General features: G+C 45.0%; 50 protein-coding genes and 1 tRNA gene (2 of these 51 only partly in view). 25 read left to right on the top strand and 26 right to left on the bottom strand.

The window, feature by feature from the left end; all coding sequences use genetic code 11:
• Positions 1-1,622: the 5' portion of an outer membrane beta-barrel protein gene (locus LX99_RS19775; protein WP_109609404.1), read on the bottom strand. It extends 955 nt beyond the left edge of the window; only the first 1,622 of its 2,577 coding nucleotides appear in the window; its start codon is at positions 1,620-1,622; its stop codon lies beyond the left edge, outside the window.
• A 145-nt stretch (positions 1,623-1,767) separates the two neighbouring features.
• Positions 1,768-2,346, bottom strand: a complete 579-nt coding sequence (locus tag LX99_RS19780; protein WP_109609405.1) for a phosphonate degradation HD-domain oxygenase — start codon at positions 2,344-2,346, stop codon at positions 1,768-1,770.
• Positions 2,347-2,629: 283 nt separating this feature from the next.
• On the opposite strand from LX99_RS19780, the gene LX99_RS19785 reads away from it, so the two are divergent.
• The 5 genes from LX99_RS19785 (at position 2,630) to LX99_RS19805 (ending at position 9,332) form a co-directional block, all read left to right on the top strand.
• Positions 2,630-3,208, top strand: a complete 579-nt coding sequence (locus LX99_RS19785) for a helix-turn-helix domain-containing protein (RefSeq protein ID WP_109609406.1) — start codon at positions 2,630-2,632, stop codon at positions 3,206-3,208.
• 153 nt (positions 3,209-3,361) lie between these two features.
• Positions 3,362-4,048, top strand: a complete 687-nt coding sequence (locus tag LX99_RS19790; protein ID WP_022830032.1) for an HAD-IA family hydrolase — start codon at positions 3,362-3,364, stop codon at positions 4,046-4,048.
• Positions 4,049-4,053: 5 nt separating this feature from the next.
• Positions 4,054-5,400, top strand: coding sequence for a DUF5690 family protein (locus tag LX99_RS19795; protein ID WP_211319060.1), 1,347 nt, complete (start codon positions 4,054-4,056; stop codon positions 5,398-5,400).
• A gap of 60 nt (positions 5,401-5,460) precedes the next feature.
• Positions 5,461-6,630: a TIGR03364 family FAD-dependent oxidoreductase gene (locus LX99_RS19800; RefSeq protein ID WP_109609407.1), complete on the top strand. Its 1,170-nt coding sequence runs from the start codon at positions 5,461-5,463 to the stop codon at positions 6,628-6,630.
• A gap of 149 nt (positions 6,631-6,779) precedes the next feature.
• On the top strand, positions 6,780-9,332 hold the full coding sequence (locus LX99_RS19805) for a phosphocholine-specific phospholipase C (protein WP_109609408.1): 2,553 nt from the start codon (positions 6,780-6,782) through the stop codon (positions 9,330-9,332).
• 222 nt (positions 9,333-9,554) lie between these two features.
• On the opposite strand, the gene LX99_RS19810 is transcribed toward LX99_RS19805, so the two are convergent.
• The gene (locus LX99_RS19810; protein WP_109609409.1) at positions 9,555-10,793 is read right to left on the bottom strand and encodes an alkaline phosphatase family protein; all 1,239 of its coding nucleotides are present in this window, start codon (positions 10,791-10,793) and stop codon (positions 9,555-9,557) included.
• 151 nt (positions 10,794-10,944) lie between these two features.
• Here LX99_RS19810 and LX99_RS19815 point away from each other — a divergent pair, with 151 nt between their 5' ends.
• A complete protein-coding gene (locus LX99_RS19815; RefSeq protein WP_109609473.1) occupies positions 10,945-12,177 on the top strand; it encodes a serpin family protein in 1,233 nt (410 codons plus the stop codon).
• A 170-nt stretch (positions 12,178-12,347) separates the two neighbouring features.
• Here LX99_RS19815 and trxA read toward each other — a convergent pair whose 3' ends face one another.
• Positions 12,348-12,644: a thioredoxin gene (gene trxA / locus LX99_RS19820; RefSeq protein ID WP_022832633.1), complete on the bottom strand. Its 297-nt coding sequence runs from the start codon at positions 12,642-12,644 to the stop codon at positions 12,348-12,350.
• 179 nt (positions 12,645-12,823) lie between these two features.
• Between trxA and LX99_RS19825 the strand changes: the two genes are divergently transcribed.
• Both LX99_RS19825 and LX99_RS19830 read left to right on the top strand, forming a co-directional pair.
• A complete protein-coding gene (locus tag LX99_RS19825; RefSeq protein ID WP_109609410.1) occupies positions 12,824-13,708 on the top strand; it encodes an alpha/beta hydrolase in 885 nt (294 codons plus the stop codon).
• Between the two features lie 282 nt (positions 13,709-13,990).
• Positions 13,991-14,815 carry a hypothetical protein gene (locus LX99_RS19830; protein ID WP_109609411.1) on the top strand — a complete coding sequence of 275 codons (825 nt, stop codon included), beginning with the start codon at positions 13,991-13,993 and terminating at the stop codon, positions 14,813-14,815.
• Between the two features lie 119 nt (positions 14,816-14,934).
• Here LX99_RS19830 and LX99_RS19835 read toward each other — a convergent pair whose 3' ends face one another.
• The gene (locus LX99_RS19835) at positions 14,935-15,714 is read right to left on the bottom strand and encodes a cytidylyltransferase domain-containing protein (protein WP_109609412.1); all 780 of its coding nucleotides are present in this window, start codon (positions 15,712-15,714) and stop codon (positions 14,935-14,937) included.
• A gap of 170 nt (positions 15,715-15,884) precedes the next feature.
• Positions 15,885-16,613 carry a DUF4397 domain-containing protein gene (locus LX99_RS19840; protein WP_170122749.1) on the bottom strand — a complete coding sequence of 243 codons (729 nt, stop codon included), beginning with the start codon at positions 16,611-16,613 and terminating at the stop codon, positions 15,885-15,887.
• A 388-nt stretch (positions 16,614-17,001) separates the two neighbouring features.
• On the opposite strand from LX99_RS19840, the gene msrB reads away from it, so the two are divergent.
• The 9 genes from msrB (at position 17,002) to LX99_RS19885 (ending at position 25,800) form a co-directional block, all read left to right on the top strand.
• Complete coding sequence (gene msrB, locus LX99_RS19845; protein WP_109609414.1) at positions 17,002-17,505, top strand: peptide-methionine (R)-S-oxide reductase MsrB; 504 nt, start codon at positions 17,002-17,004, stop codon at positions 17,503-17,505.
• Positions 17,506-17,519: 14 nt separating this feature from the next.
• Entirely contained in the window at positions 17,520-18,188 is a 669-nt protein-coding gene (gene msrA / locus LX99_RS19850; RefSeq protein WP_245927968.1) for a peptide-methionine (S)-S-oxide reductase MsrA, read from the top strand.
• Between the two features lie 186 nt (positions 18,189-18,374).
• Positions 18,375-19,028 carry a TetR family transcriptional regulator C-terminal domain-containing protein gene (locus LX99_RS19855; protein ID WP_109609416.1) on the top strand — a complete coding sequence of 218 codons (654 nt, stop codon included), beginning with the start codon at positions 18,375-18,377 and terminating at the stop codon, positions 19,026-19,028.
• Positions 19,029-19,034: 6 nt separating this feature from the next.
• The gene (locus LX99_RS19860; protein WP_109609417.1) at positions 19,035-20,399 is read left to right on the top strand and encodes an ABC1 kinase family protein; all 1,365 of its coding nucleotides are present in this window, start codon (positions 19,035-19,037) and stop codon (positions 20,397-20,399) included.
• A gap of 283 nt (positions 20,400-20,682) precedes the next feature.
• Complete coding sequence (locus LX99_RS19865) at positions 20,683-21,258, top strand: hypothetical protein (RefSeq protein ID WP_109609418.1); 576 nt, start codon at positions 20,683-20,685, stop codon at positions 21,256-21,258.
• A gap of 9 nt (positions 21,259-21,267) precedes the next feature.
• Positions 21,268-21,699, top strand: a complete 432-nt coding sequence (locus LX99_RS19870; RefSeq protein ID WP_109609419.1) for a hypothetical protein — start codon at positions 21,268-21,270, stop codon at positions 21,697-21,699.
• A gap of 14 nt (positions 21,700-21,713) precedes the next feature.
• Entirely contained in the window at positions 21,714-22,028 is a 315-nt protein-coding gene (locus tag LX99_RS19875; RefSeq protein ID WP_022834281.1) for a Dabb family protein, read from the top strand.
• A gap of 179 nt (positions 22,029-22,207) precedes the next feature.
• Positions 22,208-24,331 (top strand): hypothetical protein, encoded by a 2,124-nt coding sequence (locus LX99_RS19880; protein WP_109609420.1) that lies wholly within the window; start codon positions 22,208-22,210, stop codon positions 24,329-24,331.
• A gap of 32 nt (positions 24,332-24,363) precedes the next feature.
• Positions 24,364-25,800, top strand: a complete 1,437-nt coding sequence (locus LX99_RS19885; protein ID WP_109609421.1) for an SDR family oxidoreductase — start codon at positions 24,364-24,366, stop codon at positions 25,798-25,800.
• Positions 25,801-25,819: 19 nt separating this feature from the next.
• Here the strand turns inward: LX99_RS19885 and LX99_RS25395 are convergent, their stop codons facing one another.
• The gene (locus LX99_RS25395; protein ID WP_146203172.1) at positions 25,820-26,086 is read right to left on the bottom strand and encodes a hypothetical protein; all 267 of its coding nucleotides are present in this window, start codon (positions 26,084-26,086) and stop codon (positions 25,820-25,822) included.
• Between the two features lie 41 nt (positions 26,087-26,127).
• Here LX99_RS25395 and LX99_RS19890 point away from each other — a divergent pair, with 41 nt between their 5' ends.
• On the top strand, positions 26,128-27,033 hold the full coding sequence (locus LX99_RS19890) for a TIGR01777 family oxidoreductase (protein WP_109609422.1): 906 nt from the start codon (positions 26,128-26,130) through the stop codon (positions 27,031-27,033).
• Entirely contained in the window at positions 27,023-28,333 is a 1,311-nt protein-coding gene (locus tag LX99_RS19895) for a cryptochrome/photolyase family protein (protein WP_109609423.1), read from the top strand. Before LX99_RS19890 ends, LX99_RS19895 begins: the two co-directional genes overlap by 11 nt.
• An 8-nt stretch (positions 28,334-28,341) precedes the next feature.
• Here the strand turns inward: LX99_RS19895 and LX99_RS19900 are convergent, their stop codons facing one another.
• The 4 genes from LX99_RS19900 to ggt form a co-directional block, all read right to left on the bottom strand.
• On the bottom strand, positions 28,342-29,292 hold the full coding sequence (locus LX99_RS19900; protein ID WP_109609424.1) for an FKBP-type peptidyl-prolyl cis-trans isomerase: 951 nt from the start codon (positions 29,290-29,292) through the stop codon (positions 28,342-28,344).
• A gap of 76 nt (positions 29,293-29,368) precedes the next feature.
• Positions 29,369-29,869 carry an FKBP-type peptidyl-prolyl cis-trans isomerase gene (locus LX99_RS19905; protein WP_146203173.1) on the bottom strand — a complete coding sequence of 167 codons (501 nt, stop codon included), beginning with the start codon at positions 29,867-29,869 and terminating at the stop codon, positions 29,369-29,371.
• A 221-nt stretch (positions 29,870-30,090) separates the two neighbouring features.
• Positions 30,091-30,534, bottom strand: a complete 444-nt coding sequence (locus LX99_RS19910; protein WP_109609426.1) for a MarR family winged helix-turn-helix transcriptional regulator — start codon at positions 30,532-30,534, stop codon at positions 30,091-30,093.
• Between the two features lie 121 nt (positions 30,535-30,655).
• Positions 30,656-32,377: a gamma-glutamyltransferase gene (gene ggt / locus LX99_RS19915; RefSeq protein ID WP_109609427.1), complete on the bottom strand. Its 1,722-nt coding sequence runs from the start codon at positions 32,375-32,377 to the stop codon at positions 30,656-30,658.
• Between the two features lie 240 nt (positions 32,378-32,617).
• On the opposite strand from ggt, the gene LX99_RS19920 reads away from it, so the two are divergent.
• On the top strand, positions 32,618-33,112 hold the full coding sequence (locus tag LX99_RS19920; protein ID WP_022833576.1) for a hypothetical protein: 495 nt from the start codon (positions 32,618-32,620) through the stop codon (positions 33,110-33,112).
• A gap of 224 nt (positions 33,113-33,336) precedes the next feature.
• Here LX99_RS19920 and LX99_RS19925 read toward each other — a convergent pair whose 3' ends face one another.
• Together LX99_RS19925 and LX99_RS19930 are read right to left on the bottom strand one after the other, a co-directional pair.
• On the bottom strand, positions 33,337-37,074 hold the full coding sequence (locus LX99_RS19925) for a S8 family serine peptidase (RefSeq protein ID WP_109609428.1): 3,738 nt from the start codon (positions 37,072-37,074) through the stop codon (positions 33,337-33,339).
• 205 nt (positions 37,075-37,279) lie between these two features.
• Positions 37,280-38,929 (bottom strand): NAD+ synthase, encoded by a 1,650-nt coding sequence (locus LX99_RS19930; protein ID WP_109609429.1) that lies wholly within the window; start codon positions 38,927-38,929, stop codon positions 37,280-37,282.
• 143 nt (positions 38,930-39,072) lie between these two features.
• Here LX99_RS19930 and gldB point away from each other — a divergent pair, with 143 nt between their 5' ends.
• Entirely contained in the window at positions 39,073-40,110 is a 1,038-nt protein-coding gene (gldB, locus tag LX99_RS19935) for a gliding motility lipoprotein GldB (RefSeq protein ID WP_109609430.1), read from the top strand.
• A gap of 67 nt (positions 40,111-40,177) precedes the next feature.
• Here the strand turns inward: gldB and LX99_RS19940 are convergent, their stop codons facing one another.
• The 9 genes from LX99_RS19940 to LX99_RS19980 form a co-directional block, all read right to left on the bottom strand.
• Positions 40,178-40,375, bottom strand: coding sequence for a hypothetical protein (locus LX99_RS19940; protein WP_109609431.1), 198 nt, complete (start codon positions 40,373-40,375; stop codon positions 40,178-40,180).
• A gap of 61 nt (positions 40,376-40,436) precedes the next feature.
• Positions 40,437-41,330 (bottom strand): DUF4349 domain-containing protein, encoded by an 894-nt coding sequence (locus tag LX99_RS19945; RefSeq protein WP_109609432.1) that lies wholly within the window; start codon positions 41,328-41,330, stop codon positions 40,437-40,439.
• Positions 41,331-41,506: 176 nt separating this feature from the next.
• The gene (locus LX99_RS19950; RefSeq protein ID WP_109609433.1) at positions 41,507-42,058 is read right to left on the bottom strand and encodes an REP-associated tyrosine transposase; all 552 of its coding nucleotides are present in this window, start codon (positions 42,056-42,058) and stop codon (positions 41,507-41,509) included.
• Positions 42,059-42,402: 344 nt separating this feature from the next.
• On the bottom strand, positions 42,403-43,149 hold the full coding sequence (locus tag LX99_RS19955; protein ID WP_109609434.1) for a hypothetical protein: 747 nt from the start codon (positions 43,147-43,149) through the stop codon (positions 42,403-42,405).
• Between the two features lie 140 nt (positions 43,150-43,289).
• Entirely contained in the window at positions 43,290-45,749 is a 2,460-nt protein-coding gene (locus LX99_RS19960) for a TonB-dependent receptor domain-containing protein (RefSeq protein ID WP_109609435.1), read from the bottom strand.
• Between the two features lie 104 nt (positions 45,750-45,853).
• Positions 45,854-46,414, bottom strand: coding sequence for an aminoacyl-tRNA hydrolase (gene pth, locus LX99_RS19965; protein ID WP_022833783.1), 561 nt, complete (start codon positions 46,412-46,414; stop codon positions 45,854-45,856).
• A 285-nt stretch (positions 46,415-46,699) separates the two neighbouring features.
• The gene (locus tag LX99_RS19970) at positions 46,700-47,284 is read right to left on the bottom strand and encodes a 50S ribosomal protein L25/general stress protein Ctc (protein ID WP_022833785.1); all 585 of its coding nucleotides are present in this window, start codon (positions 47,282-47,284) and stop codon (positions 46,700-46,702) included.
• A gap of 197 nt (positions 47,285-47,481) precedes the next feature.
• Complete coding sequence (locus LX99_RS19975) at positions 47,482-48,426, bottom strand: ribose-phosphate pyrophosphokinase (RefSeq protein ID WP_109609474.1); 945 nt, start codon at positions 48,424-48,426, stop codon at positions 47,482-47,484.
• Positions 48,427-48,593: 167 nt separating this feature from the next.
• Positions 48,594-48,664: transfer RNA gene (locus tag LX99_RS19980), tRNA-Gln, on the bottom strand.
• A gap of 215 nt (positions 48,665-48,879) precedes the next feature.
• Between LX99_RS19980 and LX99_RS26125 the strand changes: the two genes are divergently transcribed.
• Positions 48,880-52,014 carry a glycosyltransferase family 117 protein gene (locus LX99_RS26125; protein WP_245927969.1) on the top strand — a complete coding sequence of 1,045 codons (3,135 nt, stop codon included), beginning with the start codon at positions 48,880-48,882 and terminating at the stop codon, positions 52,012-52,014.
• A 107-nt stretch (positions 52,015-52,121) separates the two neighbouring features.
• On the opposite strand, the gene LX99_RS19990 is transcribed toward LX99_RS26125, so the two are convergent.
• Both LX99_RS19990 and LX99_RS19995 read right to left on the bottom strand, forming a co-directional pair.
• Positions 52,122-53,732, bottom strand: a complete 1,611-nt coding sequence (locus tag LX99_RS19990; protein ID WP_109609436.1) for a mechanosensitive ion channel family protein — start codon at positions 53,730-53,732, stop codon at positions 52,122-52,124.
• A 173-nt stretch (positions 53,733-53,905) separates the two neighbouring features.
• Positions 53,906-54,232: a hypothetical protein gene (locus LX99_RS19995; RefSeq protein WP_109609437.1), complete on the bottom strand. Its 327-nt coding sequence runs from the start codon at positions 54,230-54,232 to the stop codon at positions 53,906-53,908.
• 77 nt (positions 54,233-54,309) lie between these two features.
• Between LX99_RS19995 and LX99_RS20000 the strand changes: the two genes are divergently transcribed.
• From LX99_RS20000 to LX99_RS20010, 3 genes are all read left to right on the top strand, one after another.
• A complete protein-coding gene (locus LX99_RS20000; protein WP_109609438.1) occupies positions 54,310-54,708 on the top strand; it encodes a hypothetical protein in 399 nt (132 codons plus the stop codon).
• Positions 54,709-54,856: 148 nt separating this feature from the next.
• Positions 54,857-55,876, top strand: coding sequence for an aldo/keto reductase (locus LX99_RS20005; RefSeq protein WP_109609475.1), 1,020 nt, complete (start codon positions 54,857-54,859; stop codon positions 55,874-55,876).
• Between the two features lie 71 nt (positions 55,877-55,947).
• Positions 55,948-56,547, top strand: coding sequence for a hypothetical protein (locus tag LX99_RS20010; protein ID WP_109609439.1), 600 nt, complete (start codon positions 55,948-55,950; stop codon positions 56,545-56,547).
• 43 nt (positions 56,548-56,590) lie between these two features.
• On the opposite strand, the gene LX99_RS20015 is transcribed toward LX99_RS20010, so the two are convergent.
• Positions 56,591-57,349 (bottom strand): DUF4846 domain-containing protein, encoded by a 759-nt coding sequence (locus LX99_RS20015; RefSeq protein ID WP_109609440.1) that lies wholly within the window; start codon positions 57,347-57,349, stop codon positions 56,591-56,593.
• Positions 57,346-57,671, bottom strand: the 3' portion of a protein-coding gene (locus tag LX99_RS20020) for a M23 family metallopeptidase (protein ID WP_170122750.1). 400 nt of this gene lie beyond the right edge of the window; 326 of the gene's 726 nt are visible here — the last part of the coding sequence; its start codon lies off the right edge, out of view; it ends in the stop codon at positions 57,346-57,348. The genes LX99_RS20015 and LX99_RS20020 overlap by 4 nt, the downstream gene beginning before the upstream one ends.

The raw sequence follows: 57,671 nt of genomic DNA on the forward strand, positions 1-57,671 counted from the left end.
TCGAAGGCGAATCTCTTTAGCATTTTCTGAAGCTTTATGCCGGTTTGTATGTATTGGTTAGTTATAGCAACAGGAGGAGTATTCTGTATATTTTTCAGACTATCGCTAATAATGTTGGGATGGTAATCAATTTCATCATTTCTATACTTAGCAAACATGTTGATATATGCCTCGGTACCTAACGGCTCGGTAAAGGCGGTGCTGATGTTAAATGTATTTTGACCCGAATTTCTGTCGCCCTTAACAAAATAAGCTTTCGTGAGCTGCCCGGTTAAATTATAAACACTGTCTGATTCGTTATTTTCAATACTTATATGTTGCCTGCTTATTGCAATGTTCCATGAACGACCCGCTTTAGCAAATTTGTGCGTGTATGACAGTTCTGACAGTGATGTATTATTAACGATATTTTGCGATCTGTTTAAGTTCGAAACTGTATTTATCTCGCCAACATTGATTTGATAATTTGAAAGATCGGTTTGGGTGGTTTTAATGTGATTATTGGTTTGGATAAATGTTAGAGTGTTTAATGAATCTATCTTGTAATTCAAAATCAGCCTGGCTTCTGGCATTCCGATCTGCCTGGTCTTTGATTGATTGATTATTTTTGAAAACTGGTTTGTGTTTTCCTCCTGCCGTTCAACATCCGAAAGGTAATCTCTGTGATCAATTTTCCCCCTTGCCGAAAAGCTGATCTCCAATTTTTTCGAAAGTATATTCCTGTATGAAAATTTTGCGTTATGGGTGATGGAATTATTACCGTTAGCCGAAAAACTGATCAACGGTTCAACGGCAGGTAGTTCGGATATATTAATATTGTTAGTATTAAAGCCAAAAGAGATCTGCTCTTTATTTTTATAAGTATACATATCAGAGCCAATAAGATACCGCTTTGCCGTGCCCATACCGGTACTGGCATTACCAAAAGCCCCTTTGTTATATTTTTCTTTCAGTTTAAGATTAATCCTGATAGTGGGATCCTGAGTGGTGGTATTGGTTTGGTCATCTATATTGGTTTCAACAACTTCTATCTTATCCAATACAAGAGCAGGCAGCAACTGGTAAATGTCCATGTTTTTTTTACCAAAAAAATCACCGCCGTTAACCATGATATCAGATACATGCCTGCCATTAAAATAAAGTTCTCCTTTGCTATCTTTATAAAATCCCCTTGTTGAAAACAGATCGTCGATCATTACTGATCGTTCAAACTTCTCATTCGAAAGATCAATCTTTGTGGTATCGCGATAACGCCTTTTGGCATTAATCTTAATGTCCTGCAGCTGGATATTATGCCTTATTAAATCAAAAACCCCTAACAAATGATTTGCCGCATTTATAGGAGGCAGTGTTTTTACCCACAGGTCATCAAAATTTAAACTGTGAATTACAATGTGATCTCCCTGTTTATAATAGTCCGGAGGGATGCCAAAATATCCTAAGCTATCACTAGCGGTGCTATACACAATGGCATCACGGTTATAAAGCTTGATAATTACGTTACATAAACCTATACTGGTTTCTTTATCTCTTACACGCCCTCTAACATTTATATTTTGGGCAAATGCGTTGTTGCAAAATATCGATATAGAAATTAATATGACACCGTAGATTTTAGCCATATTAAAATAAGAGCACTTGTAATTTTAAGGCTAAGAGAAAATATCTTCTCATAAAAATCTTAGCTTAAGATAAAATTCATCCTTTATAGTGAGTGTTTTGTAACAAAGCAATTATAGTTTAATTACAAAAACTTAACAGAATATGTCAGGCGTTTACCGTTTGGAGATGGGTAAGCGCCATTTGTTTTAAATGATCGATGTTATTTACCGGCACGTTCATTTCTTTGGCCATATCATCCCAGTAGCGTAGCCTTACAATCAGTTCAGCATCGGGGTTAAGCTCAAAATCAGCTGCTTCATCTGCACTCATTACGCCCCCCTGAAATTCAAGCGTGGCTTTGCTGGCTTCCGAAAGGCGGTTATAATATTCAGGATATTTATAGGTAAGGTACCTTTTGGCAATAACATGTCCCTGCACCAGGTTGGCAACCCTTTCTGAAAACCCGCGTTCAAGCAAATAATCGGCGCCCAGGCGCTCATGATCAACGTTGCCCATGCCGTCCATGCTCCCGGCTTCCTCGGCATCAGCACACAGGTGGCCGATATCATGAAAAAAAGCCGCCAGTATAACCTCTTCATCATAGCCTTCGGCTTCGGCCAATGCCGCGGCCTGCGACATGTGCTCCAACTGCGAAACCGGTTCGCCTATATAGTCGGCATCACCAAATCGCTCATATAATGAAAAAACTTCCTCTACTACTGCTTTCGGGTTATACTGTGCCATGATTGTAAAAATTTAGATGCAAATAAAAAGGATACCTGTTATGAAAATATTAAATGTTTATGAAATATACCTGCTGTTCTTAGTTTCGGCTGTTTTAAAAACCTGGCTTTACCGTACAATAAATAATTAAGCCTTACGTCATTATGTTAAAAAAAATGTTAAAAGAAACAGCCGGGCTATGCTCAACGTGAACCCGGGATAATCCGGCCCGCAAAAAATCATTTTGGATAAATACCCTTATTAATTACTTTGCGCATCAATAACCTGCTATACACTATATATAATGGAAGAAGATATACTGATACAGATCAGTAACCGGATTAAAGAACGCCGCCGCGAAAAAAACATCACCGTACAGGAACTTGCCGTAAGAGCCAACGTAAGTAAAGGCCTGATCTCGCAAATTGAAAACAGCCGCACTATTCCTTCGCTTATCGTTCTGATCGATATTATCAAAGCGCTTGAGATAGATCTGAACGAATTTTTTAAAGATATCCGCTCAAAAACCGATGAACCACCAATCCTGATCAAGCGCAAGCATGAGTACGAGCATTTTGAAAAAGAACACGCTACCGGTTTTCACTATCAGCGCATTTTCACGCAATCAATAACTCAAAGTACGGTTGATATAGTTATTCTCGAACTGGAGCCCGATGCCACCCGCCCGATGGTAGAAACAGAGGCTTTCGAATATAAATACATCCTCAGCGGCCAGATCGCCTATCATTTTAACGATGATATCATCATCCTGAACCAGGGCGACAGCATGCTGTTTGACGGCCGTATCTCCCACACCCCAAAAAACACCGGCGATACCAAGGCCAGCATGCTGGTGATCTATTTTTTTGAGGAGAAGAAATAGGTAAGTCAAAAGTTGTAAGTCTTTTGAAATTGGACTTAAAACTTTTGACTTGCTATTTTGAACTTAAAACTTCTTCTTCACACAACCTTAACACTAATTTAGTTCAATTTTAATAAAAAAAGTTTAGTATTGCTAAACAATTACATTCTTTTTATGAGCATTAAATTAGTGGTATTTGATATAGCCGGCACTACGGTAAAAGACGATCATGAGGTAAGCAAAGCCTTCCGGGCAGCTATGCAATTATCTGGTTACGACGTTGAATTAGCTAAAATAGACCCTTTAATGGGTTACGAAAAAACATTAGCCATCCGCAAGATGCTGGCCGAGCATGAGCCGGACACGGCTAAAATTACCGACGAACTGGTAAACACCATCCATAAAGAATTTGTACAGCAAATGATAAAATTTTACCGGTTTGAGCCGGGCATTGAAGCCCTACCCAATGTGGAGGAAACATTTGCTAAACTACACGGGCAAGGTGTAAAAGTAGGTATCAATACCGGCTTTTCGCGCGATATTGCCGATACTATTGTTACCCGCCTGCAATGGCGCGAAAAAGGGCTGATTGATTATGTAGTTGGTTCGGACGAGGTTGAATTGGGTCGTCCACATCCGTTCATGATCCGTAAAATGATGCAGGAGGCAGGCATTACCGATGCCCTTGAGGTTGCCAAAATTGGCGACACCGAGGTTGACGTGCGCGAAGGCCAGAACGCGGGCTGCAAATACTCGATAGGTATCACCACCGGAATTTTTACACGCGATGAACTGGCCGGCTATGATCCAACCCATATTATTGACGATATTGCACAGGTAATTGACATTATAAATCAATAAGCAACATGAGGCTGATTGACGGTTTGCGTGCTAAAGTTGCCACATGGCCTTACGCGCTGGTTTCAGTTTTAGCGGCCGTTTCGGCATTTGGCACCTACACCTGCATGTATGCCTTCAGAAAGGCTTTCGCGGCGGGTACGTATACCGGTCACCAGTTTTTTCATATAGATTATAAGGTTTGGCTGGTGATAGCCCAGGTAATAGGTTATATGGCCAGCAAGTTTTACGGCATTAAATTTATTGCCGAAGTAAACAGCAAAACCAGGGCTCGTTACATTTTAACACTAATAGGCATTGCGTGGCTGGCGCTGCTTGCCTTTGCCTTTGTACCTGCCCCGTGGGGCGTTATATGCCTGTTTATTAACGGCTTTCCGTTAGGGCTGATCTGGGGCCTGGTTTTCGGGTACCTGGAAGGCCGCCGCTCAACCGAGTTTATGGCATCGGTACTTTCCATCAGTTTAATCTTCGCATCGGGCTTTGTAAAAACCAAGGGCAAAAACCTGATAGATGTATTTCATGTAAATGAGTACTTTATGCCTTTTTTAACAGGGGCGTTGTTTGCGTTGCCACTGATATTTTTTGTGGGATGCATGGAACTAATCCCCCCTCCCACCCCCGAAGATATCAGTTTACGCGCCGAACGCACCCCCATGAACGCTGCCGAGCGCAGGCAGTTTGTGGTACGCTTTTTACCGGGCATCATACTTACACTCATTGTTTATGTGCTGCTAACCATCATGCGCGATGTACGTGATAACTTTGAAGTAGAGATCTGGGCCAGCCTGGGGGTTAAAGACAACAGCGTTTTCACTACTACCGATATTAAAATTTCGCTGGTAGTATTGGTGGCGATGAGTTTACTGATCCTGGTACGCAAAAACCTGCGGGCCTTCAGCATTATCCATTTAATGATCATCGGCGGTTGCGTGCTGGTGGGTGTATCAACCACCATGTTCGGGATGAAAATGATGGATCCCACCTCCTGGATGACCTGCGTTGGCCTTGGCCTGTACATGGGTTATGTGCCTTACAACGCTATATTTTTTGAGCGCATGATCGCCTCGTTTCACTATAAAAGCAACGTTGGTTTCATTATGTACATAGCCGATTCGATGGGGTACCTGGGCAGTGTAAGTGTGCTCCTGGTAAAAGAACTTGGCCGGCCATCAATTAGCTGGGGCGCCTTTTTCCAGGAGGGCGTAATGGTTGTGGCCCTGGTAGGCAGTATCGGCGGTGTGCTGTCGCTGATCTATTTTTTACAAAGCGCGGCCCGTGATAAAAAAAAGTTAATTGAACAGAATGACGGCGGCAGCGATGGGATAAGCTTCGGGGTAATAAGTCCGCAGTCATAAGTTGCAAATAATAAGTCTGTAGTTCTGAGTCAAAAACATCATTATATAAAAACGATATTAATGAGCGATAATACTAATAAAAGCGCCCCCTCCGGGAGGCAGGGGGGCCATGCCATCATTATAGGCGCTGGTATAGTAGGTTTAGCTACTGCCCGCGCTTTGGCCGTTCGTGGCTACAAGGTAACCGTGTTTGAGCGTAACGAGCGCGCGGTGGGGGCCTCTATCCGCAACTTCGGGATGGTTTGGCCTATAGGCCAGGCTACAGGGCCCATGTTTGAACGTGCCATGCTTTCAAAAAGCATCTGGAAAACCATATGTACCGAGGCAAATATCTGGCATAATGAAGTAGGCTCGCTGCACCTTGCTTACCATGATGATGAGTTGCAGGCGATACAGGAATATGTTGATGTAAACCACATGCACCGCGATTGCGCGGTACTTGATCCGGCGGCGGCGCTAAGCAAATCACCGGCTATTAATACAAATGGTTTAAAAGGCGCTTTATGGAGCGGCGAGGAAATGATTGTTGAATCGCGTGTGGCCATCGGGCAGGTGGCTGCTTATCTTGCCGAAAAATTCGGCGTTGAATTTCATTGGAACACGGCCATCAGCCGCATCGAACACCCCAAAGTAAGTTCAGGCGCCAAAAGCTGGGAGGCCGATGAAATTTACGTTTGCAGCGGCGCCGATTTTGAAACCCTTTATCCAGAATTATTTGCCCAAACGCAGATTACTAAATGTAAATTGCAGATGATGCGTTTGGTTAGCCAGCCTGACGGATGGCGTATAGGACCGTCATTATGCGGCGGCTTATCCATGATCCATTATCCGGGCTTTCAGGCGGCGGCCTCGTTACCCGCGCTGCGCAAACGGTATGAAGAGCAGTATGCCACGCACCTTAAATGGGGCATTCACGTCATGGTTTCGCAAAACGGCAGCGGCGAACTAACCATCGGCGATTCGCACGAGTACGGGTTGGTTCATGATCCTTTCGATAAAGAATTTATTAATAATTTGATAATTGAATACTTACATACCTTCGCCAATTTTAAAGACTGGAAAATGCTGCAATCATGGCACGGCATCTACCCTAAAATGACCAACGGCGCTTACGAACTGGTTACAGATGTTGAACCCGGCGTAACGCTGATTAACGGCATGGGCGGCAACGGCATGACATTGTCGTTTGGTTTGTGCGAACAGGTGATTGCAGCGAGGAAGGATAATTAAATTCGGGATCATAGTTCATGGATCATGGTTCATCGCAGATAATTGTAATTTATCATTAACCATAATCTATGAACTATCAACCATGATCTACGATCCATCAGCTATGATCCATGAACTATGAACCATGAACAAAATACACCTCAAATAATATGTCTGATTCAAGGAGAGACTTTTTAAAAAAAGCGGCATTATTAACCGGCGCGGCCGGCCTTGCCAGTATTTTACCCGAATCAATTCAAAAGGCGATGGCCATTAACCCGGCGCCGGGCAGCACTTACCTGGATGCCGAGCACATCGTGATCCTGATGCAGGAAAACCGCTCGTTTGATCATACCTACGGCATGCTGAAAGGTGTACGCGGTTATAACGACCCCCGCGTTATCGATCTGCCAAACAAAAACAAGGTATGGCTGCAATCAAACAAAAAAGGGGAAACCTACGCGCCTTTCCATCTGGATATAAAAAATACCAAAGCCACCTGGATGAGTTCGTTGCCGCACTCATGGAGCAACCAGGTTAATGCCCGTAACGACGGTAAGTTTGACCAGTGGCTTAATGTAAAAAAGAACAGTATTAAAGAATACTCGAACATGCCCCTTACCCTGGGCTTCCATAACCGCGAGGATATTCCGTTTTACTATGCTTTAGCTGATGCCTTTACCGTTTGCGATCAAAACTTTTGCTCATCGTTAACAGGCACCAACCCCAACAGGCTCTATTTCTGGAGCGGCACCATCCGTGCCGAGCAGCACGAAAACTCCTTAGCCCACGTTTGGAATGACGACATGGATTATGGCACCCTGAACTGGGCCACCTTCCCCGAGCGCCTGGAAGACCATAACATTTCGTGGAAGCACTACCAGAACGAAGTTGCCATAGATACCGGGCTGGAGGGCGAAGAAGACCCCTGGCTATCAAACTTCCAGGATAACCCGCTGGAGTTTTTCGGGCAGTATAATATTAAGCTGTATGATAAGTACATCGCTAACCTGCAAAAAAAATCGGCTAAACTGCCTGAAGAAATAGCAGCGCTCGAAAAACAGATAGCGGCCCTGCCCGCAGGCGACGCCCATATCGATCACCTGCAAAAACAACTGAAACAAAAGCAGCGCGACCTGGAACAAATCAAAAAAGATTTGGGTGCTGTTGACGTTAACAAATTTGCCAGCCTGTCGCAGCGCGAAAAAAACCTGCACCAAAAAGGCTTTGTAACCAACACCAACGATCCGCATTACCGCGCATTAACACCGTTGAAATATAACGACGATGGTACCGAGCGCGAGGTACTTGTACCCAAAGGCGATGTATTGCACCAGTTCCGTGCCGACGTAAAAAACGGCGAACTGCCAACCGTAAGCTGGATTTCTGCTCCTGAGCATTTTTCAGACCACCCGAGTTCGGCCTGGTATGGCGCCTGGTATGTATCCGAAGTAATGGATATCCTTACCCAGAACCCGGAGGTATGGAAAAAAACAATATTTATTTTAGCTTATGACGAAAACGACGGCTATTTTGACCATGTGCCGCCGTTTTCGGCCCCTAATCCGCATAAACCAGGTACCGGCAAGGTTTCTGAAGGTATTGATGCCAGCGTGGAATTTGTGACCTCAGAGCAGGCAAAAGCACGCAACAACTTCCCCGAGGTATTTGATCGTGAAAGCCCTATCGGTTTAGGGTTCCGCGTACCGTTGGTGATCGCCTCGCCATGGAGCCGCGGCGGCTGGGTAAACTCAGAAGTGTTTGATCATACCTCAACACTTCAATTTCTGGAGAAATTTTTGAGCCATAAAACAGGCAAAAAAGTAACTGAGCCTAACATCAGCGAATGGCGCCGTACCGTTTGCGGCGATCTATCAAGCGTTTTCCGCCCATATAACGGCGAAAAGATAGAAAACCCTGAATTTGTACCCCGCGAAGCATTTTTAGAGAGCATCCATAAAGCCCAGTTTAAAAAACTGCCTTCAGATTATAAGCTGCTTACCGCAGACGAGATCGCGCAGATCAACCTGGATCCGCATTCATCCCCATACATGCCTCAACAGGAAAAAGGCATCAAGCAGTCATCAGCTTTGGCTTACGAGCTTTACGCGGATGGTAAACTGAGCGCCGATAAAAAATCGTTCGAGGTTAAGTTTACTGCCGGCAATAAGGCATTTGGAGCAAAAGCATTAGGTTCGCCATTCAACGTATATGCACCCGGTAAATACGCCACCCTGGCCGATGCGCAAAAAATGGAACCGCTGCGCACCTGGGCTTACACCGCCAAAGCCGGTGATACATTAGCCGATGTTTGGCCGCTGCATGAGTTTGAAAACAGCGAATACCACCTGCGCACCTACGGCCCTAACGGCTTTTACCGCGAATACCGGGGTAACGCTGCCGACCCAATGCTTGACATCAACTGCGAATACGAACAGGTTGCGGGCAAGCTTACAGGTAACGCGTTGTTGAAGATCACAAACAACAGCGCCAAAGCTTATAACGTAGTTTTGAAAGATCATGGATACAAAGCTGCCGATCGCAAATTAACGGTAGATGCTAAAAATAGTGCCGTACATCTTGTAGATTTAAGTAAAAACCATAACTGGTATGATTTCGGTATTCAGGTTGAAGGAGCCGATAGGTTTGAAAGGCGCTTTGCAGGCCGGGTTGAAACCGGCAAACATGGCTATACCGATCCGTTAATGGGTAAAGCTGTCTGAAGGCAGATTGTCTGAATCAGAATTTACAGAATTTTAGAATTTGCAGAATAAGAGAAAGCCGGGCTTTGAGTCCGGCTTTTTTATTTTGGAGGAAAGAGGATATACAGTTTGAGTTATCTGAACTCGAATTTTAAGGAATTTTGAAAATTTATAGAATTGGATTTCCCTGTCCTTCTGCTCGTTTTTAAATTCTAAAAATTCGGGTTTAGGCAATTTTTCAAACTATTTATCCAACACTACCCACCTGTTCACCGTATTATTGGCACCTTCAATAGCTACTTTATAAAATTTTGATGGCATGTTTTTAACGTCAACCAATACATGCTCATTAGTTACCGGTACGGTAGCCAGTAATTTATATTCATCGGCCTTGCCTTCTTTATAAGCATTATCGGCAGCAACCCAGATCTTCACCTCACCTTTGGCATCCAAGGCTTTCCAGCTGATATCCAGCGAACCCTGAACATAGTTGGCCATAGGTTCGGCAACTGATACCGCACCAATCAGTGAGATCCCATCCATTTCCCGTTGTTGCGCCACGGGCACTTTTACATTCAGAAAAGTGTTGATTGATGGCGTGATATCCACAATACCCGGCGTGTAGTATTTAGCATAATTGTTTAGCGGACGGTAGCTGGTTACCATCCAGGTTGAACGCTGGCGGGTACTTTGGCCGCCGTGGTCTTTACCGTTGGCCTCGCTGCGACCATGATCAGTGGTGATGAAAATCAGCCAGTCTTCTTTAAAATGCTGTTTACGGTATTGTATTGCGGCCCAGATGCGGCCAACCTGCGCGTCCATTTTCTCTATGGCGTCATAATATTGCGGACTATCGCCATATCTGTGCCCCATGTCATCGGTATATTCCAGGTAAACCCACGACAGGTCGGGCGCTTTGGTTTTGATACATTCGGCTGCCGAATTTACAACCTGCTCGTCAATCAGGTGCATGTAATTGCTTGCTTTATCGTGCGGAAATTTTACGGTATCCAGTTCATAGCCATCATAAGCATAATCGGGGTGGATGTTTCCGGCTTCGGGCAGTTTATCGCCTATCAGCTTGGTGCGGTTATCTGTCCAGCTGCTGAATACAGCTGTTTTTTTGTCAGGATAAGCGTTTTTAAACATCCTGAATATATTCCAGTAATTATAGTTAGGGGCTTTGATATCATTTCCCCAAACGTTATGCTTGTTAACCCAGGTGGCCGTAAGCAGGCTGTTGTAGCCATTGGCCGATATAGTGGGCGTTTGCGAATAGCCGCCTTTTTCGCCACCCACATGGGCGCGGAGATAAGTACCCTGCTTAGCTATAGCCTTAAGGTTGGGGGTATTCAGTTTTTCGATCACATCGGCGGGGATACCATCGGCAATGATAAAAACAGCTTTGCGGGTTTGCGCCTTCATGTTTAAGCCCGCCAGCATCAACAGGCAGAAAACAGCAGTTGTAAATAGTTTTTGCATCGATTTAAAATAGAATGTTAAGTGCCGCTAAACTACATGTAAACAAATAGCGTAGGGTTAAAAAATTGTTATGATTTAATTTGCTTTATTTTTATTGAGATGTAGCATAAGTATCTGATCCACCGTAATGGCTGTAATAAACCTGACAATCATGATGCGTAAACTTACTCTATTTCTTCTTTTTGCCACCGCCATCACGGCCTGCAAAAAAAGTGGTAACAACCCCGATAACAAAGACAAAGGAAAAGACCTTGTACTTACCGCAACCGAACAACAGCAAATTGGTCCGGGAAATGCTTTTACGCTCAACTTGTTTAAAGCAAACGCCATTGTGATCAGCAATGATAAAAATCTTGTTATTTCACCCTTAAGCGTAAGCTTCGCCTTAGGTATGACCGGCAACGGCGCCAGTGGCCAAACGCTTGCCGGGATCCGCAAAACCATGGAGTTTGACGGTTTTACCGAAGATGAGGTAAACGCCTATCACCATAACCTGGTTACCAACCTGCCCCTGCTTGATCCGAATACCACAATAAAAATAGCCAATTCCATCTGGTATGCCAACAGCTATACCGTGTTGCCTGCCTTTTTAAAAACCAATACCGATTTTTATAACGCCGAGGTACAATCGCTCAATTTTAATGATAAAACCGCATCGTTAAATACCATTAACAATTGGGTAAGCCAGCAAACCAACAACAAGATCCCGAAAATACTTGACCAGATGCCGGACGGGGCCAGGATGTTTTTGATTAACGCCATTTATTTTAAAAGCAGCTGGAAAACGCGTTTTGACGCGAAACAAACTTATAAGGCTCCCTTTGCCCTTGCGGATAACATTACTGTACAGGCCAATTTCATGACGGCCAGGCCGGTAGAATTAAAAAAAGCGTACGACAATGGCACCAATGTGGTTGAATTGCCCTACAGCAATGATAAATACGGCATGGTATTAGTAATGCCCGACGGCGATTTGAAAACCTATATCAACACCCTCAACCCAACCAAATGGAACTTACTGATGGGCAAACTTACCGCTGCCAAAGCGGATATTACCATCCCGAAATTTAAATTCAGCTATGATATCACACTGAATGATATGTTAAAATCGATGGGCATGAGCGTGGCCTTCAGCGACCTGGCTGATTTTTCCCGTATTAATGCGGGCGGCGGATTAAAGATCAGTGAGGTGAAGCACAAAGCTTATATTGACGTTAATGAAGACGGTACAGAAGCCGCCGCGGTAACAGAAGTTGGCATGGTAGCAACAGCCGCGCCGCCTACCAATGTTTTTAACAAGCCGTTCATTTTTGCTATCAGGGAAATGAAAACAGGTTTGATTTTATTTGCCGGGATAGTAAATAACCCTACGTTGAGCGACTGAGGCTGTCACTCCATCAACGGAATGGCGCGAAATGCTAAGCACTCCGCCATCAAAGCCCTGCAGATAATTTGAAAATTGTTGTGCGGCTTATTTGAATACCACAAAAAAACGGCGTTAAAAACCCCGGCGTTAAAAACGCCGGGGTTCATCAATTTAACGTGAGTTGTGATTTATATAAATTGCTCAACCACCTGCTGCAACTGCCTGGCCTGTACCACACCACTTTGCCGCCATTTACTTTCGCCTTTTTTAAATACCATGAGGGTGGGCACGCTTTGTATGCGATAAGCGCTTGCCGCCGCCGGGTTTTTGTCGACGTCTATTTTAATGATCTTCACTTTATCGCCCAGGGCGTTCTTTACATCGTGCAGTATGGGCGGCATCATTTTACAAGGTCCGCACCACTCGGCCGAAAAATCGACCAGCACCGGGATCTCTGAAGCTATTATTTCCTGGAAATTTGCCATGATATCTATCTTGATTTTTTTTGATTAATGAATTGTGCCGAAGCCTTTTAAACCACGGCTTCGCATTGCTGCTTAATATCAAAATTAACCATTAAATTAGGTAAAAGTTTATCAGCAACCGGGTGCATATGGTAATATGACATTCAGGCTATCAATTAACTCAAAAACCGATATAACCCATGATCCATTTGAAACAATTGGCTTATTTGTGCCTGGTTATCCTCCTTTTGCCAGCCACCGGCTTAGCCCAGGAGACCGTTATTCCGCTTTGGCCAAACGGCGCGCCTGGTTTTGAAAACCGCCGCGATGAACCCGAGCAGGCTAAAGATTACTGGGTTAAAAATATTCATAACCCATCGCTCACGGTATTTTTACCACCGCGCGATAAGGCTAACGGCGCGGCTGTGGTGGTGTGTCCGGGCGGAGGCCATAGGTTGCTGGTTTATAACGCCGAAGGTGTAGCCCCGGCCAGGTACCTCAATAATTTAGGGGTTACTGTTTTTGTGTTAAAATATCGTTTGGGCCGCGACTCGACATCGCCGTATAAAATTGACGTGCATGCCAAACAGGATGGCTACCGGGCTATGCGCTTAGTACGCAGCCTGGCCGCCCGCTACAGTTTAGATACTAACCGGATAGGGATGATGGGCTTTTCGGCCGGTGGCGAGGTGGTGGATCTGGTTGCTTATGGCGAGGGCAAAGGCGATCCAAAAGGTGCCGACCCGGTTGACAGGCTAAACTCCCGGCCAGATTTCCTGATCCAGATCTATCCGGGCCCGCTTTATATCCCCGACAGTTTGCCGGCCGCCGCACCGCCTGTATTTTTGCTGGCCGCTGATGATGATACCTGCTGCTCACCCTCTGTAATAAAACTCCTGGAGCGTTACCGTGAAGCAAAGATCCCTGTAGAACTGCACCTTTACGCTAAGGGCGACCATGGTTTTAATATGGGCGACCGATCCCAGCTAAAAACAATTAGTTCGTGGTCGCAACGCATGGCCGATTGGCTGGAAGATAACAATTACCTGCACCCGGCCCCGACAAAAAGGATGAAGGTGCATTAGTCAAAGATGCATTTGGTGAGTAATAATCTGTTTCGAGGTTATTAGCTATCCTGATAAATGCTTTATAGCGGTAGTAATAAATTAAAGCCCTGGGTTGGGTTTGGCGCAGCAGTATCCAGATGGAATTAACTTTATGATAAGCCACCTGTAATAAGTTAAAATACCTGATTAGTAATTAAAAACATAGATTTGTTAATTTTTGCGCAATATTTTTAATAAAAAAACAAACAGTTGGTACTCTTTTATGTTTAAGCATTTGAAACTTAAACACTATTAGCATTTATGAAAATCAAAGCATTAATATCCGGCTTATTAACGGTGGCAGGTTTAACAGCGGGTTTGAAAGCCAACGCGCAGTTTGGCAGTTTATTTCAAAAAGCAAAAGACAAAGCCGCCCAGAAAGCAAGCGAAGCCTTTGATAAAAAAACATCATCAACAAACACATCTTCTTCAAACGCGGGGGCAAACAAAGGCTCGAAGATTATTATCAGCTCGGGTTTTGACTTTGTACCTGGCGATACCGTATTATTTGCTGAGGATTTTGCAAGCGTACCCGTAGGCGCTTCAACCAAAACATTTAAAACCAATGGCTCGGCAACCATCGTATCGGTAAATACCGAAAGCGGCAAATGGCTTACCCTGGCTGATCAGGCTACCTATAAATTAAGCAAACAGCTTTTTTATCCTAAACATTTTACCGTTGAATTTGATATCCTCACCGCCGCCGATAAGATCAGCGATATATACCCGGTTAACTTTGGCTTTGTAACGGATAACAGCGTGCGCGATTACACCAGCAGCAGTGGCGCTTATGTAGCGCTTAAATATTATAACAATGATGATGTATCGGTAAACAGCGAATTTGTAAGCAAATACCTGAACAGCAATTTCGACCTCACCACATTTACCAACCGCAAAATGCACGTATCTATAGTTGTGGATGGCGAGAGGATGGTGGTTTATCTTGATCAAACCAAACTGGCCGATACCATTGCCTTTTTACCAACAACTGCCAAAAACCTGTACATCAGCGGCCCTATGCAGTACCAGAACGGCGCTAAAGCCATGGTAAGCAACTTTGTTATTAAGGGCTTTAAAAAAGCTTAAAAAAATTCATATTGTTTAAAAACGTCGGGATACTGAAGTTTTGATCAAAGTCCCGGCGTCTTATTTTACCGGTATAATGAAACTAATATAGCCATAACGGTTACTGCCCGGGGTTCAGCCTACGCCAGTACGGGCTTCAGCTCGGTCAGGTGCTTATTGTACCAGTTTACATGGTTGTATTGCGCGTTGATTTCGTAGATATTGGGTTTGAGCTTAAGCAGGTTAATAATGTCCTGGCACGAAAAGCGGTGGCAAACCGGGTAAAGCTCTTTAAAAACACGCTCAATAAAATAATAGTCTTCCGGATAATCGATGCCGAAACGGTGCGACATACTGTAATCTAAGCCGGTTTCCCAGGTGATGTTGCCGATATTAAAAATCAGCGGATTTTCGTAAATAAAAGGCGAGGTATGCTCCAGGTTGTTTGGGCGGCCTGCATTTTCCCAGGCTTGCTTCAGGCAGGCCATCGTCATTACTTCCACATCATTGCCATCAGGATAAGTGGCCGGTTGCAGGTTGCTTACATAATCAAACCTTTCGCTAAAAAAATACTCCAGTGCCTTATCAACAATGCGGGGGTCAATCAGCGGACAATCAGCAGGTATTTTTACAACCACTTTGGCATTAAAAAGCTTAGCTGCCTGGTATTGCCTGTCGAGCAGGTTTACAAGGCTGCCCCGGTAACACGGAATATCAAGGCTTTCCGCCTCTTTTACTATAACGTCATCTTCAGCACCTTCGGTGGTGGCAATTACAATTTCGGCCTGGTGCTGAATCATGCGCAGCCTTTCAATCATCCTGGCCAATAAACTTTTGCCCAACACCGGCAACATTACCTTACCATATAAACGGCTCGAAGCCATGCGGGCAGGTACAACTATCACTACATTCTCAACCATAATCTCCGGAAAATTTGAGGTTTATTTTTAATTATAATCGCGCTAAATGTATTACGGCAACATTTAAATATGGCGAAGTTTACATTATTAAATTGTTAACATCCTAACCTCCAAAAAAACAAAACCCGGCACAATACATGGCCGGGCTTTGCAACATAGGTAAAGGAAACTTAATAATAATAAACGTTGTTTTGAATATCGGCAGATAGCTTTTTGTAATCTGTTGCGGCAGCCAGGCCTTGCAGCCAAACGGTGTACACCGAGCCTGCGCGCAGGTTAACATTGGTAAGTGTTGCCAATACGGTTGTGGTGCCTTTTCTACGGATGTTGAGTGTGTAGTTCGAGGCCGCCTTGATGCTTACAAAATCAGAAACGCCCTTGTAAGCTTTGTTGGTAGCCAATACCGAATCCTTTGAAGTCACCAGGTCAATCGCGCCTGCGTCGGGGCTCAGGTTAGCCAGACGGATAGAGGCCATACCGGCGGCAGGTTGCTTGATGGAGTCGGTTACAAAAATAACATCGCGTTTACCGGCCGCGTTGGCAACATTGGCTACATATAACGAGTATAGTTTTTTAGCGGCGAGGGTAACGGTATCTTCGGCAATTTTTTGGCCCGAAGAAGCATCGTAAAAACTCGCGGTGCGTTTACCGGGATTGGCGCGGAGATAATCCAGCACATAACCGTAACGGAGAGGGATGTTATTGGCCCTGTTGGGCTGCAAAACAAAATCGATACCACCTGCATCGGGCGAAGCGTTGATAACCGATACAAGCGCTACGGGCTGTTCAACATAATCGTGATGATCATTTTTTAAGCATGAACTTAGTGTTGCCGCCAGCAAACACATCATCCCGATTATGCCTGCCCGCTGTGTTAATTTTTGCTGAACTGTTTTCATAAAATATAAAATATGGGTTGTAAACTGATATTTTAACTTTACGTAATCAGCAGGCATTACGCTACTCAGGGTTAAAAAAAATTAACCGCTTGTTGATTATGATAGTTACGTAAAGGCTTTTATTTTATTATACGCCGGAACAGAAAACCGTTTAATTTTTGGTAACGTATTTTGTAAGCCGGGAGCGCCTAAATGAAAGAGCCTCACCCCAGCCTTCTCCAAAGGAGAGGGAGCGCATTGTTTCTTAAAGTCCTCTTCTTTGGAGAGGATTTAGGTGAGGCTAAAATGAGTTTAAGGTTATTCAACTCCCATAAATTGATTTTCAGATAATTCTGATTCAGATCAATAACTTTTGTAAGGTTTTGACTGTTATTACGACAAAGTGGATATGAAAAAGTTAAATTTGTTATTACTGCCTTTTATACTGCTGGCAATCAACGCCTGCAGCCAGCGTAATGCCCATACCGATAACGACAAAACCGCCGATACCAAAACGTATCCGCAAGCCAAACCGGCAAGCTACTGGAAAAAGGTGCTATCGCCCGAAGCTTACGAAATTTTAGTGAACCGGGGCACCGAGCAGCCCTACCATAACCCCTACTGGAATAATCACGCCAAAGGTATTTATGTAAGCGCCGCGACTGGTAAACCGCTGTTCAGCTCGGATGCCAAATTTGATTCGGGTACCGGCTGGCCAAGTTTTTTTAAACCGATAGATCCTGGGGCCATCAAAATAGTGCGCGATACATCACTCGGTATGGTGCGCGATGAAGTGGTTGAAGCCGCTACCGGTTTGCACCTGGGCCATGTGTTTGACGACGGACCAGCGCCTACAGGCAAACGCTATTGCATGGATTCGTACGCTTTTAAATTTATACCGGCCGCCAGGTAACCTTTAATTTAAAAATGATGACAAAAAAATTGAATAACTGCCTGCTTGGTTTGCTGGTGCTGTTTGGTTGTGCCAATGCGCAAACACAGGGCAGCAGGGGTGGTGCGGGTTTTGCCGCACTACCTGAACCCGCCAAAAACCAGAAGGTGGCCACTTTTGCAGGAGGCTGCTTCTGGGCCTTATCAGAGGGCTTATCAGAATTGAAAGGTGTAACCAAAGTGGTATCTGGCTACGCGGGCGGTACCACTAAAAACCCTACTTATGAAGAGGTATGCGGTAAAGAAACCGGCCATGCCGAATCGGTACAGGTGTATTACGACCCTTCGGTGATTAGTTATGCTACCCTGGCCGAAGCTTTCTTTTACGCCCACGACCCCACAACTGTTGACAGGCAGGGGCCTGATGTTGGCGACGACTACCGATCGATAGCATTTTACCGCACACCCGATGAGAAGAAAACGCTGGAAAAAGTAATTGCAAAGGTTAACGCCACCCACCACTACAGCAACCCTATAGTTACCCAGGTTGTACCCTACAAGGTTTTATATCCTGCCGAAAGTTATCACCAGGGGTATTACTGCTCACATCCGGGCAGTTTCTATATTCAGCAGGTATCGGTGCCTAAAGTACTAAAGCTGCGCAAGGCGATGTACAACCAGCTGAAACGGGAGTTTCAGCATTAAAATATGAGGAGTGGTACGCCCTTAACCCTGTATCAAAACATTAATGAATACTGCCTGTTAAAATGGCGGTATTTTTTGTTTAAAGCGCTGTTCAATTTTATAAAATGACCTTATAATGAGATCATTTGTGGCGGCATTAAACAATACTGTCGTACCTTTAACTCACTAAATTAAACCCGAATTGATATGGCAACCACCGAAAGCATTCAGAACGCGTATATTGATTATGTACTTACCGAGGGCGAACAACCCAAATCGGTTTACATTTTCGCGAAGCAGAACCAGATGACCGAAGCTGAATTTTACCAGCTTTACGGATCGTTTGAAGCCGTGGAGCAGGGCATTTGGTCGGGCCTGGCCGATAAAACCTTGTCCGAAATCCGCGCGCAGGAAGTATGGGCCGAATATTCATCGCGCGAAAAAGCATTGTCGTTTTTTTACGGCTTTTTCGAGTTGTTAAAAAACAACCGGAGTTTTGCCGTTTACAGCGTTAAAAAACAACCCAAAGGTTTTACCACACCAAAGGTATTTGTACCCCTGAAGGAAACTTTTGAAAGCTTTGCCGATGAAATTTTGAAAGAAGGCATAGAAAGCACCGAACTGAGCGACCGTAAATACTTCTCTAAAAAATATAAAGATGCCCTATGGATCCAGTTTGTATTTGTTTTGAACTTCTGGATCAACGATAACTCGGCAAATTTTGAAAAAACCGATGAAGCCATTGAAAAAGGCATTAACGTAACCTTCGATCTGTTTCAGCGCTCGCCGATTGATAACATTTTGGAGTACGGAAAATTTCTGGTACAAAACGGCGGGATAAAAGACAGGATGGGATTTTAATAAAATATGGAAGAAAACAGCAAAGTCTCCCCTACAGGGGGCGATTTATCGGGGGCTCGTACCCCCGAACAAAACAGCATACCCACCACCAAGGTTGAACGCTCGGCAAAGTTTGTAAAAACGGGCATCAAGATAGGCGGTAACTATATTAAACATTATTCAAAAAAACTGTTTAACCCCAACCTCGACAGGTCGGAGCTGAATGAGGATAACGCAGCTGATATTTACCAGTCGCTAAGCGAACTTAAGGGCAGCGCGCTCAAGGTGGCACAGATGCTGAGTATGGATAAAAACCTGTTGCCGCAGGCTTATGTTGATAAGTTCACCCAATCGCAGTATAACGCGCCCCCGCTTTCGGGGCCGCTTATTGTACAAACTTTTAAAAAATATTTCGGCAAAAATCCCGACCAGATCTATGATAAATTCAACATCCGCTCTACCAACGCGGCTTCTATCGGCCAGGTACACCAGGCCGAGTTAAATGGCAAAAAGCTGGCCGTAAAAATTCAATATCCCGGCGTTGGCGATTCAATCTCGTCAGATCTGAAACTGATCAAGCCCTTCGCCTTCAGGATGCTGGGCATGAGCGAGCGCGAACTGGACGTGTATATGAAAGAGGTTGAAGAGCGCCTGCTGGAAGAAACAGATTACGAACTGGAAGTACGCCGTTCGGTTGAATTTTCAGAAGCCTGCGCCAACCTCGATAATGTGGTATTTCCCACATATTACCCGGAGTTAAGCAGTAAACGTATCATCACCATGGATTGGCTGGAGGGCAAACACCTGAAAGAGTTTTTAGCCACCAACCCATCGCAGGAGCTGCGCAACCGGATAGGCCAGGCCCTTTGGGATTTTTATAATTTTCAGCAGCACGAGATGCGCGCGGTACACGCCGATCCGCACCCGGGTAATTTCATGATCACACCCGGGGGTAAGCTTGGTGTGATTGATTTTGGCTGCATCAAGGTGATGCCCGACGACTTTTATTATCCGTTCTTTTCCCTTACATCAACCAACCTGCTTGACAATAAGGAAGAAACCATTAAAGCTTTCCGGCAGCTCGACATGATACACCATGACGATAGCCCGGCACAGGTGGAGTTTTATTATACCCAGTACAAGGAAATGATAGGCCTGTTTGCGCTGCCTTATATCACCGATACTTTTGATTTTAGCCAGGCCGCTTTTTTTGATCAGCTATACAGCTTCGGCGAACGCATTTCAAAAATGCCCGAATTTAAACAGGCGCGCGGTGTAAAGCATTTTATTTATGTTAACCGCACCAACTTTGGCTTGTATAATATTTTGCACGAACTAAAGGCCGAGGTTAAAACGGACACTTATAAGCCACATGTGGTATTAGAATATTGAGCAGTTGACACAGGGAAATGGCTTTTAACTTTTTTGTCATATTGAGCGTTAGCGAAATATCTTCAGCGGGTGCAAAGTCGCCTGCTTACAGGGCGAATACGATGTTTCACTACGTTCAACATGACAAATTGGTCTTTTTGAATAATGAATATCATTTCACCCCAAAACCGTCAAATTGGGAAACGTTTACAAAAACGTCAAAAGAGCGATTTTCCTGGCCGTTGTCGATGATGACAAATTAATTGAACAAATGGGTTATATTTGATCAGATCTATACCCACAAATGAAAGTACAATACCTTATTTTATTAACTGCTTTGCTGGCGGCCTGCAAATCAAAACCTGCCAAAATAAGCCAGGACACATTGAAAGTAAAAAACGTTAAAGTTTTGTCGGCCTCCTATAAAACACATACCAGGGCTAACCCCGCCGACGCCGATACCACGGCTACGGAAGAGCAGGATGAAGCTTACGCCGATTACTATGTTGTAATTGCCGATACCGGGCGCAACTATTATTCGCTGAGAGATAAGATGTTTGAGTTGAGCAAAAGCAAGGGCATTACTATTGATACGATGGACCGGTATTACGATAAAAAGAAAGACCTGATTAAGTTGCCCGATAATTACCCCGATGATGACATATTTGCCGGAGATTATTTTATGCGCCGAAATCCATCGGAAACTTTAAGCCTTGAATATCTCAATGCATACAAAGATAATTCCGACAAAAAAATGATAGCCCTTGTATCCGGCATTTATCAAACCAAAGCCGGTGCTGATAGTGCGGTTAAAGTTTTGCAACCCAGCAAAACAGCCTTTGCAATCAAATCAAAAATTTACGTAGGTTGTCTTCATTAATTTGCAATCATGAGTTGGGATGTAGTACTTTTTAATTCGACTGAAAAAATTACCGATCCGGCCGAGCTGAATGAAACCAAACTGGTATCTGTATCATTCACTGCAGTTTTTGAAGCCTACTTTGATAACATTGTAAAAGATGGGGATCACCTTGAAATTAAGGGCGATGGTTATACTATTGATTATTTTGGTGATAATGAACCGGCGAGCAACACCATGCTAAGTTTGTATGGCGAAGGGGCTATTTATCCGTTGATAGATCTGGCTATAAAAAACAACTGGCAGATATTTGATACTGGTCTCGGCGATATGATCAACCTTAATAATCCTTCTGTAAACGGATATCAAAATTTCCAGGCTTATCGTACCCATGTATTAAACCAGTACCAGCAACAGCCAAAACAAAACTGGTTCACCAAACTTTTTAAACGCAAACCATAAACAAACACATCCCCATGCCAATACTACAAAACACCTTTGTACACCACGTACATTTCTGGCTTAATAATAAAGCCGATAAAGATCAGCTGATAGCAGGTTTGAATACCCTGATCCCTATCCCACACATCCGCCACATCCATATCGGGGTGCCGGCCGATACCAACCGCGATGTGATCGACAGGTCGTACGATGTATCACTGCTGATCCTGTTCGATTCGCCGGAGGCGCAGGAAGCTTACCAGGTTGACCCTACCCATGTGATTTTCGCCGAGGAGTATGCCAAGCCGCTTTGTAGCAAAGTAGTGGTGGTTGATAGCGTAAACATATAAACTTCAAGGTTGAGGAAACCGGTATAAGGAAGCCTGAAATGAATGCCGGTCAGTTTTATTAAATTGCAGAAACTGCTAAACTCAAATAGAATGAGGTTGCTCAACAGCTAAAAATACTATATTATAAATAAGGCTAAATAGCATATATTTGGCCTTATTTAATTTTTACAACCTTACACATGTATTCACGCCTAACCTACCTTATTACATCAATTGCTTTATTTATTTCATTTCCAAAATCTTATGCGCAAACCGATAGTACCCGTTATGATCTGGGCAGGATACGGCTTGATAAAAAGTTTACGCAAAACATCACCATAAAAGCCGCCGACCTTGAGCGCCAGCCTTTTTCTAACCTGTCCGAAGCTATTAATGTTTGGCTTTATGGCACCTACACGCGTAGCAATAACGTGGTTTACGTAATAGACGGTAACCTGGTAAATGATGTAAACATTTATAATATTCATGATATTGAAGAGATAACCCTGATTCAAAACTCACTGATACAAGTTAATGGCGCTGCACCATTACAACAACTGGTGCTTATTAAAACCAGGCGCAAGCGTCCGGGTAAATCGGGCTTTGAGGTTGCGGGACAAGCAAACCTGGTTACGGTACGTAATAGTGAGGGCAATGCTAACGTGAAAAGCACAGCCAACCTGTTTCATCAATATTATGTATCGGGCTATAATAATACAGACAACATTAACTCGGGTTTCTCGGCCACTTATTTGCACGATGTTTCACCAATTTTAAAAACACCGTCTACTGATGTTGGCGCGCCGCTAAGTTTCGACAGGTTTAAGCTTAATGGTTATACTGATGTTAAATGGGGTGCAAATAACACCCTCGGGGCTACGGTTAATTTTGTACCGCAGATATCGAGGTTCAAATATGTTAATGCCAATATAAACCCTTACGTTGGCGATCCTACCTATAGCTTACAAACCAACGCTGCCGACCATGGCAGGCAAAATCTTTTTAATACCAATATTCAATTTAACTCGCAGCTTGCAAAGGGGTTAAAAAATACGTTTTCGGCAACGTATAATCACTATTCATACCATCAACATTACGCTTTTAACGTTCAAACCGTAAGCGGCAGCAATGGCTACCGTTCCAATTATCTCGACAGCAATTTCCATTCAAGAAAAGTTTACCTGTTGCAGGATAACCTAAGCTACCGTAAAACCACCGGAGCCTTTACCTTTGAGCCGTCAGTAAATTTCAGCTACCGTTACACCCGCGATTCGCTTAGCAATTCAACTTACAAGGCTAATTACTACGGAAACGACCTAAATAACCCCGGCAGTTATTTCCGCAACACCGATCGTAGTTACTATAAGCGTAAAAACTATCTTTTATTGCCCTCGCTAAGCATCCTCTACAAAAACAGTATCAATCTGCAAGGCGGCATTTTAGCCATGTTAGATACCAGGAAAAGCCTTAACCTGCAGGATACAACTCACCTTAAACGTATTTTCCCTTTTGCCACGGTAAGCGTTAACATATCATCCCTAACAGGCATTAAAGCGGTGGGCATTAAATTACACGCATCATACACCAAACAAAACATACTTTCGCAGGCAGGTAATACACAGCTTTCGGGGGTAGATCCCGTTTACGCCAATCCGCTTGTTACAGAGATTTTCGTGGGCAGCGACTATAATACTCAATCCTACCCAACCCCAGGCTACAACCCATTAAAAGCGTTTAACAATTATGTAGCTGGAGCCGACATTGAGATTACTAAACTTGTTTCGGTTAATTACACTTTTGAACGGGGTTACCTGCTAATCCCTTTCATTTATGATTACACTTATACGGGTACTCCCATAAGCTATACCGTATTTGCCGATACGAAATATACCACAAACCGCATCGGTTTAAATTTCAATATCATTAACAAGCCAAACACCCGCTTTATCAGCGGTATTAACACCAATAATATCAACCTTAAAACCCTAAAGCTTATTTCGCCTGTTAATATGGGCAATAAAATATGGACAGGCGGTTGGGTTAACCGTTTAGAACATAATAACATTTTTGCAGGGCTTGATGTATTGTACCAAACCGGCAAAGGCAATTCCGCTTATGCCAATGCAACGCCCTATCCGTCAATAATTGGGCAGGGAGCAAATTCATTTTCGCTACAAAATGTTTACTTTGGCTGTAAGCTTAAAACACACCAATTTAAAAACATGGAAGTATTTGCAGACGGGCGTAACCTATGGCAAAACAAAAAATCTATCATAACCGACAACCGCAGGTTTTATGGTCTTGGATTTAAGTTAGGCTTATAAAACACCCCGCCCTGTTTGTTGTTTGAATATACATGAAAGTTTTACTTGCAGGCGCTAACGGATATATAGGTACAAGGCTCATTCCGGTTTTACTGGAAGCGGGCCATGACGTGGTTTGCCTGGTGCGCGATAAACGCCGCTTTCATGAAAAAAGCGATTATAGCGAAAGGGTAACCCTCATTACAGGCGATTTGCTGAAGGAAAAGAATGTAGAAGCTTTTCCTGCCGACATCGACGCGGCTTATTACCTGGTGCATTCCATGTCGCAATCGCCGGATTTTACCGCGCTCGAAGCGCTTTCGGCCCATAACTTTGTTACCGCGCTTGATAAAACCAACTGCAGGCAAATCATTTTTTTAAGCGGGATCACTAACGACGAAAAGCTATCCAAACACCTCGAATCAAGGCGGCACGTTGAAGATGTTTTGCAGGAAGCCAGGGCGGCGCTCACTGTTTTAAGGGCGGCTATCATTATAGGCTCAGGCAGCGCTTCGTTCGAGATCATCCGCGATCTGACAGAGAAGCTGCCCGTGATGACGGTGCCACGCTGGGTGAATACCCGCTGCCAGCCTATAGGCATCCGGGATGTGTTGGGCTATCTGCAGGGTGTGCTGCTTAACGAAAAAGCATTTAACCGCACCTTCGATATCGGCGGGCCGGATATCCTTTCTTTTAAACAAATGATGCTTACCTATGCCGAGGTGCGCAAACTGAAAAGGTATATCATCATTGTACCGTTCCTGTCGCCCAAAATATCGTCATACTGGTTATATTTTGTCACTTCAACCAGTTATAGCCTTGCCCAGAGCCTGGTTGACAGCATGAAGAACGAAACCATCATGCACAATCACAATATTGACGAGGTAGTGCCGCGCCAGTGCCTTACCTATAAAGAATGCCTCGAACTCGCTTTTGTTAAGATAGAGCAAAACTCTATCGTGTCCAGCTGGAAAGACGCGTTTAATCAGGGTTACCTTAACCCCGGTTTTATGGACCAGATTAAGGTACCGCAAAACGGCACCCAGGAATACAAAGTGAAAATGCCTTTTGAGCGCCCGGCAGATGAAGTGTTTACCAACGTACTATCCATAGGGGGCGACCGCGGCTGGTATTACTGGGACTGGATCTGGAACATCCGCGGTTTTTTGGATAAGATTTTTGGCGGGGTGGGATCGCGCAGGGGGCGCACCAGCAATGTTTATATTTCGCCCGGCGATGTGATAGACTTTTGGCGGGTACTGCTGGTAGACCGCGAGAACAAACGCCTGTTGTTATATGCCGAAATGAAGCTGCCCGGCGAAGCCTGGCTGGAGTTTAAAATAATTGAGCGCAACAATAAAAAAAGCTTAAGCCAGGTAGCCACCTTTAGGCCCAATGGCTTGTGGGGTCGGCTGTATTGGTATGCCATGTGGCCTTTTCACCTGTTTATATTTAACGGCATGGCGCGGGAGATTGTAAATTACCATTGATGGTCATTTCGCGTTGCGGTCATTGGGTCATTAAGTCATTTTTGATTTGCGGAATATGGCGTTTACGCACCCTATATTCCATTTCACCGGAATCCCTCTCTGCGGCATGCCGCAAAGAGGAAAAAAATAAAAAAATTAAAACCCCGGCTTTACGCGCAGCGTAGAGAGGGGTGACAAGCGCAGCGATGCCGGGGTGAGTAAACGAGGCGATGAGCAACGTACACAAGCCTCTTAAAATGAAAATGATCCGAAAAATAATGACCCAATGACGCGCAGCAAATGACACAAGGTAAATGACCCAATCACACGCAGCAAAAGAAACGTAAAATGAAAAACATATTATTAACCGGCGGTTCCGGATCATTAGGCAGGCACCTTACTAAAGCATTGCTGGCTAAAGGTTATACCGTGAGCCATTTAAGCCGTAAAGCGGGTAATATTCCCGGCGTAAAAACTTTTACCTGGGATATTGACAAAGGTACTATCGACCAAAACTGCATCGATGGCGTTGATACCATAGTGCACCTGGCCGGATCGGGTATTGCCGAAAAACGCTGGACAGATGCACGCAAACAAGACCTTATTGATAGCCGGGTAAAATCCATCGGGTTAATTTATCATCTGCTGGAGCGGAAACAGCACCAGGTTACATCGGTAGTATCGGCATCGGGCATTGGTTATTACAGCGACCGCGGCGATGAACTGATGTTTGAAAGCAGCACGCCGCTTGCTGATTTTATTTCGCAATGCTGTGTGCTTTGGGAAACCGCGGTTAGCGAAGGCGAAAAACTTGGCCTGCGTGTATTAAAATTCCGTACAGGTGTAGTGTTAGATAAAAACGGCGGCGCATTGCCAACCCTGGCTAAACCTGTTAAACTATACGTAGGTTCGCCCCTGGGCAGCGGCAAACAGTGGGTTTCCTGGATCCACTGGCAGGATGTGTTGGATATGTACCTGATGGGGATTGAAAACCGTGATCTGCATGGCGTTTACAATATGGTAGCCCCCAATCCGGTAACCAACAAACAACTGACACAAGCTGTAGCCAAACAACTGCATAAACCATTATGGGCGCCTAACGTGCCCGGCTTTGTGTTGAAACTGATTTTGGGCGAGATGAGCACTATTGTATTGGGCAGCACTAAAGTATCGGCCAAAAAAATTGAAGATGCCGGTTTTACCTTTAAATATGCCGATGTAGATGCGGCATTAACCGAGATTTATGGATCATAAAACACCTGTAAATATATTCTGGTTCCGCCGCGATTTGCGGCTTGATGATAATACCGGGTTATACCATGCGCTTAAAAGCGGCAACCCGGTACTGCCGGTTTTCATTTTTGATAAAGAGATATTGGATAAACTGGAAGATAAGGATGACGCCCGTGTTACCTTCATTTACCAGACTATTGAAAAACTGGCTGCCGAACTGCATGAACATGGCGGCAACCTGCTGGTAATCTATGACGGGGCCATCAATGCCTGGGAGCATCTCATCAAAAAATATAACATCGGCGAAGTTTATACCAACCACGATTATGAGCCCTACGCCACCCAACGCGATGAAGCCGTGCGAAAAAAACTGGATAAACACGGTGTTATCTTTAAAACGTATAAAGACCAGGTAATATTTGAAAAAAACGAGGTTGTAAAAGACGATGGCAAGCCCTATACCGTTTATACCCCCTACCAGCACAAATGGTACAGCAAACTGAAGCCTTTTTACCTGAAAAGCTATCCCACCAAAAAATACCTGCATAACCTGCATCAAAGCAAACAACTGCCCATACCCACGCTCGGGGATATGGGCTTTGAAAAAAGCGCTTTATCCCTGCCTGACAAAAAGTATGAGGATGTGATACAGGATTATAAGCACCGCCGCGATTTCCCGGCCATTAAAGGCACATCGCGCATTGGCATGCACCTGCGCTTTGGCACGGTAAGCATCCGGGAACTGGCCCGCACAGCCCACTCCTATAATGATAAAACATGGCTTAATGAATTGATTTGGCGCGAGTTTTATATGATGATCCTGCACCACTTTCCGCATACCATGGATCATGCCTTCAGGCCCGAGTATGACCGTATTGAATGGATCAATAACAAAGACCAGTTTGATGCATGGTGCAGGGGTGAAACAGGCTTCCCCATTATTGATGCCGGTATGCGCGAGCTGAATGCCACCGGGTTTATGCATAACCGGGTACGGATGATAACAGCCAGTTTTTTATCGAAAGACCTGCTGATTGACTGGCGTTGGGGCGAACGCTATTTTGCCCGTAAACTGTTAGATTACGAAATGGCCAGCAACGTAGGTGGCTGGCAGTGGGCGGCCGGTTCTGGCACCGACGCGGCGCCTTACTTCCGGATCTTTAACCCTGAGGCGCAAACCAAAAAATTCGACCCGGAACTGAAGTACATCAAAAAATGGGTTCCGGAATATGCCGACTTCGGCAAATATCCAAAACCCATTGTTGATCACGCCTTCGCGCGCGACAGGTGTTTAGCGGCTTTTAAAAAGGCGTTGAAGTAAGTTAAACTTTAGTTAGTTACAGTAGCTATAGTAAAGTCGAAATACAATATCACATTAGGCCCGATAGAGCCACTACCTGAAGTACCGTAGCCAAACCTTGATGGAATGATCATAGAGATTGCAGCGCCGGCAGTTTGTCCCTGTAGTGCTTCCTGAACGCCTTTGGCCAGGTCGCTAACGGTAAAAGAGTTTGAGGTTGCGCCCTGGTTGGATGTACTATCAAATACATTATCATTTAAAAACTTACCCGTGTAGCTACAGGTTATATAGGAATCGCTGTTAATCAAATCAACGCCTGTGCCTGGTGTGGCAACTTTAATATAAACACCATCTGCAGTTTTGGTAAAACCGGTAAGCCCTTTGGTCTTGATATAGCTTTTTATAACTGCATCGTCATAAACTTCCTGGTTTGATACTACGTTCACATAATAATCCAGGCTTTGGTTACCGCCAACGTGGCTGTTGGCGTTGCTCGAACTGCCTAACCCGAAACCGCCTATGCCATAGGCAAGGCGCGATGGGACAATTATCCTGGCGGACGTGCCCTTGTATTTGATGAGATCATGAACAGCTTTTTGCAGGCCCGAGGGCAGCGGCGGGTAACTTGTTGTTGGCTGAAAGCCGGTTACGTGCCCCAGGTAACCGTAAAAGTGGTTCAGATTAAGCGAATCAGTAGAGATATATTTGCCATCAAGCGAGCGCATGGTATACACAAATGATACCTGGTCGGAATATTGCATGGGCGTTGTGCTGGTGCCCGGCGATAGTATTTTATAATAAATTCCGGAGGTATCACCGCCTACCGTATCGCGCTGCATGCCGGTAATACCGTTAGCTGCAATATAGTTTTTGATCTGGGTATCGTCGTATTGCTTAATATCGGGGTCGTTCCGGTCTTTGCGGCACGATATCAGGCCTATAGAGATGAATAGTAAGAGCGTAAAAGTAATTTGTTTCATTTATTGTTTATTTATCCGGCCACAAGTTAATTCACTCCTTTTGGCCCCTTATTTTATTTAACCGGTTATCCGGCTTTTAATTAGTAACGTTATACAGTTGGATTTGAAAATCCATTACCGAATTGGCCGGTAATTTTAACGAATCCTGCGGATATGGCCCATACGCGTACCTTGACGGTACCAATAAACGTACATTGCCGCCCGGCTTAATTTGCGGTATACCCAACTGCCAGCCTTTAATCACACCGCCCAATGTATAAGTGGGGTGAAACTTGTCGGTTTGTGCAACCACCGTTCCGGATGTTAAAATCCTTGCGGTATAACCCACGGTAACCTGAGTCGAACTGGTGTAAAGCACGTTGCCGGTGCCTTGCTCGCCTGACTTAACGATGTAATATACCCCGGTTGTATCTATCCTTTTGGCATTTAAACCAGGGTTGGCGGCAATATAATCGCTCACTATCTTATCATCAATAGCGGCCTGCGCCCGGTATTGTACCAGGGGGTCGACACCTGATTTACCACAGCCATATGTTATGGCGCTTAACAGCAATAAAACTAACAGGATCCTGTTCATCAATTTAAAAGGCAAATTTATTCTTTTAAAACAGAAAAACGGCAGCTTAACACTTTTTAACAATTAATAAAAGGAAAGCGTGTTTTTAAACTTAAACACCGGAGTGCTTGGAGGTAGAACGTTTGATTTTATGTAAAAGTGTATTGAAAAGTATTTGTTCATGTGCATGGTTCGCTATTGCTTCATACCTTATCATGACGCTTTAGCATTGACCAGTTTCCTTAAGGTTTATAATTCACCGTAAGCTTATTTAACTTCTTCAGCGTTTCAATCAGGTGGTTTTTATCCGCTTCGCTGATGTTGGCATCAAGATAGTTATTGAACTGCCTTACAATTACGCGGGCCTGGTGGCGTTTCTCTTTGCCCAGGGGGGTTAAATAAATTTTCACCGAGCGCTTATCCCCTTCATTGCTTTCGCGGTAAATAAGCCCGGTGGTTTCCAACTGGCTGAGCATGCGCGACAGGCTGGTTGATTTTAAACCCAGCAGGGCCGCCGCCTGTGATACGGTGGTACCTTCCTTTTCGTCGATATTGATAAGCAGGTAACCTATAGATTGGGTAATGCCAAACTCAGTAACCAGCTGATTATACCGGTTAGCCATGGTTTGCCACACTATTTTCAAAAAATAGTCGATGGTTTCCTGGTGTTTTACATTGTTATGCATGCATACCAAACGTAGTAAATGGATGTGGAATAACCAAATTTAAGTCCGGAGTTGAAAGTTCTAAGTCAATAGTTACTTTATTTAAAGCGGGGCTTAAGGCTACCAACTAAAGACTTTTAACTTAAAACCCCAAAGCTGTATCATCCCCCCTCGGGTCGGCGCCGCCTTCGTAATAGCCCCATTGGGTTTTCAGGATGGCATCTACACGGCCCATGGCCCTGGTAGTAACTATTTTGTACCTTTTACTTTCCAGTTTTTTAACGGTGGCGCTGTCTATGCCATCCCTTTCTATGGTCACCTCATCGGGCAGCCACTGACTGTGAAATCGTTTTGCAGATACGGCCTGCTGCATGCTTTTGTCAAACTCGATCACGTTTAAAATGGTTTGAAATACCGAAGTTATGATGGTTGAGCCGCCGGGCGTACCCACCACCATAAACAGTTGCCCGTCCTTTTCCACAATTGTGGGCGTCATTGACGATAGCATGCGTTTTCCTGGCTGGATGCTGTTGGCCTTACCGCCAATTAACCCGTACATATTGGGCACACCGGGTTTAGAACTGAAATCATCCATCTCGTTATTGAGCAGGAACCCGGCGCCCTGTACAAATATCTTGGAGCCGAAGGTATCGTTAAGCGTGGTGGTAACGGATACGGCATTACCCTCCCGGTCAACAATAGAATAGTGCGTGGTTTGGTCGCTTTCATACCCCACAAAGCTGCCGGGCTGTATGCTGGTACTTGGAGTTGCGGCATCCCAGCTAAAACTTTTCATTCGGGCGGCGATATATTCCGGTCGCAGCAGGCTATCAACCGGCACCTTATAAAAATCAGGGTCGCCAAGGTATTTGGAACGATCGGCATAAACCCTGCGCTCAGCCTCAACCATTAACCTGATGGTGGAGTCTTGGTTATGGCCATATCGTTTTAAAGGAAAAGGCTCTACCGATTTTAACAATTGCAGCAAGGCTATCCCCCCGCTTGACGGCGGCGGCATCGTGATAACTTTATAATTTTTATACTTTCCAATGATGGCATTGCGCCATACCGCGCGGTAGGCTTTTAAATCATCTTTGGTAATCAGCCCATCGCCCTGCTTCATTTCGGCTACAATCATATCAGCCACGGGGCCGTCATAAAAACCATCACAGCCCTTATCACGAATCTGTTCGAGTGTTTTGGCCAGGTCTTGTTGTATTAAGATATCGCCTTCCTTCCATCCTCCTTCTTTAAGCAGGTAGCTTTTACCCGGGTTGAGCTTTGTAAATTTTCCGGCAGCCCAATTCAGATCAGAAGCGAGGTGTTGGGTTACTTTAAACCCGTTAAGGGCAATATTAATGGCGGGTTGCACCAGGTCGGCCCATTTCAGTTTGCCGTATTTTTTGTGCGCTTCGGCCATACCGGCTACCGAACCGGGAACACCCGAAGCTTTGTGCGTGTAAAGGCTCATATCAGGCACCACGTTTCCTGCCGAATCGAGGTACATATCAGCGTTGGCGGCCCGGGGGCCTTTCTCCCTAAAATCGAGCGTATTGGTTTTGCCGTTTTTTGACCGGTATACCATAAACCCACCACCGCCAATATTGCCGGCTTCGGGAAGGGTAACGGCCAGCGCAAACTGTACCGCAACGGCAGCATCTACGGCGTTACCGCCTTTTTTTAAAACATCAAGCCCAACCTGTGCGGCATCGGGATAAGCGCAAACCACCATACCATTGCGGTATTGTGCGCTGTTGTTTTGCCCCAATTGCCCCCGTACGCAGCCGGCCTGTAAAACAACCGCCATGATCAGGAAGGACAACAGGTATTTTGGTGCGGATAACTTATGGGAAAACTGAATCATTACCGGTTATAAATTTTTCTAAAATAAGCTATTGAAGCTCATGAATCAACAAGCCCTAAGCTATTCTTTACAACTGAAAATCAGAGCTATCTCCATGCAATTGCTATGTTTTTGTTACAAAACAGCATAAAAAAGTAATTTAGCCGTTTAATTGCCGGTGCATTATATTTTAAACTTGCTATAAACAAGCAGGCAATTTTGGTGTTACCGCTACATTATCATTTACTTAAATTCATCTGCATGAACAAATTAAAGTACATCCTATTACTTTCCGTAGCTTTTTTAGTTATCGGCAAAAAATCACAGGCACAGGATTATCAAACCGCCATTGGCTTAAAATTCGGCGCTTACGAGGTTGGTCCCTCCATTAAATACTTTACGGATAAAAATACCTCCCTCGAAGGTATCATTGGCATCCGCGATCATGGTGTGGTATTTACCGGCTTGTATGAAAAAAGCACAACGGCCTTTAATGTTGATAAACTGAGCTTTTATTACGGTTTCGGCGGTCACCTTGGTTCGGTTGGCAGCGGCTATTACAAACGCCTGGGCGGCGATGATGAGTATTACAGCGGCAAACATATTTTAATTGGCGCCGATGCCGTTGTTGGCCTCGAATACGTGATTCCCAACGCACCGATCGCCATCAGCCTTGACCTTAACCCACGCCTTGAACTGGCCCGCGGACCATTCTTTGACATCGCGCCGGGATTGGGCCTGAAATATACTTTTTAATCTGAATCAGCATTTGTCTGAACCGGAATTTTAGAGAAATTATCAATTTACAGAAATAGCTTGATTTTCCGTCAATTCATTAATCCAACAATTTCAGGTTCAGACATTTGTATATCAACCCAATCAAAAACAATCAACAGCCAAAACCGGCGTAATCAAAGTCAATCGGTGTAATCCCAACAAAAAAATCCGAAATCGAACATCCGAAATCCGAATTTAGCTTATCACTTCACCACAATAAACTTCCGGCCGTAAACCTTTTTTCCCAACAGCACTTTCATGATATAAACGCCCGGCAAATATTTAGCTACATTTACCTGGGTGCTGTATCTGCCTTTTGAAACATTATCGTTATTGGTGAACAAAGTTTGCCCGGATTGGTCGACAATAGATAAACTCAGTGCGCCTGCACCGGGTGCAGTAAAAGTTACATTCAGCACATCTTTGGCCGGTACCGGGAAAACGTTCAGTTTAATCTCGCTGTTATCACCAACTCCACCATCACGCGCGTAAAAAACCTTGTCCGATTCGGCAATGCAGCCGTTAGACAGCGTAACCTGTACCGTATAATAGCCGCTTTGCACGGGCTGGTAAGTAGCGGCAGTAGCCCCGTCTATCACTGCCCCGTTCAGCAACCACTGGTTTCCATCGGCAAAGCTTGAAGTGAGGGTATTGCCGTTTTGCGTAATTACCGGCTTGCTCAACGTAACCGGTTTTCGTACAGCCGAAGGGCAACCCAGGCTTTGCACTTTCATATCATAAAAATAATAATAGAACCCTTTATAGGTAGTCGTATCGCCGTTGTTGCTGGTGGCCCCGTTACCTGTAATACTGAAAATGTTGCCTATTTTAAAAGGGTAACCGTTTACACCTCCATTATTACGGAATATGGTAGCGCTATCGGCAAAATCAACCGATATCTGGTAGTCTCCGGCGGCAGGTAATTGCAGGTTAAGGTCATAAACCCTGCCCTGGTCGTTAGGGTCGTCGGGCTGCGCGCCTGTCAGGGGCGTGGTACGCGTAGCAACAGCATCAATGCTTGTTGAGGATACGATTTGCCCGTTAGCATTAGCCACATTAAAAGTGATTTTGCCCGGGTAGCCTATGTACAACCTGGCGCTTTGTATCAGCACAGGTGCGGCCGTATGCACACTTACATATGGTGTAAACTGGTTGTACCCTCCTGCCGTAAATACATTTTTGGTAGCCGGACCAATGCTGCCTTTAAAATCGTTAACACCGGCATAAAAAGTATTATTAACCGGAGCCTGGCTGGTAATTGCTTCCGATCCGGCGGCTACCGGCAGCGCATCATTAGCGTTTTGATACCAGAAAACAGTACCATCGCCTGTTCCGAATAGCTGGTACTGGTTGCTTGCGGAGCAATAATAAGCGCTCAAATTGCCGATGGTTGCAGGCGGGTTAACTGTAATATTGGCTGTTACGGTATTGTTGCTGCTAACCGGATCGCCGGTAAGCCTGCTGGTGGCCGTAACGGTGTATGATGCCCCGGCCACGGCGTTAAACTGACCGTTTAAGGTAAAATTATCTTCGGCAGATGGCTGCAGCGTGCTTTTATAGGTATCGGTATAGGTGGTGGTTACGTTATTGGCATCGGTAATGGTAACTATTACCGGGATATTTCTGATGGCGGCGTTACCGAAGTTTTTAAGCCTTACGGTAACCGGTGTACCTGCCGAACAGGTGCCCCCCGCTCCGGGACTAACAATGGATATGACACCGGCATCTATGCCGGTTTGTAAAAATTGTACGCGGTAATCCTGGGTTTCACCTTTTGCATAGGTGCCGCAGGCTTTTACGGTAGCGGCATCGCTTGTTTCGGCAAGCACTACGCGCATCAAACTGTAAGCGCCCGCCGTAACCGTGCCCGGTACAGTAATGTTGGTGTTGTATGTTCCGGTGGCATTGATGATACCTGTTGTAGCTACCAATTCGTTATCCTCAAAAACGCCGTTGGCGTTCCAGTCAATAAATACTTTGGCGGCTTTGTTAAAGTTATTGCCGCAGGTGCCTAAGGTGATACTTAGCGGGTAGGTTTTGGCCTGCTCAAGCTGTGCTGTGAGGTTGGTATAATCCGAATAGCTTTTACATCCGGCGGCCGGTGTGTGATCGATATTAGCGAGTTTAAAATTGTTCACCCGCGAATCGGCATCGGATAACGGGGCCGAAGCGCAGTACGCCGCGCCGCCTACCCCGGTAACAATAAGTGAATAAGCCTGCGACCCGGACCTTAACGTACCCTTATGTGATACCGTAATGGTATAAGTACGACCTGGAACTGAGTTAGGAATATAAACCTGCTCAATGTTATCGCGGATGTTATCACCCTTAGTAGCTGCCAGGCCCGGCTTATCCGGATCAAGCACCCAGGGGCTGAATGTGGTAGTGCCATCGCTTACGCTGATATCAAGGTCATTCACCAGCTTGGGGGTACGGTTATTGATAACACCTTCGGTGGTGGCGGTGCCTTCAGGGTCTGTCCATGATATGGTGGCTGCCAGGAGGGTACTGCCCGATGCTATTACCTTATAGGTTTGGGTTTGGCCCTGTACCAATGTTTTTTCGCTAACCATACTTTTGCCGCCGTTATCGGTAATGGCCTGCGCGGCGGCCGTCATATTAAGCAAACCCCAGCCATAAATATAATCGGGGCCTATGTTGCCTGCATCAAAAGCGGTATGGCAAACCAGGCCCTTTAAAGTGGCCGAGCGCATAAAGGCCCCGTTATTTTTTTTTGCATAATATTCCTGCAATAAGTACAATGACCCGGTAACATTAGGCGATGCCATGGATGTGCCGGATAAGGCGAGGTACGATGTGGTATTGTCAATTCCTACAGAAAGCACGTTCACGCCATCGGCAACCAAATCCGGCTTAATACGGCCATCATCTGTAGGCCCCCAGCTGCTAAAGGGGGCAATGTTTACATCTGCGCGGTTTTTGGGGCCATATAAAAGCGGATACACCGCGCCTACCGTTATCCCGTTTTTTGAGTTACCGGTTGTGCTGATAATATCGTACCCATCATTATTGCTGATGCCTTCCGGCCGGGCGCCTTTACTAACCATGGTTTGATCGGTGCGACTTTTATAGCCGTAATAAGTTTGCCCTACGGCCGGCCCGTTATCCTGGCGGGCGTTACCGGCCGATGCAACAATGAGATAATACGGCGCGTTGTAGGCTATCTTATCCCAATTGGCGGTTTTAGCATCATAAAAGCCAAAATTGTAATCCACCGAGTCGCCGGGCAGGCCATTCCACTCCCAGCGGCCGTCGGTATCATTGTAATCCCAACCGGCAACAATACCGTACGAGTGATTGGAAAGCAGCAGGTTGGCCGCGGCGGCGCTCATTTCGGTTTCATCGTCATTAAAATCGTACGATTGTAAGGTTGTTGCACCAAAGGCCATACCTTTGGCAGGCGCGTACACCCCTTTAGCGATCATGGTACCGGCTACGTGTGAGGAGTGATCATTGATAGCCGCGGTATTTTTAAGGGTTATCGTTTTGCCCGAAAACTCCTGGTGTGCCCGGTACACAGACCCGCCATCCCAAATGGCCAGCTTACCCGACAGAAAATCTGACGAGCCCGATAAATTTAAACCTAACGAACCGCCGGGCTGCAGGTTGTTGGTACCCGTTGTGGCCGCGGCCGTAGTATTGTTGTGCGTAGTTAAATATACCGGAAAGCCCAGCTTGTTAACCCCCTGCAAAACAATGAGGTTACCTTTACGGTTATGGCGCGTTAATGTCCAGCCATGGGTTTGGGCAAGAGATACCGCTTTGTTGTATGATGCTTTATTTTCAGCGCTTGTTTGGTTGGAGAGTTTGTTAAGTTCGGCCTTGCCGGTTGCGCTTACCAGGGGTTGTTGTGCAAAGATGCTGCCGGTTGCGCATAGCATCAAAAAGCAAAAAGAAACGGCTGTATAAAGTTTATTCATTGGTTTGAAAGATAGGCAATTTATACACTTGTTTCATTTTGCTGCGCGTCATTTATTTCGTGTCATTGGGTCATTTTGCTTTGCGTCATTAGGTCATTTGCTTTGCTTCTTCAATAACGTATTGAAAAATGACTTAATGACCTAATGATGCGAAGCGAATGACCTATCATAAAAAATGACCTAATGACACGAAGTAAATGATGGGTTACGACAAATATTTACCCACAATAGGCATCCTCCTGCCCATACCAAACGCTTTTGGCGATACCCTTAAAATAGGTGGGGTTTGGTAACGTTTATGCTCGGCCGAGTTGGTGAGTTTGATCACCCTGCGTACAGTGGCTTCATCGTACCCCATGCGGATGATTTCGGCCGATGAACAGCGGTTTTCAATGTATTCGGCTAATATTTTATCCAGCACATCATATTCAGGCAGCGAATCAGTGTCTTTTTGATCTGGCCTCAATTCGGCAGACGGTGGTTTAATGATGGAGTTTACGGGGATGATCTCCTTATCGCGGTTAATATACCTTGCCAGCTCAAAAACCTGGGTTTTATAAACATCGCCGATAACCGAGATCCCGCCGCACATATCGCCATACAAAGTACCATAACCAACCGCTGCTTCGCTCTTATTACTGGTATTCAGCAATATATAACCAAATTTATTACACATAGCCATCAGCAATACAGCGCGGCTGCGCGATTGGATGTTTTCTTCGGCTATATTGAACGGCAAGCCGTCAAACTGCGGGTGCAGGGCGGTTTCAAATGCCTCGGTGATACTTTTAATCGGCACTACTTCATGCTTGCAGCCCAGGTTTTCCACCAGGTCGAGCGCGTCCTTCAATGAATGATCTGTCGAGAACCGCGAAGGCAATAATACGGCCATTACATTTTGCGGCCCCAAAGCCTCGGCAGCCAGGGCGCATACTACGGCCGAATCAATACCGCCCGATAAGCCCAATATAGCCTGCTTAAAGCCCGATTTATAAAAGTAATCACGAATGCCCAATAAAATGGCCTGGTAAATCTGCTCGATATCGCCCGGGCGTTCGGCTTTGATGGTTGTGGGATGATCAAAGCTTAATGTGTTATCAGCGTTCAGGGTATAAAAAGCAAGCGTTTCTTCAAAATAAGGTAATTCATCAATCACCTTGCCTGTGCTGTCAAAAACCAGCGAACCGCCATCAAAAATCAATTCGGTTTGCGCGCCTACGTGGTTTACATATAATAATGGCAACTGATAGCGGCCGGCGTTATCGCTCAATATCTCAATACGTTCCTCATCATGATTATAGGCAAACGGCGAGGCAGCTATGTTAATCATCACATCCGGCTTCTGGTGGATCAGCGTATCCATCGGGCGGGTAACGTACAGCGGGTTCTCGATGGTATTCCAAAGGTCTTCGCATATGGTGAGGGCGATGCGCTTGCCCTTAAAATCAATACAGCTAAACTCTGTTGATGGTTCAAAGTAGCGGTACTCGTCAAATACATCATAGTTTGGCAACAGCGCTTTGTTCACTACTGCCTTCACTTTGCCATTCTCAATAAAATAAGCCGAATTGCTCAGATCCTTACCCTCCGTTTTATGGTTAGGTGTTGGCAACCCTATAATGCAGGCCATATCAACACATGCTTCGGCTATTTTTTTGGCAGATTCATCACAAAGACCGATAAACTCGTCAAACTCCAAAAAATCGCGCGCAGGGTAACCGCAAACGCATAGCTCGGCAAATACCACCAGGTCGGCGCCTTGATTTTTAGCCTTGATGATATGGTCGATTATTTTTTGGGTGTTTGATTCAAAGTTACCTACGTGATAGTTAAGCTGTGCTAACGCGATTTTCATAAGTATATATTTTTTAGTCGGTAGTCTAAAGTTTTTAGTCAAAAGTATGAACTGAATACTTGCGACTTAAGACTTACAACTTTGGACTGTTAACTTAGCAACATTATGCAAATAAAATTACTTTTGCCTCAATAAGGATAAAAATGAGTTCTACCCGGTTTACAGCAAAGCAAATTTACTTAATTTTTTTCATCGCCCTTGTATTCGGCAGTTGCCGCGACAGCAAAAAAGTTGACCTGAGCAATATTAAGGTTGATGTTAAAATTGAGCGCTTTGATCATGATTTTGACGCCATGCATACCAAACCCATGGCTACGCAGGCTGCATACCTGCAAAAAACTTACGGCACCTTTTATACCGATTTTATCCAACGCATTTTACAGGCCGGGAGTGCAAAAGATACCGCATACTTTGAAACACTGCGAAAAGTATTTGCCGGAAAGGCGTACACCGACCTGAAACATGATGTTGATGCCGCCTACCCCAACATGGATAAGCCTGAGGCCAGCCTTACCGAAGCTTTTAAATACATTAAATACTATTATCCGCAAAAGCGTTTGCCGCGGGTTTACGCCTACATATCTGGTTTCCAGGCGCAAACCAGTATTGGCGATGGCTATTTCGCTATCGGTATCGATTTGTTTTTAGGGGCCGATTCGAGGTTTTACCCTTCGTTAACCGATGCTTTTCCGCATTACCTTTCCAGGTGGTTTACGCCTGATAATATCACACCGAGGGTAGTTGAGGGGATGGCCCGCGAGGAGATGTTTCCTGAAAATGATGCTGACAAAGCCTTGCTGAATAAAATGATTTATAACGGTAAGATCATGTATTTTATGGACAGGGTTTTGCCGGATGTGGCCGATAGCACCAAAATCCGTTACACCACGCAGCAATTGCAATGGTGCCATGATTTTGAAGGTAAAATCTGGGGATACTTTTTAGAAGAAAACCTGCTTTACGAAACCGATTACCCCAAAATTCAGCGGTATTTAACCGAGGCGCCTTTTACGCCTGGCCTGGGCGAAAAAAACGATTCGGCCCCTAAACTGGCCGTGTGGACGGGCTGGCGGATAGTGCGTAAGTATATGGAAAAGCACCCCGATGTTACGCTGCAGCAATTGATGGCCGATAAGGATGCCCAGAAGATCCTGAACGAATCGGCCTATCACCCCAAATAAAAAGCAACAAAAAAGCGCCTCCGGAAACCGAAGGCGCTTTTTATATCTTTTCCTTTTAAGAGGTTAATTACTTCATGATTGCAAAAACGCATTTCAGGGCGATCAGGATACCAATGATCAAGATAACGTTTGAAATAGAAGTAAACATGAAGCCTGTGTTGGCATCGCCGGCAAAACGCAAAAACACGCCTATTATACCGATAATGATAGCAACAGTTAATAATTTGTAGTGACCTTCTGCGTTAGCATTTTCCATTGATTCCATGGTACCTATATTTAATGTTTGCGCAAAAATAGAAATGTTTACTGAAAAAGCTACAAAGTTTTTATGATTTTATACCGCCTGCAAACCCTAACCCGTGCTTGCGTTTATAATAGCGGTAAAGCCCCCATAAAGCCAGCCCCAAAACAATAAATACCCAGGCATTGGCAAGGCCCAGCAGCACATCGACAAACGCATACCAGCCGTTGCTTACAGCTATGCCAAATCGTTTAAAAAATGGCAGCTGATAGGCCGAAGGATCATCATTGGCTATCATTTCCTGGTGTATGCTATTACTCTGGTAAAAACCCAGGCTAACCACACTGTATTTCACCGCCGCATCGGTACGCATGTTAGCAATTTGCTGCTCAACCATATCGTCTTTCAGCAGCATCACATTCACCGGGTTTTTAATGATTACTTTACCCTTCTTTTGCTGATCTATCAGGTCCTGCCGGTTGCGGAGTTTCAGTTTTTCGGAGAGGTAATCGAGCGTACGGTCTTCAATATCCATTTTGCGCAGGGTAATGTACATGCCCATATGGCTTACTTCGGTCATAAAACTTTCCAGTTTTTCGGAAGGTACCTTAACCGTCATATCAGCGCTGGTGTTCAGGGCCGACACCCGCTTCACCGAATCATCGCTTACACGGATGTCTTCGCTCCGCTCAACATTAGTCTGCATCTGGTGGTGCATTACCATGCCCCCGTCCCGAACGGTAAGCGCGGCAATGGCATCACCGGTTTGCTGCACGTTTTTCACTTTAAAACGCATGTCGGCGGTTTTTACCAGTTTGGTTGGCAGGCTGTCGGCCCCGGCGGAATTGGCGCTGACCGCTACCGTGTCGGCACTGGATGAAGAGGCTTTGTCATCGCGGGTGGCTTCATAATTTGAACCCTTACAAGCGCCCAGCAGCAACACGCCCGCCAGCAACGCCAGGAATAACTTTGTTTTCATAACTGTTTAATTTTCTTTGGTATACATTGATACCGGAAAATAGGGAAAGGTAACCCGGAGCCGGGGAGGTTAGCGTGATCAAACACTGGTTGAAGTTTAGCGTAGCGTAACTTCGACTTAACAAATACCGGTTGAAGTTTAGCGCAGCATAACTTCAACCTAAACTGTGTTAAGCTTCAGCTTAACTTTATAACAGGCAATAACCCATCTTCATTCAGATAATAATCTTTAGCGCTGCTGTAAAGGTAATTTGGCGGATAATCAACCGCGCCTGATCCAACCGGATTATTATGCAGGTAATCTAATAGTTGTGTTATCATTTGTTGAGTAGATAATTCTACCGGGTGATTACTTTGTTGCCAAAACTGATACTGTTCATTATTAGCATTATGCGTTCCTGCTCGTTCAAACATCCATAACAACCAGTCGCGTCGGCTCTCTTGTGGATTTTCGGCAATGGCTTTTAAGATAGTTTTAGATGTGTGCCTTTTTAAATCACGCATTATATTTGACAGGTTCCCTTTTTCTATGCTTATGATCAGATGCACATGGCTGGACATGATACACCAGGCATACAACTCCAAACCTTTATTTTCGATGCAATATTTAAGACTGTCTACAACAATATCGCAATAAATTCTTCGCACAAAAACATCTATCCACCTAACAGTGGCGAAGCTGACAAAATAAAGTTGATCATGTTCATGGAAGATATATTTGCGGCCCATTGATGTGACAATCGGTTTATGTTATTTGATTTTGCAAGCAGAATGCTTGCGACAGTTTAGGACGAAGTTACGCTATACGCTAAACTTCGACCAGTTCACCAGTTCCCAATTTACCATTTGTGTAAAAAATTCCAGGTGGCAAATTAATAAAATACTTTTTACTGGTTGAAGTTTAGCGCAGCGTAACTTCGACCTAAACTGTGTTAAGCTTCAGCTTAACTTTATAAACCATAATAACCTTCACCCAAGACAAAACTAAAAACAGCGCTTCGCAAGCAGAATGCTTGCAACAGTTTTAGTCGAAGTTATGCTGCGCTAAACTTCAACCTGTTCCTTTTACATTCCTACTTATATAAATAGTTTGAACCCGTTTGTTCATACCATTCACCTTTTATATGATAATATCTGTAGCCGCCCAATTTAACCATAGGATATGTTCCCTCAATGTATTGCTTACTTTCCCTATTTATTTCAGCGTTAAACACCCAAAAAGTTTGGGATAAATGTTCCTGACGGGTATAAAAAATATTCTTTTCAGTATCAAAATTCAGATAAACGATTCGATTATATTCATAATTGATATTCGGTTCTTTTATAGATTTACGTTCACCATGTATTTTAGCCTTTAACTTGCAGGAGCCTTCCTTATTTGGGGTTAACGTCAGCCTCACTTCATATCTCGTCCTGACACTAACCTTAATTGGAGATTTAACAGGTCCACTAAAATCAATAAAATCCTCTTTGAATAACGAAGAAATATGCAGCGCCTCAACCAAACCATCTTTCTTTGCACAAATAACCAACGTTTTCTCTAAACGCATACCCGACCCCGCACGCACGCTACAGGTAACCATTAAAAAGTTCTTATTTAAAAGCGCTAATTTTTCAATAGTATAAACATTTCGAAGTTTAATGGTGTCTTTTGAAGATATTATCGATACGATGTCTTGATCACTTACCGGAGATACGGTGACTATTTTCTTCGCACCGGTTAAAGAAGTAAGGCTGAATACTTGCCCGCTTGCCATGTTGGCAATAACTGCAAGTAAGAGAGGGGTTATAATTACACTTCGTTTAATTAGCGTATACATAAGGCTTAAGCGTAAGGTTAGGTTAAATACTTTTGTGCAAAAACCTTCCAGGCGGCAATTTAATAAAATACTTTTTACTGGTTAAAGCTTAGCACAACTTCGACCAGGCCGCTATGAACGAGTCGGAGGCAACAGAATAGTTAGTTGCGCCCGCTGCTGCTGGCATCATCATTATTAATACCACGTTGATTTTTCTTAATGCTGCCGTTAAGACCGCCGAATTTGTAACTCAGGCTCACGTTAATGGTGCGGTAAAAGTTATTGTTGGCGGTATAGGTTTCAAACCCATCGCCTTTGGTATAAAAATCGAGCTTATTGAATTTTTTGAACGGGTTGTTAACGTTTAAAGATAGTGTAAGCTTTTCCTTCAACATAGTTTTACTACCACTAATCGAACTGAAAAAAAAGTAGTTATCCTTTCCTTGTAATAATACGTAACGGCTATCATACCCAATGTTCAAACCGGCGCGGTACCCGCCGTTAAACTTGTAGCTGGTATAGGTAAAAATATGTCCCTGGTTTCCGCTGTTGCTAAAAAGTGAACCGTTGTAATAACCCTTCAACCAAACAAATAACAACTCGGCATTTATATTCACGTTTAGTTTAGAGGTAATGGGGTAATTAACGTTCAAATCAAAACCCCAGTTTTTATTCGAGCCTACGTTGGCATAGGTGGTGGTGGTTACGCCTGCCGTGTCAACACTTGCAAGGTTTTGTACCGTATTGTTGGCAAACGAGTAATTGGTGCTCAGGTTGATAGAACCCTTGGCAAAATTACTGTAACCCAATTCAAAGTTATTGGTAACTGCCGCCCGCAGATTGGGGTTACCCACGTTACGGTATTGCGGGTTGGAGATATCAGTATAAGGATTAAGCTGGTAAATGCCGGGGCGCTGAATACGCTGAGTAAAGCCCAGCGTAAGGCTGCTGCTTTTCAGACTTCGCTGTACTGATACCGAAGGTACTAAATTATTATAATCCTGGTTAACGGTAGGTTTACCTACCGCGAAGTCGGCATTTACGGTAGTGTGCTCCAGGCGCATTCCTCCTTTAAAAGCCCATTTGCTTAGCTTAACCGAATAGGAATTGTAAACACCATAAATATTCTGCTTGTACGTGAAATTGTTTACCTGCGCGGTATCGGTGTGATATTCATTATCCACATCGCTTTTTACATCGGTGTTAAACTGGCTGTAGTTATTGCGCAGGGTTACTTTACCGCCTGCCTCAACAGTTAGTATTTTGGATGGCTGGATATAATCTAACTGAAAAGCATGCTGTTTTGAGCCCGAATTATTGTATTGCCGGTAATCTTTAGGCACACCCTGGCCGGTAAAATCAGCTCCTCTCGTGGCTTCGCTGGTTTGAAGGTTATTATTATAATTGTATTTATAAGATAGCGTAAGCAATTGCTCTTTATTTTGCTTAAAGCCTAACTGGTAGTTCAGCCCCACATCCGTGCCTTTAAATTCGCCGGTACCGTTGTTAAACAGGCGGTAAAATTGGGTAACCGCGTCACTGCTGTCGCGCTGGGTGGTAGCCTGGTAATTGTGCTGGTTACTTTTTCCGTTATAAAAGTCAAACATACCGGTAATCAGGTTCAGCGTATCAACCTCGTAGCTTAACTCGCCGCTACCATAAAGGTTTTTACCACTGTTTGACCGCGTACCTGTTTGGCTGAGTGTTGATTGAGGATCAAAAGATTGCGGCTTGAAAAAAGTGGTCATGTTTTCGAACGATGATTCGCGGAATGGCCTGTAGTTATAACCGGCATATCCGCTAAAGCCAAATTTACCTTGTTTAAGGGTTAAGTTTACGTTGGCCCGTTCGCCGTAAACGCTGTTGTAACCGGTATTGATACTGACGTTATATCCCTGGTCGGCATTTTTCTTGGTGATGATATTGATGATCCCGGCCAGGCCTTCGGCATCATACTTTGCCGGCGGCGTAGTGATCACCTCAATCTTTTCAATATTGGCAGCAGGCATCGATTTCAGCACATCCGATGGATTTTTAGCCATCATGGCTGATTCTTTGCCGTTGATTAATATCTTATAGTTATCGTTACCTCTCAGCTTGATAGCATCATTCCCGTCAACCGATAACAAAGGCACTTTTCTGATCATATCCAGCGCGGTGATGGATTTGCTCTCCGGGTCGGCGGTAACATCATAGCTCAGGCGGTCAACTTCCTGTTTCATTACCGGCTTTACCGCTGTTACCGTAACCTCTTTTAATTGCTTGCTTGACGGGGATAACAAAATACGACCGGCATTAAAAGTATTACCGGTAAGTTTTACCGGGAGGGTTTTGGTTGCGTAACCTATAAATACAGCTACCAGCTGGTAGGTTTTTCCTTCGGGGGCTTTCAGCTCAAAGCTACCGTCATCTTTGGCTAATGTGCTTTTTACCGGGGCTTTGGTCGCGGCATCCTGCAGGGCAACGGTAACATAGCCCATCGGTTTATTTACAGCCGAATCAATAATAATTCCCTTTACAGTGATATTAGCAACAGCGGTTGCAGCAGATCCTGTTTTTGTTTGAGCAAATAAAAAAATAGAAAAGCAACAGCAAAGTACCGATAGTATGATTTGTTTCATAAGGTTATTTAGGTTTAAAAGACGTCAGAACACCGCCCCGCGTTACAATGCGAAACAGTGTTTAAACGGGATAATAACTAATATATTAGTTTGTAACGGCGATGTTACTTATTATACCTGGTCATGGTGAGTTCGGTACCTATGGCGGCAAAGCTTTTCACCATTTCTATCGACCGTTCGATGAGCGCGGGCAGTTCGGGAAGCTCATCTTTATCAAATTTGCTCAGTACAAAATCAATCTGGCGGCCTTTGGGGTAATTATCGCCGATGCCAAAACGGAGGCGGGCATAGTTATTATGGCCTAAGGTGGCTTCGATATTTTTAAGGCCGTTGTGGCCTGCGGCGCTGCCTTTGGGTTTTAAACGCAGGGTACCCAATGGTAAAGCAAGGTCATCCACAATAACCAATACATTTTCGATAGGGATTTTCAAATCCTTCATCCAATGGTTAAGCGCCTTACCGCTCAGGTTCATGTAAGTGGTTGGTTTGATGAGGCAGAGGGTACGGCCTTTGTGCGATACCTCGGCGTAGTAGGCCAAACGCGAGCTCTGGAACCTTGCGCCTTCCTGTTTAACCAGTTCATCCAAAACCATAAAACCGATATTATGCCTGGTATCGGCATACTCCGGACCAATATTTCCTAAACCTACAATCAGATATTTCATGCCCCCTGGCCCCCTAAAGGGGGAATTGATAAAGCCATACAAATTAATAACAGGCGTCATTGCGAGGTACGAAGCAATCGCACGGAGGCAGATCCGCCCTGTACAGTTCGCGATTGCTTCGTACCTCGCAATGACGTTGGTTATCTTTTCAGAAAGCCTTCAAATAATTAATTAAATTTTATGCGAAGATATTATTTATTGCCCAAACAAAAACAGCGATAAGTATCCTTATCGCTGTTTTTAAAATTCAGCTTTTCCTCCCCCTTCAGGGGGCCGGGGGGCAAATTATTTTTTGCCTTGAGCTGCTTCCTGCTCTGCCTGACGTAATGCACGTGAAGTAGTTACAGAAACAATAGTGTCTTCTTTAGCGTTGGTGATAGTTAAGTTATCTAATTTAATATCAGATACTTTAACTGATTTACCTACCTCTAACGATTCGATGCTTACTTCGATAGCATCTAAGTGATCTTTAGGAAGCCCTTTAATACGCAGTTTCCTTAATTTTTGAACCAGTTTACCACCTACTTTAACGCCTGGAGAAGTACCGGTTAATTTAACAGGGATCTCGATGGCGATAGGTTTTTTCTCGTCTAACAATAAAAAGTCAACGTGAGTGATTTTTTCGGTTAACGGGTGGAACTGGATGTCCTGGATGATGGCTTGTGATTTAACACCGGCAATATCCAGATCGATGAAATGAACAACCGGAGTGTAAACTACGGCTCTCAAATCAGCTGCGGACACCGAAAAGTGGGTTTGAGTTGGCCCACCATAAAGAACTGCAGGCACCTGGCCATTGTAACGCAGCTCTTTCGCGTCTCTTTTCCCTACGTTCTCTCTTAGAGAACCGCTAATAGCAATTGATTTCATTTTTTATTTGTTTTATTTATTTAGTTCATGGTTCATAGATCATGGTTCATGGCTCTATTTCCCACAAGGTCTTTTTTAGTTTATGGTTTATAGATCATCGTTCATGGTCTATTTCCAATCCTTACTTTCTATATTATCTATCATCATTCTCATAGCTGATAATTACCATGAACCATCAACTATGATCTATGAGCTTCTTACTCCACCTTAAACAACGTACTGATCGAACCGTGCTCGTTTACGTTGCTGATCGCTTTGGCAAACAATTCGGCGGTCGACAGTACCTTGATCTTAGGGCTGCTGTGTTTCAACGGAATTGTATCGGTAACAATAAGTTCCGTTAAAGCCGAGTTCTCAATAGTTTCGTACGCCTTGCCTGATAATACAGGGTGGGTACAAACGGCGCGTACGCTACGAGCCCCGCGCTCCATGATCAGCCCGGCTGCTTTTGCAAGGGTGCCGGCGGTATCGCAGATATCATCAATCAGCACAATATCCTGGTCGGTTACGTCGCCTATCAGGGTCATGGCTTCAATTTCATTGGCGCGTTTGCGGCGTTTATCGCAAATTACCACCTCGGCATTGAAAAATTTGGCAAAGCTCCTGGCCCTGTACGAGCCGCCCATATCAGGCGACGCGATGGTTAAATGACCTAAGCCAAGACTTTTGATATAAGGCACAAAAATAATGGAGGCATCAAGGTGGTCAACCGGAACATCAAAAAATCCCTGTATCTGCGCTGCATGCAAATCCATCGTCATGATGCGGTTAATGCCCGCTGCAACCAGCAGGTTAGCTACCAGTTTAGCGCCGATGGCTACACGCGGCTTATCCTTCCTGTCTTGCCTGGCCAAACCAAAATACGGGATAACGGCATTTACATAATGGGCCGATGCACGGCGGGCGGCATCAATCATCATCAGTAATTCCATTAAGTTATCGGTAGGCTGGTGGGTTGACTGGATCAGGAAAACATCGCAGCCCCTTACAGATTCATTAAAGTGCGGCTGGTATTCGCCATCGCTGAAACGCGATATCACAACTTCACCTAATTCGCGGCCATAAGCATCGGCAATATGCTGTGCCAGTGCCTGCGAACCTGATCCTGCAAATAACTTAACCGGGTTAAATTGTAAGGGCATCTCTGTTGATTTTGGATTTCGGATGTTCGATTTCGGATTGATTATCTTGCCTGCCATGCAGACCGGCTCTCCCGCTCACAAACCTCTTAAAACACAATTCGGATTTCAAGTTTTTAAAACGGAGTAAATCCGAAATCAAAAATTCGAAATCCGAAATCTTTAAATTGTTGCCCGACCAGGATTCGAACCTAGACAAACGGTACCAAAAACCGTCGTACTACCATTATACTATCAGGCAATTTCCTTTGGTTTGTATCACTCCCCGAAAAGGTTTGCAAATATAGCGCGAATATTTGAAAGTCAAAACACAATTTTAAAAAAATTCATTATCCCCTAAAACACAGCCCAATAATTTTCAAATAGCCCTTAAAGCGCCGCTTTTAGCGCCAACATCACAATAGTTTTAGTATTTTCGGCTGCATTAATACTGTTTTTATAGATAGCATCCTGAACATGAATTACAAAAAGCTCAACAATATCTTCGGATGGGCGGCCTTTGCCATCGCCACAATTACCTATATTTTAACCCTCGAGCCCTCATCAAGCTTTTGGGATTGCGGCGAGTTTATTGCCTGTATTTACCGCCTGCAGGTAGCCCACCAACCCGGCGCGCCCTTGTTTACCATTATAGGCAAGGTTTTTACCCTGCTATCCATGGGCGATAACACCAGGGTTGCCTACTGGGCCAACATGGCATCGGCCCTGGCCAGCGGCGCTACCATCATGTTTTTGTTCTGGACCATCACGGCGCTTGCCAAAAAGCTTTTGGTAAAAACACAGGAGCAGCTTAATGTTACCAACCTGATACTCATTTTAGGCGCCGGCATGGTTGGCGCGCTGGCCTACGCCTGGTCTGATACCTTTTGGTTTTCGGCCGTCGAATCTGAAGTTTATGCGCAATCATCACTTTGCACCGCGGTTGTGTTCTGGGCCATATTGAAATGGGATGCCCATGCCGATGAGCCCCATGCCGATAAATGGATCGTTTTCATCGCCTACGTAATGGGCCTTTCCATCGGCATCCACCTGTTAAACCTGTTGGTGATCCCGGCTATAGGCCTGGTAATTTACTTCCGCAGGGCAAAAAATGTTACTACCCAGGGTACTATCGGCGCCTTTGCAGTTAGTATAGTAGCGCTGGGTTTTGTGCTTTGGGGCGTAATCCAGTTCACAGTTAAGGGCGCGGCTTTTTCCGATCTGCTTTTTGTAAACACCTTAGGCATGGGTTTTGGCAGCGGCGCCATCGTATTTTTTATTTTAGTGATTTTGGTGATAGTTGCGGGCATTTATTATACCACCAACCCGGTTAAACCGGCTATCATAGTGGCGCCAGTTTGCTTCGCGCTTGCCCTGGGCATCAGCGCGGGCATTGTTGGCTTAATTGTAGGTATTGGTATTTTAGCTTTGCTGGAGTACATCGTAAAAATCCGCGAAAAGCGTTTTGCCTTAAACACCGTTTTGGTTTGCCTGGCCTTTATCCTGTTCGGCTACAGTTCGTTCGTGATGATCGTAGTGAGGGCTAAAGCTAATCCTAACCTGAATAACAGCGACCCGGAGAATGCCTTCGCCCTGAACAGTTACCTTAACCGCGACCAATATGGCGATACCCCTTTACTTTACGGCCAGTTTTTTGATTCGGAAGCGGTTTCACAAACCGAGGGCGCCAATATTTACCGCCGCGGCGAAACCAAATACGAGGTGGCCGGCAAAAAGCTGAATACTGTTTACGACCGCAATACCGTGTTCCCGCGTATGTTCAGCGATAAACCCGGCCACCCGCAGTTTTACCGCGAATGGACCGGCCTGGGCGAAACCGAGCACCCTACCTTTGGCAGCAATATCAACTTTTTTGCCAAATGGCAGATTAACCAGATGTACACCCGCTATTTTCTGTGGAACTTTGCGGGCCGCGCCAATGATCTGGACGGCCAGAGCCTCGGTACCGGCGCCGACGGCGAATGGATAAGCGGTTTGAACTTTAACAGGCCCCTGCCCTACTCGGTTACCCAAAGCAAAAGCTATAACCGCCTTTTCTTTTTACCGCTTATTATCGGTTTGTTTGGCGCGGTATTCCATTTTATGCGTAACCAGCGCGACGCGGGCATTGTGCTGATCCTGTTCTTTTTTACAGGTTTGGCCATTGTGCTTTACCTGAACCAGGACCCACTGCAACCCCGTGAGCGTGATTATGCCTACGCGGGCTCATTTTACGCCTTCGCTATCTGGATAGGTTTAGGGGTGATTGGCCTTGCCGATATCATCAGCAAAAAAATAAACGCCCGGTTAGGCGCCATTATAGCCACAGCGGTTTGTATGGTAGCTGCCCCGCTGCTGATGGCTAACCAGGAGTGGGACGATCACGACCGCTCAACCAAGCTTACCCCGCATGATATGGCTTATAACTACCTTAACTCCTGCGCGCCGAATGCCATTTTATTCACCTATGGTGATAATGATACCTACCCGCTTTGGTATCTGCAGGAGGTTGAAAACGTACGCCCCGATGTGCGCATTGTTAACCTGAGTTTGCTGGGTACCGACTGGTACATCCGCGGTATGAAAAACAAAATGAATGAATCGGCGCCGCTGCCTATCAGCATGAGCAATGATCAGTTTAAACCGGGTGTGCGCGATGTGATCTATTTTAACGATCAGAAAATCCCCGGGTCGTCTGAGCTGAAGGATGTATTTGAGTTTATCACCTCAGATAAAAAGGAAGCCATGGCCGAATACAACAACGGCGAGTTTGCCAATTTTTTACCAACCAATAAATTCAAGCTCACCGTTAACGCCGACGAGGTGGTAAAAACCGGAACGGTTGCCGAGGCCGACAAAGCCAAAATAGCGCCGGAGATGGATTGGACCTTCCAGGGCCGGTATGTTACCAAGGATGTATTGGCGATGATGGATATTTTGGCCCATAACAATTGGAAGCGCCCTATTTATTTCGCTATCACGGTGCCCAACAGCAACATGATAGGTTTGGATAAATACATGTATAACGAGGGTTTTGCCTATCGCCTGCTGCCCATGAAACCGGACACCGCTATAGCGCCTTTAGAGGCCGCCAACACCGGCAAAATGTACGATAACATGATGAACAAGTATAAATGGGGCAACATGAAAAACGCCAGCTACCTGGATCATGAATCGTTAACGATGTTTTACCCATTGATCACCCGTTTGTATTCAACCCTGGCCGACGATTTGATGAAACAAGGCAAAGCAGATTCGGCGCGCAAAGTGCTGAAAAGATACGACGATGTCATGCCTGCCACCATCAACTCGTTGGAGATTGCCGTGCGTAAATATTACATGATTGATAATGCCTACAAATTGAACAATATCCAGCTCGGCAACAAAATTGCCACCCAGGTTAACGATTATGTAACTAACCTGCTGGATTACAACTATGCACTTTATCAAAAAGGCGAAACAACTTTAGAGAGCCGCGATATTCAATACTCGATGCAGATACTGGGTGGCCTGGTTGAGTTTACCAAACAATTCAAATCGCCTTTGTATGGCAAATTCTCCGCGCAGCTAAGCGTTTATGAAAAGAAGTTCGGGATGAGTGAAAAAAAATAACTCCTTAAATTGAGCTATTGAAAATGCCCGCCGGTCGCGGGCATTTTTTTTGGTTTAAATTCCGGCTATAACAACTACGCCATGGTTTAAACCGCATAGGAAATACTCTACCCGTCATTTTCAATTTTATATCCCGGCTTTTTATATCCTTCGGCAACGTAGTTTTCAGGAATCTGGATATGGCTGCCATCGCGCACGGCCGTAAAGTGCGGCGACATGATCTCTACGCCTGCTTCATTAAATTTATCCTGTATATTCTGGTGCAGCCGCGAATAAATCAGGGCCATTTTACCTGCCTGGTTGGTATAGGCGTTTACCTGGTAGGTAACGTTAAAATCATTCAGCGCGGTTTGCAGCACAAATGGCGCGGGTTCGGTTAAAATACCTTCGGTGGCATTGGCCGCGCTGATCAGCAAATCATAAACCGTTTGCCAGGGCGCGTCATAACCTATGGTTACACTGGTATTTAATATCAGGCCGAGCGTTTGCGATGACGAACTGTAGTTAACCGTAGCGCCATTTAAAATGGTAGCGTTGGGCACCGTTATATCCTCGTTTTTAATAGTGCGCACACGGGTAACCAGCAGGTTTTTCTCCATCACATCGCCGGTAATTTCGCCAACTTTAATGCGGTCGCCAATTTTAAAGGGGCGCATATAGGTAAGCACAATGCCGGATACCATGTTGGATATGGCCGATGATGAACCCAATGAAAACAGCACGCCAATAAACACGGTAACACCCTGAAAAACCTTGGATTGCGAACCCGGCAGGTAAGGAAATATCACCACAAACATAAAGGCGTACATCAATACCCTGATAATATTGTAAGTGGGAATAGCCCATTCGGGGTAAAACCCATTCAGGGTGATGGCGCCGTTCTCAATTTCACGGGCCAGGAATTTCACCAGTTTTACTACATAGCGGGTTACAAAATAAATAACGGTTATGGTAAGCAAATTGGGTATAAAATGGACCACGGCCAGCAGGATATCCTTAAGCGGATCCACCACAAACCCTATCAACTGTACGGCAAAAGGTTTTGACGACGGGAAAATATAAAACAACACCGGCAGCGCCAGGTAAACCAACAGCAGGATAATGAGCAGCCTTACCAGTTTTATCAAATTGTTAATAAAGGGCAAAAGGCGGTGCGCGTAACCAACCGGCGCGCCTTTAGCTGCAAGTTTTTCCATACGGCTTTCCCAGGCCTTAATGGTTCTCAGTCTTATCCACCTGAACGCTTTGTTAACACCCCAGATCAGCAAGGCAACCAGGATAATGACCGCTACGGCTTCGAGTATATTGGTAATGATCTGCTTAACGCTGTTATTTTCAAACACATTGCCCAACTTGCGTTTAAGTACAGCCAAATAACTGGCGGCCAGCTGCGGGCGGTCGAGTTCTGAAAATGAGGCATCCTTATCATTAACAGCCATCACAATTTCGTTATTATACGAGATAACCGATATCGTGCTATCATTACGGAGGTTTAACGAATCGGGCTTAAAATCAAGCCTGTTAATAAGGGCTTGTATGCGTGCGGTAACAACCCCTGCCCGCTCCCGGGTATTGAACATGCCCTGGGGCGCATAAAATTTAAACAATGTATCGCCGTTAATAACTACAGGCTCGCCCTGCGGCAGGGCTGGCTGCTGTATACCAAAAGCGGATATGCTAAATAAAAGGCAAATAAGCAGGTTGTAAATTTTAGGCATTGGCTGGGTTTTATGTTAAAGCTAAAAAATATTTGGTTTAAAATTAGCTTTATTAAAACAGGTAAGCAGAACACGCGTTTGGGTAAGCTAACCAGGATCAAGATTAGCTGCCGACAACCACGGCCGATTCCGGTACAGCGCTTTAGGCTTTACGCCTCAAGCTTTCGGCTCCCTCACCCCTCCTGCACCAGGTCGGTACCCAAATCACCGGCAGCATCACTAAACAAATCGTTCAGGATAGATTCGATGGTAAGCGAATTGACGTCATCAACATAATGCTCATTACGGGTAATCCAAAGTTCATCGGCATTGATAGCTATGCTGAACAGCGCTCCCTCGTAAAGCTCCGGCTGCAAAATTTCTATAGCCTCGCCGTTAAGCTCAACCCTGAAATTGATATCGGCCTGGCGCCGCTCATGAAACAGCGGGTTTAGTTTTCCCTGCAATAAAAGGTAAAGTTGACTCAGATGGGCAGGGGTATGGAGGGTGATGATTTTCATATTTTGGTATATTAGCAATGTATTCAATAGTACAAAGCAAACCAAAGTATTGTTTGGGGGGATGGCGTAGCACCGATATGAAAGCAAATAACAAAAAATATATTTTAATCCCGGTGCTGTGCGCATGGGTTTGCTGCGCCGGAGCCCAAACTTTGGCCCATCGCGATAGTATAACAAAAACAGCCCGTGCCGATGCCAAACACTTCAGGCTGAAAAAGGCCGTCTGGAAAAAGTACCGCCACAAACTGCCCTATACGTCCGATTACTTTAAACCAACCGCGGCTGTGGTAAAAGATACAGCCTTGCTGCATGATTCGGTGTATGTAGATACCTACCGGCAGGAGGCTTTTAAAACCAACAGGGGCCGCCGCACAGCGGGGCATTACGTACTGTTGGGCGGCGAAATTGTGGTGGGGGTAGCGGCGGCTTTTATTACCGCCATATTAATTTTTGTAACGCCTAAATTGGGAGGGTAGGAGGAGGCTTAAAGCTTAAAGCGGAAGGCCGAAAGCCTTTTCTTAGTTTTCGACTTGAATAAAATTCGAGCTTTGAGCTTTGAGCCTTCCGCGTTTAGCTTTTAGCCTTGAGTTTTCAGCATTAAACAACATCACCATAAATAAACATATGAATTACAAATTATTAGGCCGCTCGGGCCTTAAAGTATCCGAACTGTGCCTTGGCGCTATGGGTTTCGGTACCGAAGGCGGCTGGGGCGCCGACAAAGACGGCAGCTTTGCCATTATGGACGCCTTTGCCAACGCGGGCGGCAATTTTATTGATACCGCCAATGTGTACAAACTGGGTACCAGCGAAAAGATCATCGGCGAGTATCTCGAAAATCACGACCGCGATTATTTTGTGCTGGCCACCAAATACACGCTGAAGGATAATACCACCAACCCCAATGCATCGGGTAATAACCGTAAAAACATGATGCGCAGCGTTGAAGAAAGCCTGAAACGTTTAAAAACCGACTTTATCGACGTGCTGTACCTGCACATCTGGGATAATATCACACCCATTGATGAAGTGCTGCGCGGCCTGGACGACCTGATTAAACAAGGTAAAGTAACCTATGCGGCCATTAGCGATACCCCTGCCTGGGTGGTATCAAAAGGGAATACCCTTGCCGAGCTGATGGGCTGGAGCCAGTTTATAGCCTTACAGGTAGAATACAGCCTGCTGGCCCGCACTGCCGAACGCGAGTTGCTGCCAATGGCCAAACATTACGGCATGACGGTTACCCCATGGGCCCCGCTGGCCGGCGGCGCGCTCACCGGCAAATACCTGCGCGGCGAACAGGGCCGGGTAAAGCCCGAAAGTAACCGCCGGAATGAACGGGCCATCAAAATAACCGAAGCAGTAGTTGAAATAGCGGCCGAACTGGGCGTGTCTGAAAGCCACGTTGCCCTGCAATGGATAATGGACCGCGACCTGAGCTGCATCCCGATAGTAGGCGCCACCAAACCGGAGCAGCTTAACGATAACCTTCAAGCGGTACATACCAAACTAAGCCCCGCACATATTCAAAAGCTAAACGAGTTAAGCGCTATTGAACTGGGCTTCCCCGGCGATTTTTTTAACGAAGATGCCGTGAAAATGAACAGCTTCGGCGGATTTTATGACAGGGTGGAAAAAAGATAAAATATATTTTATACCGCTGTTTTTTGATGTAAATTTAGGCGGGGCGACAAGAAAGATCCCGCCTAAACTTTATGAAAAAAGCCATTATCCTGCTGTTTATTTTATCGGTAGCTTTTACAAAATCACATGCCCAGCAACTGGTTCCCGACGATCAGTTTTCGACCCTTATCGGGTTTTTAAACGAGGAAAACTGGCCCGGGGCTGCCAAACTATCCGACGACATTTTAAAGAATATTCCCAAAAACAGGCAGGATGATGACGGCCCGGCAGTGGTTAGATACATGCACATTATTGCCGAAGCAGGCCTGATGTATATGGGTAAAGCAACCAAAGAGGAGGCATTGAAAAATGTTGAGGGTTTTACAGGTCACCTCATTATTACCCCCTCGCGCTTTGTTGCGCTCAAATATGGGCTTAACCGCATCGTAAGTTCTGAAGATAAACCCGGTAATCTTGGCTCATCCTGTACCAACCGGAAAGGAACAGATCTGTACACTTCCGAAAGTATAATACTTGCCCAGCCCATTACCGCAGAGGAGTTTAAAACATTTGAAGGTAAACTATTCCGAATAGGTGGGGTATTAAAGTCAATATCTGTTGCAGGCAGTATGTTGCCGCATTTCAATATCGAGATAAATGAAGCTATTTTGGAGCCCGGTGATAAGGAATAAAATTACCGGTAGATTTTGATGAGTATGGGGTGTACCGCCTTTATCAAAACCGCTTCAAATAATTCTTACTGATCAACTCGCCATACATGATGCCACTATGCTGATCCATGGCAAACCAGGGAGAGCCGTATTGCAGCACCTGGATATTTTGGGCAGGCATAAAACTTTGTGCCAGCAAAAATTGCTTTTGATGGGCGGCATTCTCCGCCACATCCAGCACAATAAAACAATGCCCCGGCGAGCCGCCCCGGATGAATACGTCGCCGGCTTTAACTTCGTTCGGGTTGGCTACTGTTTTCAACTCTTTTTGTAAGGATAGTGTACCTGCATAGCTGAATACGAGGTTCATATAGTTTAAAAATGTGGGGTACGAATAATCAGGTTTGGCTTTTAATACCCAATGGTTGTTTTTATAGCGGTAGCCTTTGGCGTAATGTTCATAATCGCATTTAAAGCCGCCGGTAAAGTTGAAGCTTATTTCGTTATATTTTTTCTGCTGATAGAGGTATTCGCCGCGCAGGCGCATTACGGCATCGGCGCATTGCTGCAGGTCCTGGTTGCCAACGCTCATATCAATTACAGCAGCGGTGTAAACGTCGGTTCGGGCAATATCGCCTTTGTAGGTTTTGGTGGGTGTACCCGTTGGTTTAAGCGGCAGGGTTTGTAACCAGGCCCCGAAACTGCCGGGAGCAGGGGCTACGCGGTGATAACCTTGTGGTACGTTAAACCGCTTCAATACATTATCAGGCGCGGGCGTGCCAATATGCAAAAGCAGGAACAGGCAGGTGATCAGGGTTTTCATAAGGTTTTTGCTTTAAGTAACTGTTGATAAGGGTTAAAAGGTACCGGAACACCATCCACCAGCTTAAATGCCGAAAAATGCAGGTGCGTTGGCGAGCGTTTTTTGTAGGCATTGTAGCCTGTGCGGCCTACTTCCGCAATTTTATCGCCTTGGTTAACGTGGTAACCTGGTTTCACGAAAATTTGGTTGTTGTGAGCGTAATAGGTGAATACTTTAGTGGTGGGATGATAGATCCAGATAAACTTTCCGCCGCGCATATTGCTTGTGTTTTCCCACTGGCTGTTGCAGGCAATAACCCAGCCGTCATCTACGGCCAATACAT

The organism is Mucilaginibacter oryzae (genome assembly GCF_003148845.1).
Classification (GTDB): domain Bacteria; phylum Bacteroidota; class Bacteroidia; order Sphingobacteriales; family Sphingobacteriaceae; genus Mucilaginibacter; species Mucilaginibacter oryzae.

Excerpts from the sequence above, each read along its gene's own strand:
- LX99_RS19795 (WP_211319060.1), top strand. The coding sequence starts at position 4,054 with ATGAGGCTGATTGACGGTTTGCGTGCTAAAGTTGCCACATGGCCTTAC.
- LX99_RS19950 (WP_109609433.1), bottom strand. The coding sequence starts at position 42,058 with ATGGGCCGCAAATATATCTTCCATGAACATGATCAACTTTATTTTGTC.
- trxA (WP_022832633.1), bottom strand. The coding sequence starts at position 12,644 with ATGGCAAATTTCCAGGAAATAATAGCTTCAGAGATCCCGGTGCTGGTC.
- LX99_RS19865 (WP_109609418.1), top strand. The coding sequence starts at position 20,683 with ATGAAAGTACAATACCTTATTTTATTAACTGCTTTGCTGGCGGCCTGC.
- LX99_RS19785 (WP_109609406.1), top strand. The coding sequence starts at position 2,630 with ATGGAAGAAGATATACTGATACAGATCAGTAACCGGATTAAAGAACGC.
- LX99_RS19790 (WP_022830032.1), top strand. The coding sequence starts at position 3,362 with ATGAGCATTAAATTAGTGGTATTTGATATAGCCGGCACTACGGTAAAA.
- gldB (WP_109609430.1), top strand. The coding sequence starts at position 39,073 with ATGAGTTCTACCCGGTTTACAGCAAAGCAAATTTACTTAATTTTTTTC.
- LX99_RS19970 (WP_022833785.1), bottom strand. The coding sequence starts at position 47,284 with ATGAAATCAATTGCTATTAGCGGTTCTCTAAGAGAGAACGTAGGGAAA.
- LX99_RS19830 (WP_109609411.1), top strand. The coding sequence starts at position 13,991 with ATGAAAATCAAAGCATTAATATCCGGCTTATTAACGGTGGCAGGTTTA.
- LX99_RS19990 (WP_109609436.1), bottom strand. The coding sequence starts at position 53,732 with ATGCCTAAAATTTACAACCTGCTTATTTGCCTTTTATTTAGCATATCC.
- LX99_RS19840 (WP_170122749.1), bottom strand. The coding sequence starts at position 16,613 with ATGAAAACAGTTCAGCAAAAATTAACACAGCGGGCAGGCATAATCGGG.
- LX99_RS20010 (WP_109609439.1), top strand. The coding sequence starts at position 55,948 with ATGAAAAAAGCCATTATCCTGCTGTTTATTTTATCGGTAGCTTTTACA.
- LX99_RS19945 (WP_109609432.1), bottom strand. The coding sequence starts at position 41,330 with ATGAAAACAAAGTTATTCCTGGCGTTGCTGGCGGGCGTGTTGCTGCTG.
- LX99_RS19925 (WP_109609428.1), bottom strand. The coding sequence starts at position 37,074 with ATGAATAAACTTTATACAGCCGTTTCTTTTTGCTTTTTGATGCTATGC.
- LX99_RS19910 (WP_109609426.1), bottom strand. The coding sequence starts at position 30,534 with ATGCATAACAATGTAAAACACCAGGAAACCATCGACTATTTTTTGAAA.
- LX99_RS20000 (WP_109609438.1), top strand. The coding sequence starts at position 54,310 with ATGAAAGCAAATAACAAAAAATATATTTTAATCCCGGTGCTGTGCGCA.
- LX99_RS19875 (WP_022834281.1), top strand. The coding sequence starts at position 21,714 with ATGCCAATACTACAAAACACCTTTGTACACCACGTACATTTCTGGCTT.
- LX99_RS19780 (WP_109609405.1), bottom strand. The coding sequence starts at position 2,346 with ATGGCACAGTATAACCCGAAAGCAGTAGTAGAGGAAGTTTTTTCATTA.
- LX99_RS19895 (WP_109609423.1), top strand. The coding sequence starts at position 27,023 with ATGGATCATAAAACACCTGTAAATATATTCTGGTTCCGCCGCGATTTG.
- msrA (WP_245927968.1), top strand. The coding sequence starts at position 17,520 with ATGATGACAAAAAAATTGAATAACTGCCTGCTTGGTTTGCTGGTGCTG.
- LX99_RS20015 (WP_109609440.1), bottom strand. The coding sequence starts at position 57,349 with ATGAAAACCCTGATCACCTGCCTGTTCCTGCTTTTGCATATTGGCACG.
- LX99_RS19920 (WP_022833576.1), top strand. The coding sequence starts at position 32,618 with ATGAACAAATTAAAGTACATCCTATTACTTTCCGTAGCTTTTTTAGTT.
- LX99_RS19890 (WP_109609422.1), top strand. The coding sequence starts at position 26,128 with ATGAAAAACATATTATTAACCGGCGGTTCCGGATCATTAGGCAGGCAC.
- LX99_RS19975 (WP_109609474.1), bottom strand. The coding sequence starts at position 48,426 with ATGCCCTTACAATTTAACCCGGTTAAGTTATTTGCAGGATCAGGTTCG.
- LX99_RS19800 (WP_109609407.1), top strand. The coding sequence starts at position 5,461 with ATGAGCGATAATACTAATAAAAGCGCCCCCTCCGGGAGGCAGGGGGGC.
- msrB (WP_109609414.1), top strand. The coding sequence starts at position 17,002 with ATGAAAAAGTTAAATTTGTTATTACTGCCTTTTATACTGCTGGCAATC.
- LX99_RS26125 (WP_245927969.1), top strand. The coding sequence starts at position 48,880 with ATGAATTACAAAAAGCTCAACAATATCTTCGGATGGGCGGCCTTTGCC.
- LX99_RS19885 (WP_109609421.1), top strand. The coding sequence starts at position 24,364 with ATGAAAGTTTTACTTGCAGGCGCTAACGGATATATAGGTACAAGGCTC.
- LX99_RS19955 (WP_109609434.1), bottom strand. The coding sequence starts at position 43,149 with ATGTATACGCTAATTAAACGAAGTGTAATTATAACCCCTCTCTTACTT.
- LX99_RS19835 (WP_109609412.1), bottom strand. The coding sequence starts at position 15,714 with ATGGTTGAGAATGTAGTGATAGTTGTACCTGCCCGCATGGCTTCGAGC.
- LX99_RS20005 (WP_109609475.1), top strand. The coding sequence starts at position 54,857 with ATGAATTACAAATTATTAGGCCGCTCGGGCCTTAAAGTATCCGAACTG.
- LX99_RS19880 (WP_109609420.1), top strand. The coding sequence starts at position 22,208 with ATGTATTCACGCCTAACCTACCTTATTACATCAATTGCTTTATTTATT.
- LX99_RS19805 (WP_109609408.1), top strand. The coding sequence starts at position 6,780 with ATGTCTGATTCAAGGAGAGACTTTTTAAAAAAAGCGGCATTATTAACC.
- LX99_RS19810 (WP_109609409.1), bottom strand. The coding sequence starts at position 10,793 with ATGCAAAAACTATTTACAACTGCTGTTTTCTGCCTGTTGATGCTGGCG.
- LX99_RS19860 (WP_109609417.1), top strand. The coding sequence starts at position 19,035 with ATGGAAGAAAACAGCAAAGTCTCCCCTACAGGGGGCGATTTATCGGGG.
- LX99_RS19870 (WP_109609419.1), top strand. The coding sequence starts at position 21,268 with ATGAGTTGGGATGTAGTACTTTTTAATTCGACTGAAAAAATTACCGAT.
- LX99_RS19855 (WP_109609416.1), top strand. The coding sequence starts at position 18,375 with ATGGCAACCACCGAAAGCATTCAGAACGCGTATATTGATTATGTACTT.
- LX99_RS19995 (WP_109609437.1), bottom strand. The coding sequence starts at position 54,232 with ATGAAAATCATCACCCTCCATACCCCTGCCCATCTGAGTCAACTTTAC.
- LX99_RS19960 (WP_109609435.1), bottom strand. The coding sequence starts at position 45,749 with ATGAAACAAATCATACTATCGGTACTTTGCTGTTGCTTTTCTATTTTT.
- LX99_RS19905 (WP_146203173.1), bottom strand. The coding sequence starts at position 29,869 with ATGAACAGGATCCTGTTAGTTTTATTGCTGTTAAGCGCCATAACATAT.
- LX99_RS19815 (WP_109609473.1), top strand. The coding sequence starts at position 10,945 with ATGATGCGTAAACTTACTCTATTTCTTCTTTTTGCCACCGCCATCACG.
- LX99_RS19900 (WP_109609424.1), bottom strand. The coding sequence starts at position 29,292 with ATGAAACAAATTACTTTTACGCTCTTACTATTCATCTCTATAGGCCTG.
- LX99_RS19825 (WP_109609410.1), top strand. The coding sequence starts at position 12,824 with ATGATCCATTTGAAACAATTGGCTTATTTGTGCCTGGTTATCCTCCTT.
- LX99_RS19930 (WP_109609429.1), bottom strand. The coding sequence starts at position 38,929 with ATGAAAATCGCGTTAGCACAGCTTAACTATCACGTAGGTAACTTTGAA.
- ggt (WP_109609427.1), bottom strand. The coding sequence starts at position 32,377 with ATGATTCAGTTTTCCCATAAGTTATCCGCACCAAAATACCTGTTGTCC.
- LX99_RS19940 (WP_109609431.1), bottom strand. The coding sequence starts at position 40,375 with ATGGAATCAATGGAAAATGCTAACGCAGAAGGTCACTACAAATTATTA.
- pth (WP_022833783.1), bottom strand. The coding sequence starts at position 46,414 with ATGAAATATCTGATTGTAGGTTTAGGAAATATTGGTCCGGAGTATGCC.